The organism is Rhodococcus sp. P4_E4 (genome assembly GCF_056401575.1).
In genome coordinates, this window is sequence record NZ_JBFUJB010000016.1 from 54852 (window position 1) to 112030 (window position 57179).

Genomic DNA, 57179 nt, shown 5'->3' on the forward strand with positions numbered 1-57179 from the left:
ACACGGAGACAAGCCTCCCGTCGAGCTTCCGGTCAGCCGCAGACACACCCGTGAACTCAAGGATCGACTGGTTCGTGCGCCCAAGCAGAGCTGGTTGTCACGGTGACGTCGCAGTCCGATCCTCCGCAGCGTGAGCGCGTTGTGTTGGCGCAACGTAGTGGCGCACGGATCGTCCGTACGCGGGTGGAGGTGCAGGAACAGACCGAAGTCGGCGACGCCATGATCCGCGGTCTCGTTCGCGCGCAGTTGGGGCTGGCGATTCGCCTTGCCGTCGTCGCAGCCGGGCTCCTGTGTGCAGTACCGCTTCTGACGCATCTCTTCCCGACACTGTCGGAGGTCGCAGTCCTGGGCATCCGGTTGCCGTGGCTCGTGATGGGCGGCGCCGTGTATCCCTTGCTGTTGACCACAGGCTGGGTGTTCGTGCGTCGTGCGGAGCGAAACGAGCAGGACTTCAACGACATCGTGGACGACTGAGCGCGGCGCTGTGGGAGGACAACCTATCCCGGTGCTGACGGTGCTCGGCATCGTTGCGGCGGCCGTGGCAACCGTAGCTATCGGAATCTACGGCGTTCGGCTCGCTCGTACCACCTCGGACTTTCTCGTCGCGTCCAGAACCGTCAGCGCGCGGTGGAATGCGACGGCCATCTCCGGTGAGTACCTCTCTGCTGCTTCGTTTCTCGGCGTGGCCGGGCTGGTCGCGAAATACGGCGCCGACGCCCTCTGGTATCCCATCGGATTCACCACCGGATACCTCGCCCTGCTGCTGTTCGTCGCAGCACCGCTTCGGCGTTCCGGTGCATATACCGTCCCCGATTTCGCCGAATTCCGTCTCGGCTCACCGCGATTGCGCAAGCTCGCAATGCTCGTCGTCGCGATGGTGTGCATCCTGTATCTGATTCCACAGTTCCAAGGCGCGGGACTGACGCTCAACATTCTGCTCGGGGTTCCCAGCTGGATCGGCGGCGTTGCGGTCGGGGTCATCGTCATCGCCAACGTCGTCGGCGGCGGGATGCGCTCGATCACCTTCGTTCAGGCCTTCCAGTACTGGCTGAAACTGACTGCCGTCGCGATTCCCGCTGTGGCACTGACCTTCTACTTCTTCGGCGATCATCACGACGTCGGCGCGTCGATGCCGCCGACGGTCACCACTGCGACGACCGTCGACATCACCACCGACGTCGTCGTCCAGGTATCGGAGCCGGTGGCGGTCAGCGGCGGCACAGTCGACGGGCGAGTGGTCGAAGGAACCGTGACACTTGGCCCGGGGGAGCACACCCTCGGTGAAGGCATGTCCATGGTTCTCGACGCGGGAGCCGCGGTTCCCGTCGTCGCGGGAGCGCCTGCGCAGAACTCGGATTGGATCACCCCGGGTTGGGGTTTCGGTGGGCCGCACCCGATGTATCAGGTGTACTCGCTGATGCTCGCGACCTTCCTCGGAACGCTCGGTCTGCCTCACGTTCTCGTCCGGTTCTACACCAACCCCGACGGCCGGGCCGCTCGTCTGACCTCGCTTGCAGTTGTCGGTCTGGTCAGCGTGTTCTACCTGTTTCCGACACTCCTCGGCGTCTTCGCCCGCCTGTACGTTCCGCAACTTCTGATCACGGGCACCTCCGACGCCGCGGTGTTGCTGCTGCCGGGCTCGGTGTTCTCGGGGTGGGGCGGACAACTGCTGGCAGCCCTCGTGGCGTCCGGTGCCATTGCCGCCTTCTTGTCGACGTCGTCCGGATTGCTCGTCAGCATCGCGGGCGTCGTCAGTACCGATGTTCTCCGCGGACGAGTTCGAGACTTCCGTATTGCAGCGCTCCTGGCCGGGCTCGTTCCGCTCGTGCTGTCGCTGGCGGTGGTGTCGGTCGACCTCTCGAGAACCGTCGGGTTGGTGTTCGCGGTCGCCGCGTCGACGCTCTGCCCACTGCTCGTGTTGGGTATCTGGTGGCGCGGTCTGACTGCCGTCGGCGCGGGGGCGGGGATGGTTGTCGGTGGATGTGTTGCGGGCACTGCCGCCACTGTCGCCGTCCTGGGTGGTTTGTCGGAGGACGTCCTCGGTGGCTGGCCGGCAGCCATTTTCGCGTTCCCGGCTGCGGTGAGCGTGCCGCTGGCGTTCCTCACGATGATCGTCGTGAGCAAGGTGTCGTCGAAGCAGATACCGGCAGATATTGCGCGAATCTTCACGCGGATGCACGCCCCGGAACGGCTCGGAATGGGCTCCGATCGCGAAGACGATCTCCGCCAACCCTGACTTTCACCGCCCGAACCCTCTGCCGTTGGTCGCGCCTGCCTGACCGTTCGGCGCAGCGCGCGACTGCTCACCGTGTGACTGGCGCCACAGCGTCTTCATGTGACTCCGATCTCACTAACGTCTGTGCGTAGTTCACTTCACACGCGAGGCGAGGAGCCGGCAGTGTCCACAGCAGAAATCAGTGAGGGGTCGCCGCAAGAGCGACGTACCCCGGATGCCCAGGCATTCATAGACATGCAAGCGAGTCCCGAATTCCAGGAACTCCGAACGCGTCTGCGCAAGTTCGTTTTCCCCATCACTGCATTCTTCCTGCTCTGGTATGCGGTGTACGTCGTCCTGGCTACCTATGCCCACGACTTCATGGCCACCAAGGTCCTCGGCAACATCAATCTCGGCATCTTCCTCGGCCTCGGGCAGTTCGTCACGACCTTCGCCATCACCGCGTGGTACGTGAAGTTCGCCGGTCGTGAGCTCGATCCCCGCTCCGCCGCCATCCGTGAAGAACTGGAAGGTCCCGCACAGTGATCACCACACTCGCCGCGTCCGGAACGGACGTAGGAAACCCCGCCTTCAACATCGCGATCTTCCTCGCGTTTGTCGTCGTGACCATGACGCTGGTCATCCGCGCCAGCCGGACCACCAAGAAGGCATCCGACTTCTACACCGGCGGTGGGCAGTTCACCGGCCCGCAGAACGGGTTCGCCATCGCCGGCGACTATCTCTCGGCGGCATCGTTCCTCGGTATCGCAGGTGCGATCGCCGTGTACGGCTACGACGGATTCCTGTACTCCATCGGATTCCTTGTCGCCTGGTTGGTTGCATTGCTCCTGGTCGCCGAATTGCTCAGGAACACCGGCAGATTCACGATGGCCGACGTCCTGAGCTTCAGGCTCAAGCAGCGTCCGGTGCGCATGGCGGCAGCCCTGTCCACCCTGGCCGTTTCCCTCTTCTACCTTCTTGCCCAGATGGCCGGCGCCGGCGGACTTGTCGCCCTGCTGCTCAACATCGACGGCAAGGTGGGACAGTCGATCGTCGTCGCGATCGTGGGTGTGCTGATGATCGTGTACGTCTTGGTCGGCGGCATGAAGGGCACCACCTACGTACAGATGGTCAAGGCAGTTCTGCTGGTTGCCGGAGCCGGAATCATGTTCGTACTCGTTCTGTGGGCAGTGCGCGGCAACTTCTCTCAGTTGCTAGCCAATGCGCAGGACATGGTCAACAGTTCCACCACCAAGGGTGTGCAGGGACGAGACATCCTCGGACCCGGTGCCAAGTACGGTCTTTCCGGAATGACGAAGCTCGACTTCATCTCTCTCGGAATCGCTTTGGTGCTCGGCACTGCGGGCCTGCCGCACGTGCTGATGCGCTTCTACACGGTGCCCACTGCCAAGGAAGCTCGCCGCTCGGTGACCTGGGCGATCGCGCTGATCGGTGCCTTCTACCTCTTCACATTGGTTCTCGGCTACGGCGCGGCCAGCATGGTCGGACCGGACAAGATCTTGGCAGCGCCAGGTAAGGAGAACGCGGCCGCTCCGTTGCTCGCCTTCGAGCTCGGTGGCACCATCTTCCTCGGCATCATCTCCGCGGTGGCGTTCGCGACCATCCTCGCCGTCGTTGCCGGTCTCGCGATCACTGCTTCGGCGTCGTTCGCTCACGACATCTACGCCAGTGTCATCAAGCGCGGCAACGCAACCGAGGAGCAGCAGGTTCGAGTTTCTCGAATCACCGTCGTGGTCATCGGACTCGTCTCCATCGTTCTCGGCATCATGGCGATGGGGCAGAACATCGCCTTCCTGGTGGCCCTCGCCTTCGCAGTGGCGGCCTCGGCGAACCTGCCCACCCTGCTGTACTCGCTGTTCTGGAAGAAGTTCAACACCACCGGTGCGCTCTTCAGCATCTACGGCGGTTTGGTCAGCTGCTTGACGCTGATCGTGTTCTCCCCGGCAGTGTCGGGCAAGCCGTCGTCGATGTTCCCGAACTCCGACTTCGCCTGGTTCCCGCTCTCGAACCCCGGCATCGTCTCGATCCCGCTGGCATTCGTCCTCGGCATCGTCGGTACGTACATCGGACGCAACAAGATCGAAGATCCGGCAAAGCAGGCGGAGATGGAAGTTCGCTCCCTCACCGGCGTCGGCGTCGAAAAGGCCGTCAGCCACTAAGAGGGGCAAAGCCCCGTGCGTCTTTCTGGTACCTCTGGTTACGGAAAAGGCGCACGGGGCTTATTGTTCTGCCATGGCAAAGCTCACAGTGAAAATCGACGTTCCGCTTCCTCCTCAAGAAGTGTGGGACAAGGCCTCCGATCTCAGCGGCTACGAAAACTGGCTCGTGGTTCACGACGGATGGCGCAGTGAACTTCCCGAGCAATTGGGTGTCGGCACCGAGATCAGCTCGGTCGTGACCGTGAAAGGCCTGCGCAACCGCGTTCGGTGGACCATCAAGAAGTACGACGTCCCGAAGGCGATCTCGCTCAAGGGAGACGGCAAGGGCGGGGTCAAGCTCGGTCTCGAACTCGACGTGAAGGCAAAGGGTGACGGATCGGAACTCGCGCTGACAGTCGAGTTGGGCGGCGCGCCGTTATTCGGCCCGATCGGTTCGAGTGTGGCGCGGGCGCTCAAAGGCGATGTGGAGAAGTCACTGGCCCAGTTTGTCCAGATCTACACCTAGGTTGTAGAGATTTCCACATAGAGCTACTTCACCGCTAACATGAGTTAGGATTCTTTTCGGGGGGATAAACCGGGCATCAGTTGGTTATTGATGCGGGTCCCGCCGGAAAGGAATCGATCAATGTCGTCTCGTCATGGGTACGGCGCACCACCTGCGTCCATGCCTCGATCCGTGCAGGTTCTGATCGGACTCTTGGCGGTAGTTGCAGTCGGTGGAACGGCAGCATTCGCCGTGACGTTCAAAAGCGTCAGCGACAAGGGAGAACTCGGTGCGGGCGCCGCTGCAGCTGCGACGGCAACCAACTGTGACAACCCGGAAACCGTGACCGTGGCGGCCGATCCGTCGATCGCCTCGGGACTCGAAGCTGTCGCCGCTGCCATCCCCGCCGCGGATCTCGGATGCAGCTCGCTCAGCGTGACGCCGCAAGATCCCGTGCTCACCGTCGCGGCGATCGCCGACGGTACGGCGCCCGCACTGTGGATCCCTGATTCGAGCGAATGGCTGGACAAGGTTTCGGCGAGCGGGCAGGAGATTCGCCGGATCAGCAACTCGGTCGCCTCCACCCCGGTTGTCGCCGTCTCGGCGCCGGATGCCGAGGCACCCGGCGCATGGACGGATGTCCTCGGCGCTCCATCGCTGCACATCGGCGATCCCCTGACCAGTGCCGTCTCCAGCGCGCCGATCGTGGCGGCCTTTGCCGAGACCCAGTCGCGGGGCGGGGACCTCACATCCATCTCGGCATCCCTGGTCCCGGTGGCACAAGCGCAGTACGGAAATCTGAAGGAAACCGGTTCGACCGGGCGCATCCAAACCGTGGACGCGTCCGGCGGAACCGCGGTGACTACCGAGCAGACCTTCGAGGCTTATCTCGCCGCACATGCGGACAGTCGACTCACCGCGTCGGTACCGTCGTCCGGTTCGGTCTTCATGGACTACCCGTTGGCAAGTGTGGGTGCAGCCTCGTCGGCTGCGGACGACGCCGGCAAACTGCTGGCGGCAGCGCTGGCATCGGACACCGGGCGCTCCGTACTTGCCGGCCTCGGGTTCCGCGGCGCGGATCAGGCCCCACCGGTAGCCGGTGGAGTGGGAAAGGTTGGCTCGCTGGTGCCGTCCGATCCGTCTGTGGTCACCAAAGCGCTTGCGCGGTACGAGATTCTGTCCAGGCCTTCCCGCGCGCTGGCTGTTGTCGACGTCTCGGGGTCTATGGACTACATGCAGGACGGGGTCACTCGAATGGCCGCGACGGCGCAGGCCGGTGACATCGCGATCCGAATGTTCCCTGCCAACGCACAATTGGGTCTCTGGGCGTTCTCCGTAGACCTCGGTGACGGGACGGACTACCGCGAACTCGAACCTGTCGCCCGTATGGATGCAACTGAAGGTGACACGGATCATCGGAGCAAACTGCTGTCTCGGATCGACAACCTCCCTTCGATCGTCGGCGGCGGAACAGGTTTGTACGACAGCGTTCTCGCCGCGTATCGGTCCATGCAACAGTCCTACGATCCGGCCTCGATCAATTCGGTGATTCTGCTTACCGACGGTGCCAACGACGATCCGTCGGGTATCGCCCTGCAGGAACTTCTCGACACCCTGACTCGCGAGCAGGACCCGACGCGGCCGGTACCGATCATCACCATCGGTGTCACCGATGATGCCGATACCGATGTGCTCGAGCAGATTTCGACTCTCACCGGCGGTAACAGTCACTTCGCTCCGACACCGGCAGACATCCCGAAGGTCTTCGTCGGCGCGATCAGTGGGCGCGCCGGCTGAACTACTCGAGAACGGGTGCGTCGGCGCTGTCGGTAATCCATTCGGTTGCGAGCTTCTCGAGGGTTCCGTCGGCGTAGAGCGCATCGACTGCCGCGGAGACGCACTCGGTCAGCGGACTGTTCTTCTCGAGCACCAAACCGAAGAATTCGGTGACTGCGTTGGGCCGCGGAAACTGACCCACGATGACCGACCCGGGCAGTTCGTTCTCGGTGATGTGGAATCCGGTCGGGATGTCGACGACCAATGCGTCGATCTCGCCCTCGGCCAGCGCAGCTTTCGCGTCGTCCGTGGTCGCGAACTCGCGTGGCGCAGTGGTCGGAACAATCGTGTCGGTGATCGCCGCGAGGCTGGTGGAACCGGTCTGAGCGCCCAAACGGTAGCCGGCCAGATCCGCAAGATTCTTTGCACCGGCGGCCTTGCTTCCGCGTGAGGCGATCACCGACTGCGCCACTGCGTAATACGGCGAGCTGAAGTCGACGTTCGCGCGGCGATCCCCGGAAATCGTGAACTGATTGACGTCGAAGTCGAAATCCTTGGGGCCTGGTTTCAATGCGTCGTTGAAGGCGACAGTGGTGAAGCGAACCTGGTCGGTGTTGTACCCGAGCTTGTCGACGACCGCCCGGGCCACCGCACCCTCGAGGCCTTTGCCGTTCGACGGATCGTTGTCGACGAACCACGGCGCGTACGCCGGTGAGTCAGTGGCGATGGTCAGGACACCGTCTTCGAGGGTGGTCCCGCTCTGGGGTCCGCACTTGTCCACTGCGGTGGTCGAGGGAAGTTTGGTGAACGCCTCGGGAACCGTGGTGGTGGTATCTGCTGCCGCAGGTGCCTCCGGCTGCGACGAACACGAGCCCAACAAGATCGAGGAAGCGAAGATCGCGGTCACGGCAACTGCGCGTCGTGTCATAGGCACTAGGCCATCTTGCCTGTTTGTCCGGTCTGGACGTGACGGGGGTCTCGTGTGAGCGGAGTTCACGCAGCTGAGCGTCGCAGCGCAAGGCGCTCCGACGGTGTCGTCCCACCCCAGACTCCGTGCGGTTCAGCGGTCTCGAGTGCAAAGGTCAGGCAGTCCCGAATGACCGGGCAGCGGAAGCACACCTGCTTCGCGGAACTCTCCCGTGCAGCCCGATTGCGTCCGCGCTCTTCACCCGGCGAATAGAACACCGCCGGGTCCACTGTTTTACAGGTGGCGAACATCCGCCAGTTGTTGTCCACCAACGGCTCCACGGAACTGCGAACTGTCATCGTGGTCTCCTCTCCCATCGAGAATCCAGTCTTGCCCGTGGCCTGGCGCAGCGGCAGGTTTCCGATCCATCAGATTTCTACTGCCAGACGCAGCGCTATCCAGCACAATGAGGAGATGGCAACGACGGATCGGGGTCAAATCACTCTCGACGGCACAACCGTGTCCGTGACCAATCTGGGCAAGATCCTCTACCCCGAGAGCGGCACCACGAAGGCCGAAGTCATCGACTACTACACCCGTATCGCCGCAGTCATGCTTCCGCATGTCGTCGGTAGACCGGGCACTCGTAAGCGTTGGCCCAACGGTGTGGACGGTCAGTCCTTCTTCGAGAAGAACCTGGCGTCGTCTGCCCCGCAGTGGCTCACGCGTGCGTCGCTGCAACATTCTGATCGCGTCGTCACTTACCCGATCTTCGATTCCGTTGCATCCCTGGCGTGGCTGGGGCAACAGGCGGCACTCGAATTACACGTTCCCCAATGGAGATTCGACGGTTCCGAGCGTGGTCCGGCGACACGACTGGTATTCGATCTCGACCCGGGCGAAGGCGTCGGATTGTCCGAGTGCGCCGAGGTGGCGAGGTCGATTCGAGATCTGGTCGCAACTCTGGGGTGGACGGCCTATCCGGTAACCAGTGGTAGCAAGGGAATCCACCTCTACGTTCCACTGGATCGAGCCTTGGACGGCAGTGGTGCGTCGACTGTCGCCAAGCAGATCGCCACCGGGCTCGAGAAGCTTCACCCGGATCTCGTCACCGCGACGATGGCGCGAAATGTCCGGGCAGGCAAGATCTTCGTTGACTGGAGTCAGAACAACGCAGCCAAGACCACCATTGCGCCGTATTCGATGCGCGGTCGCGATCAACCCTATGTTGCCGCGCCGCGCAGTTGGGACGAACTCGACGATCCGAAACTGCGCCACCTGCTGTTCGACGAGGTTCTGGAGCGCGTCGAATCCGACGGTGATCTGCTGGGCGATCTGGATCCGCCGGTCTCGGCGGCTGTAGCCGATACGTTGGCGCACTATCGCAACAAGAGGTCGGCCGACCGGACTCCGGAGCCGATCCCTGATGCAGTGGACAAGGAGGCAGCGGGCAATACCTTTGTGATTCAAGAACATCACGCCAGACGATTGCATTACGACGTTCGTCTCGAGCGGGATGGTGTGCTTGTGTCCTGGGCAGTCCCGAAGGGTGTGCCGACCAGTGCCGGAGAAAATCGGTTGGCCGTGCACACCGAGGATCATCCGCTCGAATACGCCACATTCTCGGGCACGATTCCGAAAGGGGAGTACGGCGGGGGTTCGATGACGATCTGGGATTCCGGGACGTACGAGACCGAGAAGTGGCGCGAAGACGAGGTGATCGTGCGCTTGAGTGGGGAGCGGGTGCATGGACGCTTCGCGCTGATCCGGACAAAGGGTGATCAGTGGTTGATGCATCTGATGAAGGATCAGAACGCGAGTTTCGGAACGGATTTTCCCAAGAATCTCGAGCCGATGCTCGCCACCGCTGGAACGCTCGAAGGTCTCGACCCGCAGGAGTGGGCCTTCGAAGGAAAGTGGGACGGGATTCGAGTGATTCTCGAATATCATTCGGGCACAATGTCGCTTCGCAGTCGCGCGGGTAACGACAAGACCCGGGACTATCCAGCCCTTGCCGGGTTGGCCGAGGTGCTGGACGGTCATGACGTGGTTCTCGACGGTGAGGTGGTGGCGTACAACGACGCGGGAGTTACAGATTTCGGCCTCCTCCAGCGAGGTGGGGAACCGGTGTTCCTGGCCTTCGATCTTCTGTACCTCGACGGAGTGTCTTTGCTGCGGAAGTCCTATTCGGATCGCCGCACCGTGTTGAATGCGTTGGCGGGCAAGGTCGGTGAGCTCGAGGTACCACCGCAGATCGAGGGCACGGCGGAGAACGCCTTGGAGGTGAGTACCGATGCCGGGTGGGAAGGGATTGTCGCCAAACGTCGTGCATCGGTCTACCTTCCAGGGCGGCGGGGGTCGAGTTGGATCAAGGTGAAGAACTGGCGCACCCAAGAGGTGGTGATCGGTGGGTGGCGCACCGGGCAGGGCAATCGAGCGCAGGGGATCGGGGCGCTGCTCATGGGAATTCCGGGTGAGGATGGATTGACCTACGTGGGGCGCGTCGGTACCGGCTTCAGCGATCGTGATTTGGAGTCACTGCTTGCGGTGCTGGAACCGTTGCGTCAGAAGGAAAGTCCGTTCGAGGAGGAACTTCCAGCAGATGACCGCAAGGGTGCGGTGTGGGTGAGGCCTGAACTCGTCGGTGAGGCGCGGTTCATGGATTGGACGGCGACCGGACGCCTTCGCCATCCGAGTTGGCGGGGTCTGCGGGAGGACAAGAAGCCGGGCGACGTGGTGCGGGAAACAAGGCAATAACGGCCAACGCGCCGAGGAACGCTGCTGCGGCACAGATCTGGATTCCCATGCACATCGCCGAAGTGTAAGCCTGATTCGCTGCTTCGGCCACAATGCTCACCGGGGGAGCGTCGGCGTGGATCTGCGCCAGACCGACTGTGGAAGTGCCGACTCCGGGTTCGAAGCGGGACCGGAAAACCGTTGCTACGACTGTCCCGACGACGGCGACGCCCAGAACTCCACCCAATTCCCGTACGACACTGTTGATCGAACTTGCCATCGCAGCCTGCTGGGGCGCAACCGACGACATCGACGCAGTTGTTGCCGGAGCCATGACCAGCCCCATCCCGGCGCCAACCAGTGCCATGATCGCAGCCAGGACCCCGAACGGTGCGTACCTACCCGCGGCGATCGACAAGACCAACAGCCCCACGGACATGACCGCGAGGCCGCCCGCGATCGAACTGCGCACCCCGAGTCGGCCAACCACACGATCGCTGCTGGAGGCGACAGCCGCCATCACCAGTGCAAACGGAACTGCACCGACGCCGGCAACCAATGGACCGTAACCGCGAACGAATTGGAGGTATTGCGTGTACGTGAAGAGAACACCGAACAAGGCGAAGAACGTTGCGGCCAAGATGGCATTGGAGATGCTGAACACTCGGCTGGTGAAGATGCGCACGTCTGTCATCGGCGCCGGGGCCCGCAGCTCCCACCAGACGAACCCGGCGAGAAGTGCTGTTGCGCTGACGATCTCCAGCACCGTGATGGGCGACGACCATCCGCGAAGGCTTGCTTGGGTGAGGGCATCCACGATCAAAGCCAGTCCGCCGGCGGACAACAGGAGTCCGGGGATGTCGAAGGAACCCTTGACCATTCCTCCTGCTGAGGGCACAAGAGAAACCGTCGCGGCTATCACAACGGCGACCAGTGGGACGTTTATCCAGAAGACGCTTCCCCAACTGAAATGTTCGAGAAGTACGCCACCGGCCACGGGGCCGATCGCGATTCCCAGTCCGGCGGTTGCAGACCAGATTCCTATCGCCCGGCCTCTCTCGTGCGGGGCGAACATCGAGACGACAAGTGACAGCGTCGCCGGCATGACCAGTGCGGCGGCTGCCCCCATCACTGTTCTCCAGCCGATCAGCTGCAACGACGTGTGAGAGAGGGCAGCGAAGGCTGACCCGAGAGCGAACAAGGTGAGGCCGGTCAGAAGTATCCGACGGTGACCGAATCTCGCGCCGAGTCCACCTGCCGTGATGAGCAAGGCGGCGAACGCCAATGTGTATGCGTTGGTGATCCATTGCAGGTCGACGGTGGTCGCCCGCAGTTCGCGGGCAAGGGTCGGGATAGCGGTGTTGAGGATGGTGTTGTCGATCGTGACTACGACGAGGGATGTGCAGAGGGCGCCCAGTGCTGCCCATCGTCGCCGGTCCGTGGGTTCGAGGGAATTCATCATGTCCTTACGAATGTAACCTTACGAATGTTTAGTGATGAGAACGTACCCCCTCGCCTTACATGTGTAAAGTTTGTCGGGTGAGTGATGTTTCCGAAGATGCCGATGAAACTGGGACGAGTGGTTCTCGGAGTACTCGCGCCCGAAATCCGAGAGGAAGCGGCGCACGGCTCCGCGGAGAGATCGTCGCCGCAGCGGCGACGCTCATCGCCCGCACCGGATCGGATCAGGCGGTGACGCTCCGATCAGTCGCTCGCGAAGTCGGGATATCCGCACCATCTATCTACGGACACTTTTCCGATCGCGATGCCATTGTCGAAGCGGTGGTCTCCGAATCGCTGGAGCAGTTGCATCTCGCCGTGGCCGACGCCGTTTCCGCACACCCCGACCCGGTCGAGGGTCTGTATGCCGGGTGCTCGGCATACGTCGAGTTCGGCATTTCCGAGCCCGCTCGGTATCGGGTCTTGTTCGGGTGGTCCAGGCCGAAAGGTCAGTCACCACAATCGGATACGCGAGGACTGGCCGCCTTCAACACGCTGGTGACCAACCTTGACGCGTGCGTCGCCGCTGGGAGGTCGGCCAGCACAGACACCTTTGTCGATGCGGTATCGATCTGGACTTCGCTGCACGGACAGGTGATGTTGCGGGCCGATCTCCCGGAATTCCCGTGGCCGTCGACCGACACCGTCGGTGAGATGGTGAGGAGCCTTGCGCGGCTTGTGAACTGACGCCTCAACCGTTTGCTGATCGGCAACCAGGCGAGGTCTGATCCAGCATCGTGAGATAGGCATCGAGCTGAGCCGCGCCGGCGAGAAGGTTGCGACTGCGTGTGGCCAGCCGGTCTTGCCAGGATTCGAGGAACGCTGCCAATGAGTCCGCTCCGCCGGCCTCGCGCAGCGAATCGAGAAACTGGGCGACTTGCGACAGTCGGTAGCCGCCGCGCCGCAGCTGCCTCGCGATCTCGGCGTCGCGCACACACTCCGGACCGAATTCGCGATAACCCGTTGCTCGTTCGCGCTCGGGGTGCAGGATGCCGTGCTCTTCCCACGTGCGCAGTGTCGCCGGGTGAACGCCGAGACGGCGCGCGAGCTCACCCACCGTCAGCGCTGGACCGTGGACCAGTGCCGGTGCCATGGTGGACAGAGTCCCCAGCGTTGCGGCTACCTCGGTGCGAGTTCCTCGCTCGGCGAGCAGTGTCCCGTGTGCACTGTCGATCAGGCGGTAGGCGGACTCGGTGTCGCCCTGGTTGGTCGCACGCATGATTTCCGTGGCCCGCTGGTGGCCGTGACCGCCGCGCAATACGAGGAAAGTTCGCAGGGCCTGCGCGTGCACTGGGGTGTATCGCCGGTAGCCGGCGTTGCTGCGATCGGTCGGAGGAAGGACGCCGGCGTCGTCGTAATTGCGGATCGCCTGTGCGGACAACCCGTGTTCACGGGCAAGGTCGATGGGCCGCACTGATCACCTCCGATTGAGGCTTTTCACGGTATACCCCAGGTAATTGTTGTAAAAGTTTCACCCGAATCTTCAACGATACTGTCGAAGGCAGTCCACCTTCGAAAGGGATGATCATGTCCACTGCCCCAGCGCTGAGTGAGCTCGGCCGCCAACTCGAAGACGCGGCAAGTCTTGGTCGTGCCGTCGACGAAGTGCTCGCAGCACGAACCGAGGTGCCGGCTCTGCTCGCTCTCGGCGAGCCGACTCATGGGATCAAGGCTTTTCCGTTGCTGCGCAACGAACTTCTCGGCCAACTGGTCGAACGAGGATATCGGTCGATCGTGCTCGAAACAGATGTCTTTGCGGCATTGCTTGTCGACGAGTACGTGAACGGGGGAGAGGCGGACATCGAGAAGGTGCTCGCCACAGGCTTCAGCCACGGATTCGGTGCGGTACCGGGAAACCGCGAACTCGTCGAATGGCTACGCGAGTACAACGACGGCCGCGCTCCGGCTGACCGAGTTCGCTTCTACGGCTTCGACGCTCCGGTGGAGTACTCCGGTGCACCGAGCCCGCGCCGCGCACTGTCTGCGGCAGGTGACTTCCTGCCCGCCGCGTTGCGGCCACAATCTCTCGACGACGCCGACCTTTTACTGGGTCAGGACGCCGACTGGACCAACCCGGCGGCGATGTTCGATCCGGCTGCGTCCGTCGGCAACTCCGATCATGCTCGCGCTCTGCGCATCATTGCGGACGACCTCGGCAGCGTCCTGCGGCGCGCCGCACCAGTGCTGCGACCCGTCGACCCGGCCGGGTACGACCTGGCCCTTGCACATTCACGCACCGCTCTGGGGCTCTTGCGCTATCACTCCGCGATGGCGAGTTCCGCTCCTGATCGCATTGGAACACTGCTCAGTCTGCGTGCCGAGATGATGGCCGAGAACCTGCTGGCGGTCGTCGCCCAGGAGCAGCGACGCGGGCCTAGCCTGCTGTTCGCACACAATGCCCATCTCTTGCGAGTGCCGTCCGACATGCCGGTCAACGGCGACGTGGTCAGTTGGGGGAGCGCCGGCTCACTTGTCGGACTTGTCCTCGGGGAGCGTTACGTATTTTTGGCAACCGACGCCAACCCCGACAGTGATCCGGGCACTCTGCAGGGAGCGTTGGCCGATGCGACCGGTCGGCGTGCCCTGTTCTCGACTCCGGCCCTGCGAGCCGTGCTCGGCCCGTCGATCACCGCGGGAGAAGCGATCCTGCCAGGGCATCTGCCGCTGAAACCTTCGGAGTTGGACGGCGCCGACGCGGTCATCTTCGTCGCGGATACCGACGGGCAGCGTCATCAGTACTGGTAACAGCGTCAGGGGCAGAGCGCGTGCGAGAGTATCGCGACGGTGTCCGGCTGGTCCTTCGGCGTCGACGTCAGCGTCACGGTGAACGCACGATCCGGCGTCGCACCGGACAGCGTGTAGTACCCGTAGATCCCGCCACTGTGGCCGGTATAGGTGACGCCGCAGGGAAGTTCGGTGGCGCCGACGCCCATCCCGTACCCGAGCCCCTCGGCTTCGGTGGCGCCGACCTGAGGGGTGGTCATCTCGGCAAGCTGCTCGGCCGGCACCACCTGCCCGTCGAGTAGCGCACGCCAGAAGGCGTTCAGGTCTGTGCCCGTCGAGACCATCGCTCCGGCAGACCAGGGGATCGACGGTTCCGTGCGGGAAACATCGGTCAGGCCACCGTCGAGATCCTGATAGCCCGTCAGGTGATCGCCCCTGATGTCGCGCTCACCGGCCGCCGGGAGGTACGTGTCTTCCAGGTCCAGCGGGTCGAGTATCCGAGACTGAAGTTCGTCGGCGTAGCTGCGGCCGGTCACCGATTCGACGAGCATTCCGAGAACGATGTAGTTGGTGTTGGTGTAGACGAACGACGTTCCGGGGACGAATTGCGCCGGTTTGCCGAGGGCGATGGCGACCGCGGCGGACGGCGTCAGTGTTCGGTCCTCGTTTGCGGCAATCCATTCGTCGGCGCCGGGTTCTCCGGCGAACTCGGGTAGGCCGCTGCGATGTTGCAACAGTTGCCGCACGGTGATTGCGCTACCGTCTGTGCCACTGCCGTCCATGTCACTGCCGTGCAGTAGGCCCGGGAGGTGCTGCTCGATCGGTGCGTCGAGGTTGACCTTGCCTTCGGCCACCAACTGCAGGACGAGTGAAGCGGTGAATGTCTTTGTCACACTTCCGATCCGGACCCGATCATTCTTGCCGATCGAATCGCCGTTGGTCCGATTGGGTACGCCGCTGGTCATGACAGCCGTCGTGGTGCCGTCGTCGAGTGTTGCGATCGACCCGACGACACCCGACCTGGTGAGTCCGTCGAGATCCGATTGAATCTCCACTGCGCGCTGGAGCGTCGAGCAACCGATCAGCGCCGTGGTGGCTCCGATGATGACCGCGGCGACGAGGAGGTATGAGCGCATGATTTCGAATCTAGGGATCCGCAGGCTCCGACGGATCCAGGAAATCCCCGATCATTCCCTGATCTTTGCCAGGCCGGGACGTAAGGCCTGTTTGTCGAAAACCGACAAATGGGATCAATGATTCCTGTCCGAACACCACGTCTACGCCGTTAACATCCGAACGAAGTGTTTGTTTTCACGTGTCTTACCAGTTCACGGCTATCGAGGTGCGCTGCCGCGCGCCGAAACGACTCCCACGAAGGACGGATGCATGAAGAAGTCGACACTCCGCACGGGAACGGTCGCTGCTCTGCTGACCGGAAGCGTCCTGTTGCTCTCCGCTGCCCCCGCCTCGGCCGATCCGGGGAGCCTCGGTAGCGGCGGCAGTAGCGGGAGCTCCGGCAGCCTGGGAAGCGCAGGAAGCATCAGCAGCGGATCAGCCGCCCTCCCCATTCCGAGTCCGGCAGGCCTGATCGCGCTGGCAGCAGCGAGCACTCAGACCGGAAAGCCCTACCAGTGGGGCGGAGTCGGGCCGAACTCGTGGGACTGCTCCGGGCTGGTGCAATGGGCGTTTCGGCAGGCGGGAGTGAATCTGCCAAGGACCAGCCAACAGCAGGCCAACGTCGGACAGCCGGTTCCTCGGTGGGCCCTCGCGCCCGGCGATGTCATCACCTTCTACCCCGGTGCGACGCACGTCGGCATCTACGCCGGATTCGGAATGGTGTTCAACGCCTACGGAGTTGGTGTTCCGACCGGACTGACGCCGCTGGCGGATCTGCCGATCAACAACATCCGCAGGTTCTAGAACCTGCACAGAACCTTCACAAGTCCTCCCAGGTTCATCCACGAGGGCCGAATACAGTCAGTTCCATGAGTCAGCGAAGAGTGCTCGTGGTCGACGACGAGGTCAGTATCTGCGAGTCCATCGCAGCGAGGCTGCGTGCCGAGGGCTACGACGTCGAGTTGGCATTCGACGGTCCCAGTGCTGTGACCCGTTGCGAGCAGATGGACGCCGACCTAGTGGTGCTCGACGTGATGATGCCGGGATTCGACGGCCTCGAAGTCTGCCGCCGCATCCAGGCCGTGCGCCCGGTGCCCGTGCTGATGTTGACCGCTCGTGCCGATGAAACCGACATGCTGATCGGTCTCGGCGTCGGGGCCGACGATTATCTGAGCAAGCCGTTCAGCATGCGTGTCCTCGTCGCCCGTGTTCAGGCATTGCTTCGGCGCGCTGATCGTGCGGAGCACGCTGCTCGCCCGGTGGCCGACTTGCTCGAGTTCGGCGACGTCGTGATCGACCTGACCGAACGTCGAGTGCGTCGTGATACGCAGGAAGTCCACCTGACTCGCACCGAATTCGATCTCATCGCCTACCTGGCGGAGCGGCCGCGAGCGGCGATCCCGCGGGAGTCGCTGCTCGAGGAGATCTGGGGCTGGGGTGAGGGAGCGGGTAGTCGGACCGTCGACAGCCACGTCAAGGCTCTACGACGCAAGCTCGGACCTTCCGTGATCCGGACCGTTCACGGCGTCGGGTACGCCTGGGACGTGCCGCGATGAGCGGCGTCGACCGACTCTTTGCACGGTGGCCGCGGCCGCTGGACCCGATGCGATCGTTCAAAGTGAAGGTCGGCCTCCTGGTTGTCGCAGCGTTGTTGTTCGCCGCGGGCGGTTTCTGGCTGACGTCGCAACAACCATTTCGTTTTGCTCTCCTGACAGCGTTGGTTGTCGCTCTCGGAGTTACACAAGTGCTCGCACACGGAATGACGTCACCGCTTCGCGAGATGACAGCCGCGGCGAAGGCGATGGCGCGCGGCGATTATTCGCGGCGGGTACGAGCGACTTCCCGCGACGAAGTAGGCGAACTCGCCCATGCGTTCAATCGGATGGCCGAGGACCTCGGGGCCGACGACCGGTACCGCCGCGAGTTGATCGGCAACGTCTCCCACGAATTACGGACGCCCATCACCGCTTTGCAAGCCATGCTCGAAAACGTCGTCGACGGTGTCGAAGAACCGGATCCGGCGATGATGAAATCGGCGTTGCGGCAGACGGAACGACTGGGAGCGCTGGTGGCCGACCTTCTCGACCTCTCGAAACTCGAGGGTGGCGCCATGCCGTTGAAGCGCCGCCGTTTCGAGGTCGAGCCGTTCCTACGTGAGCTGTCGAGTGTGAGTGCGGGCGACATCGAGATAGACGTCAAGCCTCCGAAATTGTCCGTGGTAGCCGATCCGGATCGCCTCCATCAGGTGGTGACCAACCTGGTGGACAACGCGGTTCAGCACGGGAACGTCGACACGAAAGTTGTCATCCGAGTGCGTACCGGCAGTGCAGGGGAGTTGGTGCTCGATGTCCACGACGACGGCCCCGGCATCGAGCCACAAGCCCGTGAGCGAGTGTTCGACCGCTTCATCCGCGGCGGATCGACCGACGGGGGTACCGGGCTCGGCCTCGCGATCGCGAAGTGGGCGGTCGAATTACATGACGGCAGGATCGCCGTCGTCGATGCCCCGTCTGGCTGCTGCATTCGAGTAGTGCTGCCGCAGAGCTGAATCAAAGTTTCCAACGAGATCGAGAGATCTCGCGATGGCGCATGCCTTCATCAGACATTCGCCTGTAGTTCCGAACCCGAAATTTGAACCCGAAACATGGGAGATCACATGAGCGCTCCAATAATCATTCCGCCGAAAGCGCCGATACCTGTTGCAAAACCCAAGCGACCCAGCCGGTTCTGGCGTCCCGATCGCACGTCGATGGCCACCCGCTCGATGCTCGTCGGCGCGAGCGGCGTTGGGGCGCTGGCGGCCCTGATCCTCGATCCAGGGTTCGTGAGTATCGCGTACGTGATCGTCGGTGTCGGCGTGGTGATCGTGTTCGGGATTCTGACGCCGCCGCGGATGTCTACGACGCAGTGGGCCGCCGCGATGGGGATGCTCGCACTTCTGGGCGTTGCCGCCGTTCGCGGTGCGGAGTGGTTGGTGTTCCTCTGCGTCGTAGCTGCGTGGGTTCTGTTCACGTGGACTCTGATCGGCGGGCGGACGTGGACCGGAATACTTCTGGGAACGTTCGCTCCCTGGCGGGCACCCCACCGTACGGTCAACTTCGTTCGTCGTCGAAAACTCGCTACCCGCTCCGCTCCGCGGGTGCCGGCGGCGCGAGTTGTCGTCGTGAGCGCAGTGTCGATTCTTCTCCTGCTGATTTTCGGATCTTTGTTCGTGAGTGCGGATCCGGAGTTCGCGAAGATCTTCGGCGGCTTCGCTCCTGCCATCTCGGTGTCGAACCCGGGAGCACGGATCTTTGCCGGCGTCGTGATGGCGTTCGGCACGCTGGTTGCGGTGTACCTGCGTCGCAGAACGCCGACGGTGGACGCGTTTGCACCTGCGCCGGCGACGCCGTTGCCGATGTGGGAGTGGGCGGTCCCGCTCGGAGTGCTCAACGTGCTGTTCCTCGGTTTTGTTGCAGTACAGACGAAGACGCTGTTCGGGGGAGACGAGCACGTACAGGTGACCGACGGACTGACCTACGCGGACTACGCGCGTGAGGGTTTCTGGCAGCTCATGGCGGTTACCGTGCTGACGCTGCTCGTCATCGCCGTCGCCGTGCGGTACATCGACCGCCGCGACGCTGGATCGAGGCGTCTTGCCCGCGGACTGCTGGGTGCACTGTGTGTCTTCAGCCTGGTGATCGTGGCGTCCGCTGTGCACCGGATGTGGTTGTACGAGAATCAGTACGGTTTCACGGTGCTCCGGGTCAGCGTCTTCGCGACAGAGTTGCTTCTTGGCTTCGTGTTCGTGTTGTTGCTCGTCGCAGGTATTCGGATGTCCGGGAAGTGGCTGCCCACAGCTGTTCTCGCCACTTCGGCCGTCGCGCTGCTTGCCTTCGCGGTGTTCAACCCCGATGCGTACATCGCGCAAAAGAACGTGGAGCGGTTCGAGGGCGGCAAGAGCATTGACGTTTCCTACTTGCACGGGCTCTCTGTCGACGCGGTACCTGCCTTGGATCGTCTACCGGAACCGCAGCGTTCATGTGCCTTGAGCAGATATCGATTCGGAGTGCCGGGTACCACTGCGCCCTGGGAGTTCAACGCAGCGCGTGAGAAGGCGCGCGACATCCTGGAAGCTCGCCCGGTCGGGCCGTGCCTGCAGATGTACACGGTCGGATAGACGCAGGGCGATTGTGCAGGCGCACGGCAGGTATCGCGCGCGGCTGCACAATCGGCGAGCGTCGCCTGTTCGATCAGTGCACGGCGAGTGAGATTTTCTCCCGTTCCTCCGCGGACACCACGTCGCGGGTGGAGCGTAAGTCGACCGTCACGCTGTTGAGTTTGCCGCCGTAGCGGAACGTGCCCGTGTCCGCGAACTCTTCCGCGACCGGGCTTCCCCGGTTGATGCCGACGTCGAGCTGTTCGTTCATGCTGAAGATCGCCCGAGTGGTCTTCTCGATCCGGCCCTCGGAGACCACCTCGTCGTCGACGCTCAGGGTTGCGGTTCCACCCTTGCCGATTCCGCCGCCGTCGTACTCGAAGTGGACGGACACCTCGCGTGCATCGGGTGCCAGCGGGTTGCGCCCACGCACGAAGGTCCGACCGCCGCCGCTGAAGTTGTAGCAGTAGACGGGGACGGAATCGAGTATGTACAAAGCGAATCCGCCGAACCGGCCACCGAGGCTGACCAGCATGCCGTCGGCGACGCTACCCAGACTTGCGGTCAGCGTGTACGAGCGGTTGAAGAACGTCGGCGCGGCTTTCTCGACCAGACCGTTCATGTGTGGGTACAGCGTGAGGGTCGCGCGGCCCATCATCGGATGCGGGGGTCGTGATTCCGCGGTGGCGTGGCGACCGACCGTTCTGTCGTCCAGCGGCAACACCTGATATTTGGCCGCCTCGACGAGGAACTTTTCCTTGAGCCGGGCCAGGATCTCGGGATGCTCGTCCGCGAGATCGCGGGCCTGCGACCAGTCGACCGAGGTGTCGTAGAGCTCCCAGCGGTCTTCGCTCATCGGTGTGAGCTCGAGGCCGTGAGTGGCCATCAGCCAGGGTGCGCGGTGGGCCGTGACTGCGGTCCAACCGTGATCGTAGATTCCGCGGTTGCCGAAGATCTCGAAATACTGTGTGGTGTGGCGCTCTTCGGCGTCGGGCTCGGCGAAGGTGTAGTTCATCGCCACGCCTTCCATCGGTTTCTGGGTGACCCCGTCGACGCTGGTCGGTGCCGGAATGCCGGCAGCTTCCAGGATTGTCGGCGTGATGTCGACGCAGTGATGCCATTGCTCCCTGATGCCTGGCTTGTCGATCCCCTTGGGCCAGTGGGCGATCAGACCGTTTCGGGTACCGCCGTAGTGCGACGCAACCTGCTTGGCCCACTGGTACGGGGTGTCGAGAGCCAGAGCCCACGACGCCGGATAGTGCGGGTAGCTGGTTTCGGTCCCCAATTCGTCGTAGCGCGCCAGTACGTCGGATGTCGCACTCTTGTAACCGTTGAGGCCGGCGAGGTAGTTGAACGAGCCCTCCATGCCGCCCTCGGCGGAGGCGCCGTTGTCACCCATCATGTAGAGCACCAGAGTGTTGTCGAGTACACCCATTTCCTGCAACCGGTCGACGAGCCTGCCTACCTCGTCGTCGGTGTGCTCGAGAAATGCCGCGTACAACTCCATCAAACGGGCCGAGACCTTCTTCTGGTCGTCGTCGAGTTCGTCCCAGTGCGGGAGCCCCGGAGCCCAGGGGGCCAACTCGGTGTCAGGAGCGACGACGCCCAGTTCCTTCTGCTTTTGGAGGGTGATCTCACGTTGGCGATCCCACCCGTGATCGAATTCGCCGACGTACTTGTCCAGGTAGCGGTCCGGGACCTGGAGTGGAGCGTGGCACGCGCCGAAGGGGAGGTAGCAGAACCACGGCTTGTCCGGGTCCATCGTGTTGACGCCCTCGACCCATTCGATCGCGTGGTCGACGAGATCTTCGGACAGGTGGTAACCCTCCTGTGGCGTCTTGGGTAAGTCGACCATCGTGAAGTCCTCGTAGAGAACCGGGGTGAACTGATCGGACTCGGCACCGAGAAAACCGTAGAATTTGTCGAAACCCTCACGGACCGGCCACCGATCGAACGGCCCGGCAGCGGTGGTCTCCCACGTCGGGGTCTGGTGCATCTTGCCGAAAGCGCCCGTCGCATAGCCGTTTCCCTGCAGGACGCGTGCGACCGTGGCGGCAGAGGCGGGACGGGTCCCGTTGTATCCCGGTGCCGCGTTGGCCATTTCGGAGATGACACCCATACCGACACTGTGGTGGTTGCGCCCGGTCAGTGTGGCGGCACGCGTCGGCGAGCACAGAGCCGTGGTGTGGAATCGGCTGTATTTCACGCCGGTTTCGGCCAAACGCTCGGCGGTGGGGGTGCGGCACGGGCCACCGAACGCGGAGGGTGCGCCGAATCCGACGTCGTCGATCATGATCAGCAGCACGTTCGGGGCCCCGGCCGGCGGGCGAAGCGGTTCCGGGCGGGTGTACGGGGGATTCTGATCGGGGTAGTACACGGCGGCCGCGACGTTCGGCGTCTCGGGAATGATCGGGATGGAATGGCGATTCACCAGCAGGCTCCTTGGCGTGTGCAAAACCGGGTCGATTAAGCAGTCGTCTTAATTTGGAGAGTATCGATCGGAATTCAGTTGGCGGCGTAGGTCTCGCTGACTGGGACAATCACCCCTGTGAGTGGTTAAGGAGTCCCTGCAGTCCCTAACCGCGCACAGGGGGTGGGCCTTGCGGAATTAAGACAGTGACTTATATGGTCGGTATATGCCCGCCTCGTTGGATGCCAAGAACGCCATGATCGCCGTCGCCGAGCGGATGTTCGCCGAGCACGGTATTCACGAAGTGTCCATGCGGGACGTGGCGACTGCGGCCGGACAGCGCAACAACTCTGCAGTTCAGTATCACTTCGGTGGGCGAGACGGTCTGGTACTGGCCGTATTCCGGCATCGGATGGATCAGATCAATGCAGCGCGACTGACGTATCTCGACGACGTCGACGCCAGTGGGCGGACCGACTTGGTCCGTGCTTTGGTCGAAGCCTTCCTGTACCCGCTGGCCGATTTCATGGCGACGGTCGACGGGTCCAACTATGCGCGGTTCATCGCGAGAATTTCACCGTCAGTGGATACACAGAGTGCTGAGTTTCGCGAGGTCAGTGAAGGAATCAACGAGGTTGTCGGCAGGTTGACGCGGGCATTGCCGCATCTGCCCCGCCGCGTCGCGGTTGAACGGATCGATCTGACGTTCAACATGAGCGTCTCTGCTCTGGCCATCTTCGAGCAGCGCCGCGAAGACGAAAACCCCGTTGTGCAGGCAGATTTCGATACGACGGTGGATCATCTGGTCGATCTCGCGGTAGGAGCGCTGACCGCGCCCCAAAGCACACACAAACGCACACGAGCAAAGCGGCTGCACGCGTCGACTGACGTGTGACCCCGCGACACGACACGACAGGACGGAGTCATTCGATGGCTACCCTTACATCATCACGAACAGTCCAAATCGGCAATCACACAATCGAATTCGGACCACGCGGAATGAGGCGCAATCCGGAAGGCGTTGAATCGAGGCCGTACGAGCGGTTCACTCTGACACCCGTCACACCGTTCATCGGTGCCGAGATCAGCGATATCGACTTGCGTGATCCGTCGGAGGAGCAGATCGAGGACGTGCGCCGGGCCCTCCTCGAATGGAAGGTCGTGTTCTTTCGGGACCAGCCGATTTCGAGCTTGAATCATCGTGACTTCGCGGCCCATTGGGGTGAACTCGAGGTTCATCCACTTCTCCCGCAGGGAGAGGTCCCGGCAGTCGTCAGATTCGAACGCGGAGAGGACAGTCCAGGAACGGAGAACATCTGGCACGTCGACGTCACCTGGACGAAGACGCCGCCGCTCGGTTCAGTACTTCGGGCGATCGACGTACCGCCTGCCGGTGGTGACACGCTCTGGGCCGATATGGGTAACGCCTTCGACTGCCTCCCCGACGAGATCAAGGACTTGATCGACGGCAAGGACGCCATCCACGATTTTGTGCCGTCCTTCGGACGCGGCATGAGCCCGGAGAAGTTGGAGCAGATGAAGGAGCAGTACCCGCCGGTTCTGCATCCGATGGTGCGTAAGCATCCGGAGACCGGGCGTAAGACTCTGTTCGTCAACAGCCTCTTCACCACCCACATTCCGGATATGGATCCTGTCGAAGGCAACGATCTGCTCAACCTATTGTTCGCGCAGGTCAAGGTCCCGGACTTTCAGTGCCGCTTCAAGTGGGCGCCGAATTCCATTGCCTTCTGGGACAACCGGGCCACCCAGCACTACGCTGCGAGCGACTACTTCCCTCATCGCCGCGTCATGGAGCGGGTGGCCATCCTGGGGGACCGGCCCTTCTGATCTACTCCTGCGGAATGCGGATGATGCACCGGAAGCCGACGTGGCAGGTCGAGGACTCCTCGGATTCGCCCTGCCGCGCGGCAGGGCGATATCGCAAGCAGTAGTTCGGTGCACACAGATGTGAGCCGCCCTTGATCACCCGTCGTGCGTAGGGTTCGCCGGCCAAGGCCTCGGTGGCGAACTCCGCGCGGGGATTGCGAGGAATGCAGCACGACGAGGCCGGCGCGACGTTCTTGGAACTGTGGGCGTGGTCGGACGTGTAGTGATCGGCCGTCCATTCCCACACGTTCCCGGCCATGTCGAGCAGTCCGTAGCCGTTTGGCCGGAACTTTCCGACCGGAGCGGTGCGCTCGTACCCGTCCTCGAGGAGGTTCTCCCAGGGGAACTGGCCCTGCCACACGTTGCCACCGGGCCGCCCGCCCGGAGAGTCGTGATCGCCCCACACGTAGGCCTGGCGATCGAGTCCGCCGCGGGCGGCAAACTCCCACTCGGCCTCGGTCGGGAGTTCCTTGCCGGCCCACGCGGCGTAGGCCTGGGCGTCGAAGTACGACACGTGGGTGACGGGGTGCCGTTCACGTCCCCCGATGTTGCTGTCGGAGCCCTCGGGATGGCGCCAATCGGCGCCGGGAGTGAACGACCACCACCGGGTGTAGTCGTCGAGTGAAACCGGGCCGGGTGGCGAATTGAAGACCAACGATCCCGGGACGAGGAGGGCTGGATCGGCGTCGGGATAGTCGGCGGGATCCGGGGCGATTTCAGCAGTGGTGACGTGGCCGGTTGCCTTCACGAAGCGTCGGAACTCGGCGACTGTCACCGCCGTCGTGTCCATCCAGAATCCGTCGACGGTGACCTGGTGAACTGGGCGTTCTTCCGGATAGAAGTCTTCGGAGCCCATCCAGTACGTCCCACCCGGGATCAAAGACATGTTCTTCGGGGGAGTTGCCGTGGAGTGAGGCGTCGTCATGAATTCAAGAATGGCACGTTGGTCACGCCGATGTGGGGAGAGTCCCACCTGGTGCCCTCGGCAGGATTCGAACCTGCGACCCTTCCTTTAGGAGAGGAATGCTCTATCCCCTGAGCTACGAGGGCGGGGAGCGTACCGGCAAGCGCTGAAAACCCTGTGCTGCCGGGGTTTTCGCTTCCCGATACTACTGTTGCATCCGCTCGACCTGTCGGCACGAAGCCTCGGGCGTCACAGCTGCGCTAGTCAGTGTAGCGGCCCGCCGACGAGGTCGCGAAGTCGACGGTATCGCCGGGTGCAAGCAGGAGCCGAACCGATCGCACTGATCGCAATGGTGGTCACTGCGGTGCAGGCACGGCATGGTGCGGGAATGACCCGCAGAATCCGCTTCAACGCCTTTGCCATGAACTGCGTCGCCCACCAATCGCCAGGTCTGTGGCGTCACCCGGAGGACCAGTCGTCCAGGTACACGGATCTGAGGTACTGGACGGAATTGGCGAAGCTCCTCGAACGTGGACGATTCGACGGGCTGTTCCTGGCCGATGTGTTGGGAACATACGACGTGTACGGCGGCAATCACGACGCAGCGCTGCGGCAGGGCGCGCAGGTACCGGTCTCGGACCCGCTACTGCTGGCGTCGGCGATGGCTGCCGTGACCGAGCACTTGGGCTTCGGTATCACCGCAGGTACAGCTTTCGAGCATCCGTACCCGTTCGCTCGGCGCTTGAGCACCCTCGACCACCTGACGAACGGGCGAATCGGGTGGAACGTGGTCACCGGATACCTCCCGTCGGCCGCACGGAACATGGGCGAGGACGACCAACTCCAGCACGACGATCGCTACGACCACGCGGACGAGTACCTCGAAGTCCTCTACAAGTTGTGGGAAACGTCGTGGGAAGACGACGCGGTGGTGCGTGACAGAACCACCGGGGTCTACACGGACCCCTCCAAGGTTCATCCGATCGAGCACGAAGGCAAGCACTTCACGGTTCCGGGCATCCACATCTCCGAACCTTCTCCGCAGCGGACGCCGGTCATCTTCCAGGCCGGCGCGTCGCCACGCGGGGTTCGGTTCGCCGCCGAGAATGCCGAGGCGATCTTTGTGGGTGCACCGACAAAGGCGATTCTCAAAGACACCGTTGCCCGAATCCGAAACGAACTGACGAAGGTCGGGCGCGATCCGTACTCGGCCCGCATCTACACACTGTTGACGATCATCACCGACCGAACCCCCGAGTTGGCCCAGGCGAAGCTCGAGGACTACCGCAGCTACGCGAGTAGTGAAGGCGCACTCGTTTTCACCTCGGGGTGGATGGGAATTGATCTCTCCGGATACCGAGCGGACGAGCCGATCGGGAACGTCGAGAGCAACGCCATTCAATCCGCGGTCGCATCGTTTCGTCAGGCGGACGAGAAGGGCGGCGAGTGGACGGTGGGAGACATCGCGGAGTGGGCGGGTATCGGCGGGCTGGGCCCGATCGTCGTCGGTTCCGGCGAGGAGGTCGCCGACGAGTTGCAGGAGTGGGTCGCCGAGACCGACGTCGACGGCTTCAATCTCGCGTACGCGGTGACTCCTGGAACCTTCGAAGACATTGTGGAGCATGTGATTCCGGAGCTGACGAGGAGGGGCGCCTACCAGAGCGACTACGAAGCGGGGACGCTGCGCAACAAATTGTTCGGGCGAGGGGACAGACTGCCGCTCGAACACCGAGGCCGGAGCTTCGACCGGATCCGCACTGCCGGCTGAGTGGGGATCTCAGGACCAGCCGGGCCCCGGCACGTGCACCGAGGTGGTGAGGTCGATCGCCTCGATGTCCGAAGACCTCAGTTCCTCACCACACGCACTACAACCCAGCCTTGCTTCGAACCGCTTTCCACACGCCTTGTGATGGAGAACGATGTCCGGACCGTCCGCGGATCTGAACCAGCGCTGACCCCACGAGATCATGCACATCACGACGGGGAAGTACGCGGTTCCCTTGTCGGTGAGTCGATACTCCGACCACTGTGGGCGATCCGGAAGCGGCCGCGTTTCCATCACACCGATCTCGGTGAGGTGCTTCAACCGATCGGCGACGATTGCCGGCGGCGCACCGGTGATCTCGGCGAACTCTCCGTAACGACGGGCACCTCGGAAAGCTGCCCCGATGATCGCTGCCGACCAGCGATTGCCGACGAGTTCCATCGTGTGAGCCAGGATTTCCGGTCGGCGTTCGGACTTGGTGGAGCGGCGCCTCGACGTTGCTTCGGGCACACTGCGTGAGAAGTCCCCACTCGGCCCCATTTGGGAGTCCAGGGATCTCACGTCGACGTCCTCGCCGCACTCCTTGCAACGCAGGATCGGAGTGAAGTCGTTTCCGCAGGTGCTGTGCCGTAGTGGCGGTAGTGGCGCGGTTTCATTCGGTGCCCACTGCTTCTCCCACGACCACATGGTGATGAGGACCGGCCAGATCGACTGGCCTTTGCGAGTGACCGAGTATTCGTGCCTTGGCGGGTTCTGCTGGTACTCCCGGCGCTCGAGCATTCCGCCGGCCGTCAGGACTGCCAAACGTGAGGACAGCACCGAGTTGGAGATTCCCCCGAGAGCCAGCCAGTCGTTGTATCGACGCGACCCCAAAAGGGCGAACCGCAGAATCCAGAGGTTCCACTCGTCTCCCAGTAGCCCGAGCGTGACCGCCAGTGCGTTGGGTCCGCCCGCAGGCAACTCGGTGACGCCCACCGACGGCGTGGGTGTCGGAGATCCGGCCGACGCCGAAGATCCGGTTGCATTCACTCGTACCACCCCGAAATCATAGGCCGCGAACCCTGCGGCACCGCGAGACCGTACCGAGTGGTCTGCAGAAAGAGTCGGGAATCACTCGATACGGGCAATGAGTAACGCTTCCTGGGTGATTTGGCAGATCTGGAGTCCGGACTGATCGAAGACCGCGGCATTCACGACTGCTCTGCCGGCATGAGCAGTGGGCGTCGAATGCTCGAAGAGGAGCCACTCGTCCGCTCGCACGGGACGCTGAAACCACATCGTGTGATCGAGGGACACGCCCGTCCAATCCGTATCGAGCGAGTGCTCCTGCCCGATGTCGTAGCCGTGCGGCGTCAGCGCGGTTGCCATCAGCATCAGATCACTGGCATAGGCGAGAGCAGCGACGTGAATCAGCGGATCGTCGCTCAGTCGCTGAGCCGAACGCATCCAGATGTTGCGCGGAGGCGCCGCCGAATGCGTCGTGGGGGACTGCGAATCGATGGGGGACACACGAATCTCGATGGCGGAGAACTCCTCCCACACCTCACCCAGCCCACCGTCTGCCTCGGCCAACTCCTGCAACGTCACGCACTCAGCGGGCGGGAGCGCGGCGGGTACGGCGCGACTGTGAGTGATGCCCTCGTCGATCGAGGAGGCTGATACCGTCGAACGGCAGACGAGTCGTCCGTCCTGGTGGACGTCGACGCCTCTGGTGGACAGGCGCTTTCCGTCCCGAAGGCGATCTACCGAGAACTCGGTCGCGCGATTCGTCGACCCCGGGCGAAGGAAGTGCGTGTGGACGGAACTGATCGCTTTGCCGTCGGTAACCGTGTGCCCGGCTGCGAGAATCGACTGGGCGACCAGTTGGCCGCCGAACAACTGAGGTAGCCGAACACCGTCGTTCGACCCTTGCCACCGGTCCTGGCCGGTCGATTCCAGATCGAAGACGTCAGCGAGACCACTCGTGGGGGCGCTCACGACGCGTGGTTTCGTGCCGGACGGGGTGGACGGGGAAAGAAGCCACTGGTCCGGGCGACGTAGTCGTCGTAGGCCTGCCCCTTGCTCTTGCGCATGCTGCGTTCGAGAAGGGCCTTACCGCTGTAGCTCACCAGCAGTTTGATCATGACGATCGGCGAGACGATCGTGATCAGCGCCAATGGATCACCAAGTGCGAGGATGAACAGTCCGACCCAGACACATGCGTCACCGAAGTAGTTGGGATGCCGGGTCCAGGCCCAGAGTCCACGATCCATCACCATTCCTGAATTGGCCGGATCTGCCTTGAATCGGGAAAGTTGGTAGTCACCAACCGATTCGAAGACGAAGCCGACGGTCCAGACTGCGATGCCGATCGCGCCGAGGACTCCGAGGGCGCGAAACTCGTACATCGCGAACTGGACCGGCAGCGACACCACGAGAATGAGAACGCCCTGGAGGCCGTAGATTTTGCGAATCAGGAACGGAATCAGCGGTCCCTGTTGATGTTTGAGCAGGGCAGTGTAGCGCTTGTCCTGCCCGTGCCCACGGTTTCGGAAGCCGATGTAGAGGCCGAGTCGCATTCCCCACACCACGGTCAGTGCGAGCACCACGAGGCGACGCAGATCGTTGCCGTCCGATCCGATGGACGTCAGGTACGAGACGACGGCGACGACGGCGAAGCCAGGCCCCCAACAGATGTCGATGATCGAGTGATTGTTCATCCGGATGGCTACGGCCATCACGACTGCGATGAAGACGAGCACGGCGAGTGCGCTCACGCCGAAGTTCAGTGCAAGGTCGCCCAATGGGATGTTGGTCATGCGCGCGCTTTCTGATTGTGGTGGTCGAGCAGTTCGGAAGCGAAGTCCGCGAAGGCTTCCTGTGCGCTCGGATAGGTGTGAGGAGTGCCGAGCCGGCTGGTCACGAGCAGTGCGTCGAGCGCTTTGGCATCGAGTTCTGTGGTGGTGGGCAAGAATTCGGTCGAGCCCTCGACGGCGTCGGCCGAACGCACCCCGTTACCTGCCGTGACGATCACCTGCCCGTTGGTCGTGGACTCGGGATCGACGAGGGCAGTGACTACCGGGGCTACCAGGTCGGCCCCCATGATGTCGATGAATCGTGGGTCCATTCCGGACTCGGTCATCTGCGTAGTGGCATAGGGCAGTACGACATTGGTGAACACATTGCGACTCGCACCTTCGCCGGCCGCGGTGCGGCCCAGGGCGATGACGGCACCCTTACTGGCGGCGTAGGCGGACACGGTGGGTTCGCCGTGCAGTCCTGCGGTCGAGGCAATCATCACGATGCGCCCGAATCCGGCTTCGCGCATCACTCGGGAGGCTTCGGCGGCAACCAGTGCGGTCCCGACGACGTTTGTCGTGATGACGGTGCTGAGGTTCTCGGCGGTGGTGCGATGAAGCATCTGTGGACCGCTGACCGCGGCGCTGGTGATGCAGAAGTCGAGTCGTCCGAACCGAGTGAGAGCGTCGTCCACCAACTTTCGACCGACCTCGGGGTCGGTGACGTCGTCGTGGTTGGCGACGGCGTGGCCACCGGCTTCGAGGATTTCGTCGACAACCTGATCTGCAGGGCCCCGGCCGCTCGCGTCGACGGTGCGATTTCGATTGTTGACGATCACCGTGACCCCTCGGCTCGCGAGATGCAGTGCGACGGAACGGCCGAGGCCCTTACCCCCTCCCGTGACGACGGCAACGCGGCCCGAGAGTGAACTGGCGGTCACGAGGCGATCCGTTCGACGAGCACCGCGACTCCGACACCGGCGGCGCCGCTGACCGCGGCCACACCGTAGCGTCCGTCGCTCCGTACCAGTTCGTCGACACACGCGCCGACGAGAATTGCTCCGGTGGCGCCGAATGCATGGCCCATCGCCATCGTGCCTCCGTTGGGGTTCATGCGGTCCGGCCCGGCGTCAAGATCGCGGCGGAACCGTAGGCAGAGCGCGGAGAAGGCCTCTGCGAACTCGAACACGTCGATGTCCTGTGGACGAAGCCCGGCTCGAGCGATGACTGCCTCCACGGCGCTCTGGCCCGCCGTGAGCATGAGAACCGGATTCACCGAAGTCGAGGCGGATCCGATGATCCGTGCGCGAGGGGTCAGGCCGGCTCTGGCCGCGGCTTTCTCGGATCCGAGGAGTAGTAGTGCTGCGCCGTCGGCCATGGCGGGAGAGGATCCGACGGTGTGCAGGTGTTCGATCTTGCCGACCTCAGGGTAGGCGGCGAGCGCGAGTGCATCCTGACCGGCGGCGCCGAGCCCTTCGAAGGCCGGAGGCAGCGCGGAGAGTCCCTCTGCCGTCGTCTCTGCCCTGACCAGTTCGTCGTGCGCGATTCCGGCTTCACCATTTCTGCCGGGAACGGGCACAACGGACCGCTCGAATGCGCCGTTGCGCCAGGCCTCGGCAGCCTTGTGCTGGGTTTCGACGCCGTACGCATCCAACTCGTCGCGGGAGTACCCCTCGATCGTGGCATTCAAGTCGGCGGCAACACCCATATGGATGGAGCCGACCTGCGCGATGGTTGCCGGGTCGGTCCACAGCGGTCCGCGATCACTGAACATCGGAGTGCGGGAGACGCTTTCGACGCCACCGGCCACGACGAGGGAGACGTCGTCGCTGCGAATGCGGGCTGCGCTCTGGCCGACTGCGTCGACGCCGGATGCGCAGAAACGATTGAGGGTCGCGCCGGGAACGGAATCGCCCCAACCGGCAAGGAGTGCGGCGGTTCTCGCGATGTTCGCGCCCTGCTCGTCCACCTGCGATGCGCAACCGAGAACGACGTCGTCGATCCGTTCTGCGGCGAGGTTCGTTCGACCCTGCAAAGCCTTGGCCAGGTGGACGACAAGATCGACTGGGCTGTGTTCGTGGAGGGCACCTCGCGTCGATGCTCGGCCGCGCGGTGTGCGCACGTAGTCGAGGACAAAAGCATCAGTCATTTTCAACCCTTCAATTAGTAGAGTTACTCTGCTAGTTGTAGTACGGTTGCGATGAAATTACAACCGCCGATGCACGGGTATCTCGGTGACGTCACCGATGCCGGATCGGCAAGGGGAGAGGTCATGACTGTTTCGAACATTTGGATTCTCGGCGGGTATCAATCCGACTTCGCACGGAACTTCACCCGTGAGGGACTCGATTTCGCGAACCTTGCCGAAGAGGTGGTGAACCACACCCTGGCCGCGGCGAAGGTTCCTGCCGCCGACATCGAGGTGATCCACGTCGGTAATGCCTTCGGTCAATTGTTTGCCGGCCAAGGTCAGCTGGGTGCGATGCCCGCCACCGTGCATCCAGATCTATGGGGTGTGCCCTCGTCCCGGCACGAGGCGGCGTGCGCATCGGGCAGTATCGCTGTACTTGCGGCGATGGCAGACCTGCGCGCCGGCAACTACGACGCGGCTCTGGTGATGGGTATCGAACTGGAGAAGACGGTTCCGGGTGATGACGCGGCCGGACATCTGGGCGCTGCAGCCTGGGTCGGACACGAAGGTCAGGAAGCAAAATTCATGTGGCCGTACATGTTCGATCGTGTGTCGAAGGAGTACGGGCGGCGCTACGGGATCGACGAATCCCACCTTCGCGCGATCTCGCAGATCAATTTCGCGAACGCGAAGAACAACCCCAATGCACAGACGCGCGGTTGGGCGGTACCCGATCTGCTCGGGAATGCAGGCGGCGACGACGCCACCAATCCTGTTGTGGAAGGTGGTGTTCGACGATTCGATTGCAGCCAGGTGACCGACGGTGGCGCCGGGGTTGTGCTGGTGACGGACAAGTACCTCCGTGAGCACCCGGGTGCTGCGGCGACTCCGCTGGCCCAGATCGCGGGCTGGGGTCACCGGACTGTTGGTTTAGGTCTCGAGCAGAAGCTGGCCCGCGACGCCGATAATCCCTACGTGATGCCACACGTTCGGGATGCGGTGATGGGTGCCTTCTCCCGGGCCGGCGTCGACCTGGCCGGGATAGACGGGATCGAAACACATGATTGTTTCACGGCGAGTGAGTATCTCGCGATCGACCACATCGGTCTGACCGCGCCCGGCGAGTCGTGGAAAGCCATCGAGAGTGGTGACATCGCCATGGGCGGCAAGCTACCGATCAACCCCAGCGGCGGTCTGATCGGCGGTGGTCATCCGGTGGGTGCCAGTGGTGTTCGAATGCTTCTCGACGCGGCCCATCAGGTGACGGGAAAGGCCGGCGGTTTCCAAGTCGAGGGTGCGAGCCGCTTTGCGACGCTCAACTTCGGTGGAAGTACGGCCACCACCGTCAGTTTTGTCGTCGACGCAGTTTCCTGAAAGTGCAGCTCAGCCTTTCCCCATCAGTCGAAAAGAGAATTCCATGGACGTCGAAATCGTAGGCAAGTTGTTGTCCACCCTTCCCGCCGATGACGATCACCCGTATCGCACCGGCCCGTGGCAACCCCAGACCACCGAGTTCAAAGCGGACAACCTCGAAGTCGTATTCGGTGAGGTTCCGAAAGACCTCGACGGTGTCTACCTGCGCAACACCGAGAATCCGCTCCATCCCTCGATGAAGGCTTATCATCCCTTCGACGGCGACGGAATGATTCACATCGTGGGCTTTCGTGACGGAGAGTCGTTCTACCGCAATCGATTCGTACGGACTGACGGGTTGGCGGCCGAGCAGGATGCCGGCGGCGCCTTGTGGGCCGGACTCGCCGAGTCTCCCAAACTCAGTCGCCCCGAGGGCGGCAAGGGTGCGCGCACTCGGATGAAAGACGCGTCCAGCACCGACGTGGTCGTTCACCGGGGGACTGCTCTCACCAGCTTCTACCAGTGCGGAGATCTGTATCGTCTCGATCCGATGTCGGCGGAGACACTCGGAAAGGAAAGCTGGAACGGCAAGTTCCCCTTCGAATGGGGTGTGTCCGCGCATCCGAAGGTGGACGACAAGACCGGAGAAATGCTGTTCTTCAACTACAGCAAGGAAGCGCCGTACATGCACTACGGCGTCGTGGACTCGGCCAACGAGTTGGTCCACTACGTCGACGTCCCGCTTCCCGGTCCGCGGTTGCCACACGACATGGCCTTCACGGAGAACTACGCGATCCTCAACGACTGCCCCTTGTTCTGGGATCCGGTTCTACTGGAGAAGGGCGCGCACGTCGCGAATTTCCATCCCGATATCCCGCTCCGTCTCGGAGTCATCCCACGCCGCGGAAACACCGCTGACATCAAGTGGTTCGAGGCCGATCCGACCTACGTCCTGCACTTCGTGAACGCCTACGAAGAGGGGGACGAGATTGTTCTGGACGGTTTCTACCAGGGTGATCCGGAGCCGTCGGACAACGGTATGGGCAATCAGTGGGAGCGCGCCTTCCGTTTCCTCGCTCTCGATCGCATGCAGACCCGGCTTCACCGCTGGCGTTTGAACCTGGTCACCGGAGCCACGCGTGAAGAGCAACTCAGTGACTCGATCACCGAATTCGGCATGATGAACGGCAATTTCGCGGGTGAGAAGTACCGATACGCCTATGCGGCTTCTGGTAAGCCGTCGTGGTTCCTGTTCGACGGCTTGGTCAAACACGACCTGCTGACGGGGAACGAGGAACGATTCTCCTTCGGTGACGGCGTGTATGGAAGCGAGACCTCGATGGCACCACGCGTGGGTGGTACCGCCGAAGACGACGGCTATCTCATCACGTTGACCACCGACATGAACGAGGACGCGTCCTTCTGCCTGATCTTCGACGCTGCCCGCGTCGGAGACGGACCATTGTGCAAACTTCGCCTTCCCGAACGGATTTCGAGTGGCACCCACTCGACGTGGGCGCCGGGTGCCGAGCTCCGACGCTGGCAGAGTGCCGACACCGCCGCCGAAGCGGTCGGACTGTGACGGGCACGCACGACGCGGGCACCTGGGAGATCCTGCGGCAGGTGGTGATCGGTGCACGAGACCTGGACAAGACCGGTCAACAATTACGTGAAGCGTTTAGTCTGGCATCAGGATTCGCGGATCCACTGCTCGAAGACATCGGTTTGGCCGACGAGACCTTGGCCGTCGGGCCGCAGGCATTTCTCGAGATCGTCGCACCGGTCGACGAGACGGTCTCGCTGGCGAGATGGATCCGCAAGGGCGGAGGGGAGGGCGGCTATGCACTCTCGATCCAGGTTTCGAACATCGAGCCCTATCTGGAACGTGCAGCTGCGGCCGGTGTTCGGACGGTGGCAGATCTCGAGGCCTACGGTCACCGGATCGTCCAACTTCATCCCGGTGATCTCGGACTTCTCGTAGAACTCGACGAGATTCCCGACGCCGACGAGTGGTTCTGGGACCAGACGGAGAAGGAGGTTTCCCTCGATCCACGGGTCGACGACATTCTCGGCGTCGACGTGTCCTCTCCCGATCCGGCCAAGACGGCGGCGCTGTGGGCCGAAGTGTTCGGCAAGAAACTGGATTCGGCGCAATCACTCTCGATTGCGCTGGGGTCGCGCGCCGTGTCGTTCGTTCCGGGCGAGCGGTCGATGCTCAGTGCGGTCGATCTGGCGGCGTCGATCGGAGCGAACACCGTCGAGCCCGGCCTGATCGTCGGCGGCGTCGAATTCCGGATTCACCCAGGCTGAGCGAGCTTCACATCGAACGACAGAAATCGGGGCCGATCGCTCAAAGCGACCGGCCCCGAATTCTTGTCATGGACTCAAGCGAAGTCCTGTCGCAAACGAGTCTTGAGAAGCTTCCCACTCGCGTTGCGTGGCAGTTCCTCGATGAACTGAACTGCACTGGGGCACTTGAAGTGTGCCAGTCGCTCGCGTGACCACTCGATGATCTCCGCTTCGGTGACAGCCGAATCGCCGGAACGAACGACCACCGCAATGGGAGTCTCACCCCACCGATCGGAGTGAACGCCGACTACCGCGACCTCCCGAATGCCGGGGTGGCCGGAGAGAACGCTCTCCACCTCGGCGGGATAGACGTTCTCACCGCCGGAGACGATCATGTCCTTGAGGCGGTCGTGGAGGTAGAGATACCCGTCCTCGTCGAACGATCCGCCGTCTCCTGTTCGGAGCCAGTCGCCGTTCAACATGGTGGCCGCAGTGGCTGCCTCGTTGCGCCAGTAGCGCCTCATGACATGAGCGCCGCCGATGACCACCTCGCCGCGGGTACCGACCGGGACGTCTTCGAGCGTCACGGGATCGACGATGCGGATGGGCACGCCGAACATCGGTTGCCCGACGGACTTCAACCGATGCGCGGTCGACTCGTCGGTCGCCCGATGATCTTCGGGGGTCAGCATGGTGACGCCGCCAGTCGACTCGGTGAGTCCGTAGGCCTGCAGGAAGCTGCATCCGAAAACCTTGGTGGCGTCCTGTAACAGGGGTAGCGGCATGGGCGCCGCTCCGTAGACCAGGAACTGCAGGGCACTCCAATCCGCCTCGCGTACAGCAGGAAGGGAGGTGAGGACGCTGATCACCGCGGGAACAGCGACCGCATGAGTCACCCGGTACTCCTGCATCAGCGCCACCAGCTCCAGCGGACCGGCGATGGTCTTGAGAAGTAGAGCGCCACCGCCGAGCGTCGTGACGAGAGCGAGACCCAGCCCCGCCACATGGAAGAACGGGACCGGGCACATGGCCACGGAATCGGTGTCGAGATCGAGCAGGTGATACATGGTCGCGAGGGCGCGGCCGAGGTTCGCGCCGGTGAGTTCGATTCCCTTGGGGTGGCCGGTGGTTCCCGACGAGTAGAAGATCAGCGCGGTATCGTCGGGAAGGCGTGACACTCCTGGGTCGTCGTCCCCTGCACCGGAGAGCCAGTCGCTCCACGAGACCGAGTTTGCAGAACCGTCCACCGTGACGACGGTCCGGACGCTACCGACCGCCGCGGCGACGTCGGAGAGGCCCTCATCGCCTGCTCCGAGTACGACGACGGTCGGCTCGCTGTTGCTCAGGATGTAGTCGACCTCGCCCGGTGCCAGCCGATTGTTGACGGCCGTCAGAATCGAGCCCATCTTCGAAGATCCGTACAGGACGGAGAGGAAAGACGGTGCATTGGCGCCGATGTACGCCACCCGGTCACCTGTTCGAACACCATCGCGCAGAAGTGCATTCGCGACACGATTTGCTTCGATGTCCAGCTCGCGGAAACTGGTACGGCCGTCATCGGAGATGACGGCGGTGCTCTCCGGACTGGCAATCGCCCGGCTGCGCAGCAAGTCTTCGAGATTCTGCACGGGGCGACCATCGGGTAGGAGCGCGTTCACAGAAGGTTCGCGGGTGGCGGGTTCACGGGTGGCAGTCGAACCTACGGCCGTCGGCTGAGTGGTCATGCTGAATGCTCCAATCTGAAGGGGGCAAAGACAGGGGGTTCGAAAATGCCTGTGGGAGCAGCGAGTACATGCTCGACGGCGCGCAGTGCCGGGCCCGCAGTGATGAACTGACCGGCGGTTGTCCGGCTATTCGGATCTTGTGGTTCGACGAGATTGACGGTCATCACGATCTCGGGTTTGCCGTACAGGTGGACTTCCCACTGATCGCGCCCCGCGTATTCCTCACGATCGGGTTCCATGGTCCAGATGATGGCCAGAGTGAGGAACTGCATTCCGTCGACCATTGCGTGCCAGCGCCATTCGGTGGTTCCGACGGTTCCGGCGGCGATGCGTCCGGCGGCCACGTCGAGATCCGTTCGCGCCGCAACGACCCTGTGATCGGATACGACCTCGTCGTAGGTGATCCCCAGACGTTCGCACATGAACGCGATGGTCTCCAGATACAGCGACGCGTACAGCGAGGGCAACGGCCCGGTTCCGTCCAGTTCCTCCGGGGGCGAACCCATTCCCATGACGGTGAAAGCGAAGTCGGGGTCAGGCATGCCGCGAGCGTCGAGCACCTCGTCGATCGTGATGCGGTCCAGTTCGATCGATGTTCCCGTCAGAGCCAATGCCAATCGCTCACCGATGACGCCCGGGCTCACTCCGACACCGAAGAGCGTCGAATCGCCTTCCTTACATGCTTGGGCGAACATGTGCTCGCGCTCGGTGCCGTGTGCGCGGGGGAAGTGCTGCCCGGCCGTCGTGATCACGTTGATCCCGGCGCGAAGCAGACGGCACAAATCGTCGTCGTGGCGTTCGTACGGAATCTGCAAACGCGGACTGTGGATGAGAACCTGGGGGCGCGAGCGGATGATCTCGTCCACGTCGCGTGTGGCGATCACGCCCGTCGGTGCGCGTCTGGCTATGTCGCCGGCATCGCGCCCGGCCTTGGCGTCGCTGTAGACGTACAGGCCGACCAACTCGAGGTCGGGACGATCGATGATTCCGCGAAGCGCGGTCTTGCCGATGGCGCCGGTCGCCCACTGGGCAACACGAATCGGATCGCTCATGATCGAGTGGTCAGTTCGCCGGCGAAGAGGAGCTTGCCCAGTCCGCGTTCGTACCGAATCGGGTCTCGAGCCAGACGCGCACGGGCGTCGATTGCCATGAAATCGGTGTCGCACGTCCACTCGCCGCGTTGCATGGCGGCGAGTCCGGTCGCGGCGATGTCGAGGGGATTTTCCTTGTGGCCCTGCACGTGTGAAGCCATGCGGGTGTCGACACTGCCGACGATCAACGAGGTGACGGTGATGCCGTGCGGTTCGAGTTCGGCACGGGCGATGCCGCCGAGCGACAGAGCAGCCGCCTTGGCCGGTGAATAGCCGCCCATGAAGGCGGTTGGTGCGATTGCGGCGACTGACAAGACGTTGACTATCGATCCACCGCCGCGGGCGGCGAGGACCGGCGCGAAGGCTCGGATCATCGTCAGCGGTCCGAAGTAGTTGACCTCCATCTCGGCGCGAGCGGCCTCTCGGTCGTCGGCCTCGATCAGCCGATTCCCGGTGAACAGCCCGGCGTTGTTGACGACGACCGAGGTGTCACCGCACGCCCCGGCGGCAGTGTCGACGAGTCCTGGATCGGTGACGTCGAGTTCGACGATGTGCGCACCGGTGGCTCGGAGCTCGGCCGGCACCTCGTCGGGATTTCTCACCCCCGCATAGATTTTGGCTGCGCCCATCAACTTCGCCTGTTGGACGAAGGCCAACCCGAGGCCTCGATTGGCGCCGGTGACGAGGACGGTCGCACCCTCGACCGGAGTTCCGCGAAAGGTTGTCATGAGTTCTCCTGTGTCTGTCGGGTGTAGATGAGGTCGTCGGGGAATTTCTTGCTCTTCTTCAATGACGTTTCAGGCGCGAGCATCCCGAAGATCCAGCCTTCGGCTGTGGCCATGTCGTGGTTCCAGTCCCACCGCAGTGCGCGGTGGCGGATTCCCCACCTGCCGTCCTCGAAACCGAAGCGGTCGATCAGGCGCGCCGCGGTGAGTGTGTCGGCTATGCCGTCCGAGGTCTTGATTCGTGCGAAGGCAAGCACGTACGACTCGACGTGTGCTGTATCCCCGTCGAGTTCGACCAAGACGTTGGTCATTGCGTGGGTGGTCAGCGATCGTGGGTGGGTGATGGCCCCGGCGATGTGGTCGATGTAGTCGTCGGCGGTGCCGGTGAAGACACCCCCGTGGTCTTCGGTTGCGCCGGGCAGATAACACCGCCTGGCGTCCTCGACGTCGCCGCGGTCTGCGGCTCGGAGGAAACGAGCCAGAACCTCGTAGATTTCCTGCTTGGCGACGAGAGCGTCGACCGGGCTGTAGTCCCTGACGTCTGGGCCCCCGCCGCTGTCGACTGCGTGAATGTTGTTGGACCTCACGATGATGTCCCTTCTCGGCTCCGGATCGGGGGCCGCACGTTGACGGAGTGTCTCTGTTTACTGTAGTAATCTCTATCACACTGTTAATTGAAGTGTCACGAGGAGGTGAAACCAATGCTTGGAAACACACCACCCGCACAACCTGGGAATGCACCGGTCGTACTCACGCTTTCCGATGTCTCGATCGAATTCGGCGGAGTCACGGCTCTCGACGCCGTCGGCTTCGACGTCCGCGCGGGACAGATCTGCGGACTCATCGGGCCGAACGGCGCTGGTAAGACCACGCTGTTCAACTGCATCACAAGGATTTACGAACCGAGTCGCGGTGTCATCACCTGGCAAGGAACCGACCTGTTGGGATTGCGTCCCTATGCGTTGGCATCTGCAGGAATCGCTCGAACTTTTCAGAATCTCGCGCTGTTCGGCGGCATGAGTGTCTTCGACAACACCATGGTCGGTGGATCGTCGCGAGGTCGCTTCGGGCTCGCGAGTGGGCTTCTCGGCCTGCCTCCGGCGCGTGCCCGAGTCCGAGAACTTCGAGAGAAGGCCTGGTACCTGCTCGAACGTCTCGAACTCGTCGACGTCGCGAATGCACCCGCGTCCGGTCTACCGTTCGGAACTCTCAAGCGTGTCGAACTGGCACGGGCATTGATGTCCGAGCCCTCGCTGCTTCTGCTGGACGAACCTGCCGGCGGGCTCACGCACAGTGAAGTCAAAGAACTGGGAGAACTGATCGTCTCGCTCCGCGACGACTTCGGCTTCGGCGCGCTTCTGGTCGAACACCACATGGGATTGGTGCTCGGGATCTCCGATCACGTTGTCGCCCTGAACTTCGGCCACAAAATTGCCCAGGGAACCCCGGCGGAGATCCAGCAGGACGACGCCGTGATCAACGCATATCTGGGGCGTGCGGCATGACCCTGCTGAGCGTCGACGATCTGCACGCCGGTTACGGGCGAGGCAATGTACTGCACGGGATTTCGCTCGACGTGGAACCCGGCGGGGTCGCTGTCGTTCTCGGCGCGAACGGTGCAGGCAAGACCACCATGATGCGCGCGCTTGCCGGATTGATCCCGCATCAGGGAACGATCACCTTCAACGGTTCGCCGTTGGGATCCAAACCTGAACGCGCCGTGGCCGCCGGCGTCAGCCTTGTCCCACAGGGCCGCGGAACTCTCGGTCAACTGTCGGTGCGTGACAACCTGCTCGTCGGCGCTGCCCTTCGTAAGGACAAGGCGGAGATCGAAGCCGACATCGAGCGGTGGTGTGAGACATTCCCCGTGCTCGCGAGGAGGTCCACACAGTTGGCCGGTTCGCTGTCAGGCGGTGAACAGCAGATGCTCGCGGTCGCACGGGCATTGATGAGCCGTCCCACCCTTCTTTTGTGCGACGAACCGAGCCTGGGGCTGGCGCCCATCGTCATTGCCGAATTGTTCGACACGCTCGGTGCGATCAACCGCAGCGACGGAACTGCACTGCTGATCGTGGAACAGAACGCCGATCTCGCGATGAAACTCGCGTCGAAGGTCTTCCTGCTCGACGTAGGCACCATCGTCGCTGCCGGAACGCCCGAGGAATTTCGTTCCGACGACGTCGTGCGCAGCGCTTACCTCGGGTACCAGGAGTAAACGGTGACACTCTTTCTCGAACGACTCATTTCCGGATTGACCAACGGGTCGATCTACGCAATTCTCGCGCTGGCACTAGTGGTGGTGTTTCGCGCCACCGGCACGATCAACTTCGCTCAGGGCGAGTTGGCCCTGTTCACAACCTTTGTCGCCTGGTGGCTGACGACGATGTCCTGGCCGATCTGGTCGGCGATCGGAGCGGCCCTGGCTTTGGGGTTCCTGCTCGGAGCATTGATGGAGCGTCTGCTCATTCGGCCGGTTCAGCGTCGAAGCGACATGGCAGTGCTGATCGTGGCACTGGGATTGTTCACCGGGCTCAACTCGTTGGCCGGAATGCTGTGGGGGAGCGATACCAAGATAATGCCGAGCCCGTTCCCCAACGGTCCCACCGACTACATCTCGGTGGGGGGTGCGCGTGTTTACGGCGACGCACTGGGCGTACTGGTGGCGCTCGTTGTCCTACTTGTGTTGATGTCCTTGCTCTTTCGCAAGACGAGAGTCGGTCTGCACATGCGTGCCGTCGCGGACAATGCCGAATCTGCCACTCTCGCCGGAGTTCCGACCAGCCGGATACTCGCAATCGGTTGGGGAGTAGCAGCTGCCATCGGTGCTCTGGCCGGTGTCCTGGTCACTCCGCTCTCGCCGCAACAACTCGGTCTCACGACCATGTTCCCGATCTTCATCGCAGCATCCGCCGCAGCGCTGTTCGGCGGCCTGGACAGTCTCGTCGGCGCCGTGGTCGGCGGGTTGACGATCGGTGTCCTGGAATCGATGCTCAGCGGCTACATTTCGGTCATCGGCGGTTCGCTGCAGCAGACATCCGCCCTGTTGATCATCGTGGTGATCCTCTTCGTCAGACCCAATGGACTGTTCGGTACCAAGAAACTGGAGCGGGTATGACGACGCTTGCCGAGAGAAATGAACCCACCGTCGCCGAAAAGGCAGTCAGGCGACCGCGGGTAGTGGTCGCCGGATCGACGTCGTACCGGATACTCCAGTTGGGTCTGCTGGTGGCTGCCGTGTGTGCGTTGCTTCTCGCGTCACAGAGCGCGCCGTTTCGCGTGGGGCAGTTCACGAGCGTCTTCATCATCGCGATTGCCATTGCGGGACTCAATATCGTCAGCGGATACACCGGACTTCTGTCGATCGGCCATTCTGCCTTCTTCGGCCTGGGCGCGTACACGACCGGCGTTCTGATCGTCGATCGCGGATACTCGCCGTTGACCACGATCCCGATGGCGGTCGTATTGTGTTTTGTACTAGGGCTTCTCGTCGGTCTTCCTTCGTTGCGGATCAAGGGGCTGTATCTGGCTCTCGTGACACTCGCCGTCGCTGTTGCATTTCCCGAGGTGATCCGCAAGACCGGGGATCTGACCGGTGGTGCCGCCGGAATGGTGGTTCGCGCAAATCTGCTCGTTCCGCCGAAATGGACGGGGTTGACCCGAGCCGACACCTACCTCTGGATCTTTTGGGTGTCGGTGGTGACTCTGGCGATCGTCATGCTCCTGATTCGCAATCTCGTCAAGAGTCGATTCGGTCTGGCTATGGTCGCGGTGCGTGACAACGAGATCGCGGCGAGCGCAAACGGCATCAACGTCGCGCGGGTCAAGATTCTCGCTTTCGGGCTTTCCGGCGCGATCACGGGCCTGGCAGGTTCACTGTTCACGATGTACATCGGCGCGCTCTCACCCGAATCCTTCTCGCTGATGAAGTCGATCGAGTTCATCACCGGACTGGTGTTGGGCGGAATCGCAACCCAATTCGGCCCGATCGTTGGGGCAACGGCAGTGGTGTTCTTGCCGTACTACACCGGAAGCGTCACCGACGGCCCCGTGTCGGGAGTGGTGTTCGGCGCGGTGCTGATCGCGATCGTGTTCTTGATGCCGGACGGAATCGTCGGACGGATCAACAGCGTGCTCCGACGGTTCGTCCTCGTGGTTCCCGCAGATCATCCCAAGTATCGCGAGGGTGAACCTCGCACCTGAGCGCCGTCTCCCTCGCCCACTCTCGTTTCCCTCAACTCACAGCAAGGAACTGGACGATATGAAAAGGCAGACCACGATTCCCGCAGTCATCGCCGCTGCGGCACTACTCCTTTCGGCCTGCGGAGGTAGCTCCGACGCAGAGAGCAACACGTCGACATCGGCCGGCGCAGTATCGGTCGACGACTGCAGTGATCCCAGCGGTGCCGCAGCGCCGATCACCGACAAACTCACGGTGGGATGGAGTGGGCCGACGTCCGGCCCGCTCGCCGATGCCGTCGGCAACGTGATCGAAGGAATGCGAGCACGGTTCGAGGTGGAGAACGCGGCCGGCGGCGTCGGCGGCGTCAAGCTCGACGTCGTGGTCAAGGACGATGCATTCTCCCCGGAGCGCGCCAAAGCCAACGTCGGAGAGTTCATTCAGAAGGACAAGGTCGACGTTCTGGGTACCTTCGGGGCCGGACAGTTGAACGCCATCGCGGACGATCAGACCACTGCCTGCGTGCCGCTGCTCTTCGCGCAGGCAGGCATGCCCGAGTTCCGGGTCATCGAAGACTTCCCGTGGACCACGGAGTATCTACCGGATCCGGGCGTCGAGATGGAGGTAGTGGTCGAGAGCTTGAAGAAGAAGTATCCGAACGGCGCCAAGGTCGCACTGGCCACGAACCAGACCGAGTCCGGACAGGGAATCGCCAACGGCTTCAAGTCCGCGATCGAAGGAACCAACTTCGAGATCGCGGCGGAGGAGGCGCTGACCGACCCCAAGACGGCGGCTTCGACTCTCAAGGCCAGCGGCGCCGAGGTTTTGGTGGTCGCCGGTGTCACTACCGACTGCCTCGCGATCACTCAGGCGATCGGACGTGTCGGATGGAAGCCCGACACCGTGATTCAGCCGTCGAACTGCGTCGACGGTGCGACCCTGTATGCACCCGCCGGTGATGCTGCGGACGGGCAGCAGGTGATGGTGTGGCTCAAGGATCCCAACAACGCTCTCTACAAGGACGACGCGGCGGTGCGCGACTATCTCGCCGGTGCAGTGGCTCACGGTGCAGATTCCCCGACCAACAGCTACACCGTGAACGGCTGGGCCATCGGTGACCTGTTGGTGGACAACTTCACTCGGGCCTCTCAGTCACCCGACGGACTCTCACGTGCCACCATCATGAGTGCCGCGCGAACGCAGGACTACCACCCGCCGATGTTCATCGACGGAATCAAGTTCACGATGACCGCGGACCATGCGTTGGGAATCCTGGCCTTTCAGCCGTTCGAGTGGAATGCCGCTACTCAGGCGTTCGAGAAGCAGGGCGACGTGATCGACATTTCCGGCCGTTACGAGAACTGAATCGAGTGCGCGAATGAACAAGACACACAGGGGATTGCATCCTCGCGTCAAGGTGGACGAATACACCTCGAAAGGGTGGTGGTCCGACGAGACGATCGATCACGTGTTCCGGGCGCAGGTGCGGGCCCGAGGGGACGAGCTTGCCGTAGTTGATCCGGCGAACCGCAGCGAGTTGTCCGGCGGAGATCCACGACGCCTCAGTTGGAACGAACTGGAGAGCGAAGTCATCTCGCTCGCTGCGCGCTTCACCGAGGCAGGCTTGGGCCGGGGAGACGTTCTGGGCGTTCAGATGCCTAACACCGTCGAACTGGTCGAGGTCTACCTTGCAGCGTGGTCGCTGGGGATCGTGGTCTCACCCTTGCCCATGCAGTACCGCGAACGTGAAGTGGAAGGAATGGCCAATCAGGCGGCGTTTGCAGCATTTGTCACCGTGCCCAGCTTCGGGGACAGATTCCCGGCTACGGAGATCGCTGCAATCAGATCCCGAATTGCCTCTCTGAGATCGGTATTCGTCTACGCTCCCGAATCAGAGCTTCCGGCTGAGCTTCCTACCGGCGTCGTGGGGCTGAGTCCTCGGGCAGCCACCGAATCGCAGCGAAGTGCTCTGGACAGACGAAACACCGAAGATCCGAACGACCCCAACGACGCGATGACGATCTGTTGGACCTCCGGAACCGAAAGCGAACCGAAGGGGGTCCCACGTTCGCACTACGAGTGGCTGGCCATCTGCTGGGCCACGATCGATGCTCCCGACATCGTCGTCGACGACGTCCTGCTTAACCCGTTCCCGATGGTCAACATGGCCGGAATCAACGGAATGTTCCTGCCCTGGCTCCGCACGGGATGTGTACTGGTACAGCACCACCCGTTCGACCTTAGAGTGTTCCTCGGACAGATCGAGGCCGAGCGGGTGACATACACGGTAGCGCCGCCTGCTCTGTTGTGGATGCTGCTCGCCGACGAGTCGATGCTCGCGGCGGTCGATCTGTCGAGCTTGACGCGGATAGGTTCGGGTTCTGTGCCACTGCAACCTCCGATGGTGCGGGGATGGCAGGAGCGATATGGAATCGGAGTCATCAACTTCTTCGGGTCCAATGAAGGCATCAGTCTGCTCTCCTCGCCTGCAGACATGCCGGATCCGGACGACCGCGCACGGTACTTCCCTCGTTTCGGTGTCGAGAACTTTCGCTGGAGCACCAGGATCTCGGACTGGATGGACGTTCGCTTGGTCGACGTGGTCACCGGCGAGGACATCACCGAAGTCGGACACCCGGGTGAGTTGCGAATCAGCGGACCGACAGTCTTTGCCGGCTATCTCGGCGATCGGCCGTCACCGTTCGACGAGCGCGGATTCCTGTGCACCGGAGATATCTTCGAGATTGCCGGTGATCACGGACAATTCCTACGCTACCTGGATCGAGGCAAGGACCTGGTGATCCGCGGTGGAATGAACATCGCTCCAGCCGAATTGGAGGGTTTGATCGCCGAGCATCCGGCCGTCGCGGACGTGGCCGTCATCGGCGACCCCGACGAAGTGCTCGGTGAGCGCGTCGCAGCAGTGGTGACACTTCGACCCGAGACGGAACTCGAACTCGATGCTCTGGTTGCGTTCCTGAAGGACAAGCGCATCGCGTCGTACAAACTTCCCGAGCGGCTGGAGATTCGGAAAGAACTGCCGCGCAATTCGACCGGAAAGATCCTCAAGCGCGAGCTTCGACAGAAGAGTGTGGCATGAGTGTGATGAACGACAGTGACAAGCTTGCGTTGGCGCGTGAGATGTTCCAGGCGTGGGACGTCATGGACTGGGCACGCGTCGTCGACCTGTTCGCCGAAGACGGTGTGCTCCACAGCGTGATGCAGGAACCGCTTGTCGGCAAGGAGGCTGTAGCGGGCCGAATTGCATTGCTGGCAAGCAAGTGTGAACGGATCACCCTGAAGATCGAGTCGCTCGGCGTGATCGACGGCAGGGTTTTTGTACAGCGAGTGGACGATTTCCACTTCGACGGGACCCACGGCGTCGTTCCTGTTGTCGGAATCCTCAGCATGGCAGACGGGCTGGTCACAGAGTGGCTCGAATACTACGACCGTCCGACACTCTTGAAGGGAATGGGTCTTGTCTCCGATTTCGAATAGCGGGATTTCGAATAGCGGGATTTCGAATAGCCGACTGCCGACGATCGATATCTCCCTGGGCTTGTGGCAGGACCGTCCGCCGCGGGAGGTGACCACTACTGCACGCCTCGCCGACAAACTGGGGTTCGGCCGAGTGTGGGTGGGGGAGATGGCGACGTACGACGCCTTTGCTCTGGCGACGTCAGTCGGCGCCGGCTTCGAGCACTCCGAGTTGGTGGTCGGTCCGCTCGCGGTGACGGTTCGTGATCCGGCGATGATCGCGATCGGGGCGGCGTCGGTAGCCGACCTGACCGGGCGTCACGTGTCGATAGCGTTGGGCACGTCCAGCACTGTCGTGGTCGAAAAATGGCATGGGCGAAGCAGATCGGGGGCCGCACGTGCACTCGCGGAGTCAGCCTGCGCTGTGCGAGCGCTGATGGACGGCGAGCGGGGCGAAGTCGCCGGAACGGTGATGCGGACCAGCGGATATCGACTGCGACTTCAGCCGCCGGGTGGGCGGCTGATCGTTGCAGCTTTCGGAGACAAGGCCCTTCGCGCCGCGGTGGAGTTGGGCGACGAACTGGTGCTCAATCTGGTCAGCCCGGAGCAAGCGGGGCGCCTGATCGCACGGTGCAAGGAAATCGCGGCTGAAATGGGAACGCCGATGCCCCAGGTGTCGGTTTGGGCGCCGGCGGCCGTGGCAACCGAAGGCCCAACTCAGATGTCGATCGATCAGCTCAGACGTGGGCTTGTGCCGTATCTCGCTGCCCCCGGGTACTCGGACATGTTCGTGCGAGCAGGGTTTGCATCCGTGATCGAGGCAGCCAGGGCCGGGACCGCGCCTCGAGAGATCTTGAGTCAGGTCTCGGACGCGATGGTCGCGACGGTGGGAATCGTGGGAACCGCGGCCGATGCGCGCGAGCAACTCGAGGCGTATCGAGCGGTGGGCGTGGACACCGTCGTGGCCGTGCCTTCATCCACTGATTCGGATCCGGCCGGGCAAGTGACGATGGAACTTCTTGCCGAGATGGTATGACGAATCCCCGACGAACTTACTCTAAGGTAAGTTCGTCGGGGATATGTCGAATCGGAGGAGTTGGCATCCAGATAGCATCAATGCCGCGACCGGTGGCAGTGATCGTTGGGCAAAGCTCGAGTGGCCGTGCGGATCTACAGGCCTGGAAGCCTGTTTTGCCGCCGGGATCACAGTGTTCCTCGACATCCCCCGCCGGATCAGTCCCGCATAATGTCCATGGTCCCACGAGCGGCGAGCAGCATGTTGGTCAGTCGTTCGGGTGAACTCGGTAGGATCTAGCCATGCCTAGGATCGAGAACGATGAACCCGCCTCGAGTTTTCGACGCCAGCATCCTTCGAAGGGTGAGCTTCAGAAAAGAGCAATCTTAGATGCGTTTCGCGATCTCCTCGCGAAAAGAAACTTCCTCGAACTATCTGTGGCGGATATTGCAACTGCAGTCGGTATCAACCGTTCGAACTTCTACTTCTACTTCGAATCGAAGTACGAGGTGCTCGGTGATCTGGTCGCGGATGTTTGGAGCATATGGATCGAACGGACGGGTGGTGTTCCCCGACGCGCTCACGAATCGATCGAGATATACCACGATCGATTGATCAATGCCGCCTATTCTACGTGGGTTGACCACGATGTAATTTTGATTGCTGGAATGCAGGCCGTGGGCATCGACGCCGATATTCGTCGCCGATGGTTGGCGCTACTGGGCTCGTATACCCGCGAATACGCACATCAAATCGAAGTCGACGCGGCGGCAGGCGTGGCTACGCCCATTACCAACGATTACGTGGGATTGGCCACTGTTCTCAACGACATGTGGATAGTTGCCTATTATCAAGATCGCTTGGCGAAGCCTCAGGTAAGTGAAACCGAACGAATGATGGATAATCTACGTTTAGTGACGCTCAGTTCCGCATGGGGAATAGATCCGCGACGAGAAAAAATCGACAGTGGTGCAGAATGATGCCTCTCACTTTCTCGGATGGCACCATTCTGCATCAGAGTGAATACTCTGTGGTTGTCGTGGGACAGACAATTTCAGAACGAAATTTCGTTTCTACGCTTCGGTCCGCATAGAGAACCTGGCCGGTCGCGACTGAATCGTCACGCTCGTCGGAAAATCCAATGCGGCGACGGCTTCAGGGTTGCCGGTGGGTGCATTGAGCGGAATTCCTGAAAGATCTCACGTCCCGCCTGCGAACTGAACCCATATTCCGTCATTGGGGTGCGGATCACACCGGGCGCCAACGCATTCAATGCAATGCGGGCCCCGGCCCACTCCGGTGCCGAGGTGTTCCTTCGGATCCACAGCGACAACGCGCGTTTGGTTGTCGTCTACATCGGATTGTTTCCGATGGCGTCCACCGCATCACCGATACGCGGGTGATCATAGCGCCCTTGGGTTTTGTGTGGTGTAGAGAAGCTGGACTGGATCGGTCGGCGAGGAAGCCTGTATCAGATTTGGAACGGCGCCTTCGCCCGCGACCTCGAGTCTCGAACCCTCCGCCTCGCGTAACGGCAGGATGTGCTCGACAGTGACCGGGTCGCTCGACACGGTAGTGAGGGCGTCCTCGAGGGTCGGATCGACCAGGACAGCCCGTGCCCCGGATTGGCTGAGAGATACGTCAACTCCCCGACCTGCGTGCGTAGTTCGCCGGCACATATATCAGTCCGGCGCGTGCACACGCCAGGTATCTGATCAATTAGGCGTCGGGGTTGGCGCCGTACGCCGCGACGCGATCACCCGTATTCGGATCGAAACCTCCGAACGGAAGGCAGTGTTGCCGGGAAAGCTCGCGGCGGAGTGTCGCAGGACACCATCGACAGTACCGCCCGTCGCTGCAGCGGACACTACTTCAAGATCCAGTGAAATCTGCTTTTTTGCAAGGCATTTCCTCATATCGACGATTGACAACCTTCAGTCCAGACCTGGCTGCTGCGTGGACTGGGTGGGGTTTACAGATCCCATCCGGGTATGTAGCGTGTCATTAATTGACGGGCTGTCAAGAACTATCGACGACATGTCGAGTTTCGGTCCATCTCTCAGAAAGATTCCGATGAGCAGCAAAGATGTCATCGTCAAAACCCCCGTCCGGTTGCCCGAATCCGGAGTGCCGGTCGCTGTGGACTTCGATCACACAGCACTACTAGCGCGCTACGACGCAGAGCGAGGCGCGCGGATGGCTCGACCTGCAGGCGGATCGAGGGGCGCGGGCGCGCACGACGACGATGCACTTCGGTCGTTGGCCGTTACACCCTTCCGGGAGGTCCATCAAGCGCGTGACAGGGACTTCTGGGGGCATCGAAGAATGGTGAGAAAACGGTGAATTCACCGGACTTGAACTCAACAGGAACGGATAACAAATCATGATGAAGTTTCACTCCAGACCCCGCTGGCTGCAGATTCCCAAGCTGTCGCGGACATGTTGGCCGCAGTACTGCCCGTTGGAGGCCTCAGCGGATTGTCCATCACCGACGTGCGCTCAGCCCTCGAGCAGTTAGGTGCGCAACTGCCGGAATTGCCCCAGGTCGGCGATGTGTCGGACCACAGCGTGCACGCGAACGACGTGTCCTTCACAGTCCGGGTCTATCGTCCAGACGTCGACGCTCGGCCAAGTCCCGCACTGCTCTACTTTCACGGAGGTGGGTGGGCCACCGGTGGACTCGACGGGGGCGTCGACTACTTGTGTCGAGATATCTTATCGCGCAACAACATTGCTGTTGTATCTGTCGACTACCGGCTCGCTCCCGAGGACAAGTTCCCAGCCGCTGTCAACGATGCGGTTGCGGCGCTTTCATGGGTTCGAGAGCACGGCCCGGCGCTCGGCATCGATGTAAACCGGCTAGCAGTGGGCGGTGACAGTGCCGGCGCAAATCTTTCCGCCGTGCTTACCCATCTCGATCGCGGTGCGATGCCGGCATTGAAGTCTCAGGTGCTTTTTTATCCGGGGACGGAATATGCGATTGCGCGCCCCTCGTGGGTCGACAACGAGCACGCTCCATTGCTGGCCACGGCTACCGTCTTGTGGTTCTTCGACATATACACCACAAGCGATGAGCGTTCGGATCCGCGCGTATGCCCTTCGCTCAACCAGTCATTCGTCGACTTACCACAAGCGTTGGTAGTCACCGCAGGGCATGACCCCCTTCGTGATGATGCCATCAACTACGCGTCCTTGTTGGAGCGCGACGGCACTTTCGTGAATCACATCAACATCAGCGACACGATTCATGGGTTCATGACGATGCCGAATCTGAGCTCATACAGCACGGTAATCGACCTGGTTACAGCACATCTAGGCGCGACGATCTAGCCGATCTGGGTACGGAGTCTTTGCGGGATCTACAGCAGGGGCCGTATGAATCATGTTGCAGAACACGTTGGCATGACGAATCCCCGACGAACTTACTCTCGGGTAAGTTCGTCGGGGATATGTCGAATCGAAGGAGTTGCCGTGAGTGATCGTGTTCGTGTCGAGGTAGTGCAGTCGGTGGCGTACGTGACGCTGAACCGGCCGGAGAAACTCAACGGTCTCGATCTGGACATGCTCGACGCGCTGGTGGACGCGGCCCGAACGATCAGAACTGATCGTTCGATCCGGGGCGTGGTTCTGCAAGGCGCGGGCGACGCATTCTCGGCCGGATTGGACTTCGCTTCTGCCGGCAAGCAGCCGAGCCGGATGGCCAAGGCCTTTGCGAAATTTCCCGGTCAGAAGACCAACCTCTTTCAACGTGCGTGCTGGGTGTGGCGCGAATTGCCCGTGCCGGTCATCGCGGTCGTCCACGGCCACTGCTTCGGCGGGGGACTGCAATTGGCGCTCGCCGCAGACTTTCGATTCACCACCCCTGATTGCACGTTCTCGGTGATGGAGGCGAAGTGGGGATTGATCCCCGACATGACCGGAACGGTCACGATGCGCGAACTCGCGGCGATGGACGTCGTGAAACGCCTCGCCATGACTGCTGAACTGTTCGATGGAAATCAGGCTCTCGAGTGGGGGTTCGTGAGCGGAGTAAGTGACAATCCGATCAAACCGGCACAGGAACTGTTGTCGCAGATCATGACTCGCTCGCCGGACGCCGTCGCAGGGACGAAGACGTTGCTGCACAAGACCTGGAACCGATCGCCACGCGGTGCGTTCTGGATCGAATCGCGGATCCAACTGGCGCTGATGAGAGGCAAGAACCACAAGATCGTACGCTCCGCGAATACTGCGAAGACGTTGCCGGAGTTCGCCATTCGAAAGTTCGGCTGACAAACTCCGGCATCGCGTCGCCGTGGGGCGTTCTCATTCAGGCCGATTACACCATCAGATCTCGTCCAGATCGGTCCTTGATGAGCATCGTGGCGACGAACGACACTGCGGCCAACAGGGCGAGATAGATCGAGATGGCAAGAGTGCCACCGGTCTTGCCGAGGAGCCATTGGGCGACGGTGGGAGCAAAGGCGCCGCCGAAAATGGTGCCGACGGCGTAGGAGATCGACGCGCCGCTGTAGCGGATCGAAGCTGGGAACAGTTCGGCGAACAATGCCGGTTGAGGTCCGTACGACAGTCCGAGTCCGACCGAGAACAGGATCATTGCCACGTAGATCCAGCCGAGATTGCCGGTGTCGATGAGGAGGAAGAACGGCACCGCGAAGAGGATCATTGCGAGGTTGCCGACGTTCATCACCGTGGTGCGGCCGCGCCGATCCGACCAGTAAGCGCCGATCATGGTGAAAACGCCCCACGTGACTGCACTTGCGAGCGTGGCAATCAGTAGTTCGGTCTTACCCAGGCCGTAGGTCTTGGTTGCGTACGCGACGATGAATCCGCCGATCACCATGTAGCCGTTGCCGTTTGTGCCGATGAAGGAGAGGGCCGCGAGTACGACCTGCTTCGGGTGTTTCTTGAACAGAGTTCGGATAGGCGTGTTGCTCTCGGTGCGGCGTTCCTTGAGTTCGGCGAACACGGGTGACTCGCTGACCTTGCTTCGAATGTAGAAGCCGACGCCGATCAGCACGACGCTGAGCAGGAACGGCACTCGCCATCCCCAGGTGGTGAACTGTTCGTCCGTGAGGGTGAACGTGCACAGTGCCAAAACGCCGGTGGCGAGCAACATTCCGAGCGGTACGCCCATCTGGACGAACGCTCCGAAGAACCCTCGACGCTTGGTGGGTGCGTGTTCGACGGCAAGAAGAGCAGCCCCACCCCATTCGCCGCCCGTCGAGAATCCCTGCACGATTCGGAGAAGGATCAACAGGATCGGCGCCCAGATGCCGATCGAGGCATACGTCGGCAGCACGCCGATGAGAACGGTCGCGGCCCCCATCATCGCCAACGTCGCGACCAGGACACGTTTACGGCCGAGTCTGTCGCCGAGATAGCCAGCCACGATGGCGCCGAGAGGACGGAAGACAAAGCTGATGCCGACCGTGACGTAGGAGACGATCTGGCCTGCCGAGCCCATCGGCTTGAAGAACAGGTCGGCAAAGATCAGGGCTGCGGCTTGGGCGTAGATGAAGAAGTCGTACCACTCGACGGTGGTGCCGACCATCGACGCCATCGCGGCGCGGTCGTACTCCTTCGCGGCGGGCTTGGTGCCAGTTCTGGTTGTGGTCATCGAGCTACTTTCTGCCAGTCACGTGGTTCACCGGCGCGGTGAACTGCGAAGTCGGAACAGGGGAGAAACGCTGTTCGATCTGCGACGTTGCCGGTGTGCTCGGTGCATGCTTTTGGCTGACTCGGAGCGTTCCTGCGCGATCTCATTGTCGATATTGGCAACCGAATGATCGGTAGGTAATGAATTATGCAGAAGTGTGAGCGTCAACACAAGGGGTGCCGGAAAGGTCTGATTATCTGGTGCAGAGCATGCGAGAAATCAGTTGCTCAGGTGTGGAGCGACGCGGCGATCCGCAGATCGATTTCCCTGGCGCTGAGCAGATGGTCGAGGACGAGAACCGCACAACCGAGGATCCCGGATTGTGCGCCGTGGCTGACCGAAGCGATCTGAAGCTTTCGGGTGGCAAGCGCCGTTGCGTTGCCGTAGACGGACTCCCGAAGTCCGGCGAGGAAGAGCTCGTCTGCCTCGGCCATGTCGCCGCCGATGATCAGGACCTCGGGATTGAGGAGGTTGACCGCGCCGGAAATGACGTCGCCGATCAGTCGGCCGCTGCTTCTGATGAGCCGGCGGGCTTCGCTGTCGCCGTCCAGGGCGAGGCGGACGACGTCACGCACGTGCCCGACACTTCGGCCCTGATCTCGGAGGGCGTGCACGAGAGCCCAGCCGCTGGCGACGGTTTCGACGCAGCCGACGTCGCCGCAGCGACACTTCATGCCCCGCGCTGCAGCGGTTTTGGTATGCCCGATCTCGCCGGACGCTCCGAGTGAACCGCGTTGGAGGATTCCGCCCATGACGATTCCTGCGCCGAGGCCGGTTGACGCCTTGATCATCAGGAGGTTGGGCGCGCTCTCGCGTCGTTCGCTCAATTCGGCCAGGGCCATCACGTTGGCATCGTTGTCGGCAAACAGCGGCGCCGTGGTCACCGATGCCAGATAGGGGGCAAGAGCGACGCCGTCCCATCCCGCCATCATCGGAGAGTCGAGGCTCGCTCCCGCGGCGACGTCGACCGTTCCGGGAATGCTCAGTCCGATTCCGATGACCTCGGTAGACGCGCGTTGGACCTGGGCCAGTAGTGACGAAAGATGCTCGGCAATTTCGGGCATCAGTTCGTCGGGGCCGACCCCGACCGACTTGTCGATGTCTTCTGCGGCGAGGATCGTGCCCGCCAGGTCGGTGACGGCAAGTTGTGCCCGCGATCGACCGATTGCCACGACGAGAACCACGCCGGACGAGTTCGCGAAGGTGAGAGTGGACGGCGGCCGGCCGCCCGTCGACGGGCCCTCGTCGTCATCGGCGATCAAACCAAGCGATTGAAGTGCTGCAACCCTGGCCGATACCGCCGTCCTGGACAGGCCGGTGAGCTTCCCGATCTCGCTGCGCGTGGTCGCGGAACCGCTGCGTATCAGCGTGAATACCTCTCCCGCGGTAGCCGGAGTCGTGGACGGTCGGGTCATTGTCCTATTCAAGCATTCCTCGTCGGTAACTTCAGCGTGCGAAAGTTCGCATACTTTGTCCACAAAAAGACGTAAGTAGGTCTTGTGAAAAAGCAGAAGTAGGCATAGTCTGTGTCTTGACTCACTGCCACGGGCGTCCGAGGAGACGAGTCGCAGTTTCTGTGAAGCAGGGCGCACAAACAGGGGAGAACCTGATGAGCCGCACCGATACACAAGAGATCGTCGAGTTCGCACGTAAGTGGCAGCAGTTCGACGGTGGACCTGACGAAGAGATCTTTGTAACTTTCGGCCTCGCCCCGGATGAGTATTTCCGCAGGCTGCAGGCAATTCTCGACGACGGCGTCGTAGCGCTGACTCCGCCGGTCACCGGCGAACTCGCAACGGTCTGTGCACATCGACTCGGCCAATCGGCCAGGCGTCGATAAGTCCGACCCGGCGTCAGCCCCGAGTCACCCGAATCCGTTTCACCCGAGTAAGGAATTGAGGTCGCCATCATGCACAAGCACCTTCCGATGCCGTACCCGACCGCCGAAGTGTGGGACTGGCAGCTGCAGGGAGCGTGCCGTGGGCACGATTCCGCGGTCTACTTCCACCCGGACGGCGAGCGTGGACACGCTCGCGAGAACCGTGAACGCAACGCCAAGAAGGTCTGCGCGACGTGCCCTGTACTCCAGCAGTGCCGCGAACACGCACTCTCCGTCCACGAGCCTTACGGCATCTGGGGTGGAATGACGGAGACCGAGCGCGCAGAATATGTGCGATCGCTGCGTAAGCGCAGCAACCGGATGCCCGCGGTCGCCAACGCGAGCTGACGGTCCTTCGGAAAGGACGCCAGTGTGACCCTCGTAGCCGGTATCGATTCGTCTACCCAGTCGTGCAAAGTCATTGTCCGTGATGCCGATTCGGGAGAACTGGTACGAGAAGGACGGGCGGCCCATCCCGTCGGTACCGAGATAGATCCGACATGCTGGCTCGAGGCGATGGACAATGCAATCGCCGCGGCGGGTGGGCTCGGCGACGTCGCAGCGGTATCCGTCGGAGCTCAACAGCACGGCATGGTGTGTCTGGACAGCGGCGGCGAGGTCGTCAGGCCGGCGCTGCTGTGGAACGACACTCGTTCGGCGAAGGCTGCGAAGGATCTGGTCGAAGAACTCGGCGGATCGAAGGCGTGGGCCGACGCGGTTGGCGTAGTTCCGGTCGCCGCGGTCACGGCAAGCAAGCTTCGATGGCTCGCAGATCACGAGCCAGGCAACGCCGATCGCACTGCCGCGGTGTGTCTTCCGCATGACTGGCTGTCCTGGAAATTGGGCGGGTCCGGTTCAATCGAGGAGCTCGCCACAGACGCGGGCGACGCAAGTGGAACCGGCTATTACGCTGCCTCGACGCGCGAATACCGTACCGACTTGCTGGCGTTGGCATTTCGCGATCGCACCCCCCATGTTCCCCGAGTTGCATCGCCGAACGACAAGATCGGAAGCACTGACTCCGGGGGAATCATCGGACCGGGTACGGGTGACAATGCCGCAGCCGCACTGGGTTTGGGAGCAGTCCCCGGTGACGTGATCATCTCGATCGGAACATCCGGCGTCGTGTCGGCTGTATCGGCCACCCCCACGCACGATCCCAGTGGAAACGTGGCAGGATTCGCGGACGCAACCGGTCTGCACCTGCCGCTCGTGTGCACTCTCAACGGCGCGCGCATTCTTGATGCGACGGCGTCCATTCTCGGTGTCGATCACGCCGAACTGTCCCGGTTGGCGTTGACCGCGCCCCTCGGAAACGACGGACTGGTCATGATTCCGTACTTCGAGGGCGAGCGGACGCCCAACCGCCCTGACGCCACGGGAGCGATGCACGGTTTCCGGCTGCAGAATTCGACGCCGGCGCATTTCGCGCGCGCCGCAGTCGAAGGGCTCCTGTGCGGCTTGGCCGACGGCGTCGACGATCTGGTTCGTCAGGGCGTCGAGGTGAAGCGAGTTCTCCTCGTCGGAGGCGGAGCGAAGTCTCGCGCTCTCTGTGAGATTGCGCCGGCAATTCTCGGAGTGCCGGTCGTAATCCCTGCTCCGGGTGAGTACGTCGCCGAAGGGGCATGCAGGCAAGCAGCATGGGCACTGTCCGGGGACACGCAGCCTCCGGTGTGGCCGAAACCGGAAGAGCGACGATTCGACGCCGAACCAGCTCCCAACGTGCGCGAGCGCTACGCGTCGTTGCGCGAACTCACCGAAGGCGTCTGAGCGCTCCCTACAGAAGCCCGAACTTCCGCACTGCGTCGAGTAGCGCGTGCGGACGTTCGGTCGTCGGCAGGGGATCGACGAGTGCGAACTGGCAACCGATGTCTCGGGCCGCGCCGTCGGCGACGTCGCTGTCACCGATCATCAGGGTCTGCGCCGCATCCACATCCAGCTGTGCCAGGGCGTATTCGAAGATCGCGGGTTCCGGTTTGACTGCACCCACCTCGAACGACAGGACGAACTCGTCGACCCAGACGTCCCAGCCGCGGTCGACGAACGCCGGACGGATGTCGAAGGCGATGTTGCTCAAGACGGCAGTGCGTACGCCCTTCTCCGACAATGACTTCAGGACCTCACCGGTATCCGGGTACGG

At 62.4% G+C, this 57179-nt stretch carries 55 protein-coding genes and 1 tRNA gene (2 of these 56 cut by a window edge); 36 read left to right on the plus strand and 20 right to left on the minus strand.

Going from position 1 to position 57179, the window contains the following annotated elements:
• The 7 genes from AC1DVN_RS18900 to AC1DVN_RS18930 all read left to right on the plus strand — a co-directional run.
• On the plus strand, positions 1–106 hold the 3' end of the coding sequence (locus AC1DVN_RS18900; protein ID WP_042952657.1) for a LytR/AlgR family response regulator transcription factor. The gene continues 686 nt to the left of window position 1, outside the view; only the last 106 of its 792 coding nucleotides appear in the window; its start codon lies off the left edge, out of view; it ends in the stop codon at positions 104–106.
• Positions 103–474 carry a membrane protein gene (locus AC1DVN_RS18905; RefSeq protein ID WP_003939880.1) on the plus strand — a complete coding sequence of 124 codons (372 nt, stop codon included), beginning with the start codon at positions 103–105 and terminating at the stop codon, positions 472–474. Before AC1DVN_RS18900 ends, AC1DVN_RS18905 begins: the two co-directional genes overlap by 4 nt.
• Positions 475–484: 10 nt before the next feature.
• Positions 485–2236, plus strand: a complete 1752-nt coding sequence (locus AC1DVN_RS18910) for a sodium/solute symporter (protein WP_477994120.1) — start codon at positions 485–487, stop codon at positions 2234–2236.
• Between the two features lie 162 nt (positions 2237–2398).
• Positions 2399–2761 (plus strand): DUF485 domain-containing protein, encoded by a 363-nt coding sequence (locus AC1DVN_RS18915; protein ID WP_182261001.1) that lies wholly within the window; start codon positions 2399–2401, stop codon positions 2759–2761.
• Positions 2758–4395 carry a solute symporter family protein gene (locus AC1DVN_RS18920; RefSeq protein ID WP_003939876.1) on the plus strand — a complete coding sequence of 546 codons (1638 nt, stop codon included), beginning with the start codon at positions 2758–2760 and terminating at the stop codon, positions 4393–4395. The genes AC1DVN_RS18915 and AC1DVN_RS18920 overlap by 4 nt, the downstream gene beginning before the upstream one ends.
• A gap of 73 nt (positions 4396–4468) precedes the next feature.
• Positions 4469–4900: a type II toxin-antitoxin system Rv0910 family toxin gene (locus tag AC1DVN_RS18925; RefSeq protein ID WP_003939735.1), complete on the plus strand. Its 432-nt coding sequence runs from the start codon at positions 4469–4471 to the stop codon at positions 4898–4900.
• 120 nt (positions 4901–5020) lie between these two features.
• Entirely contained in the window at positions 5021–6676 is a 1656-nt protein-coding gene (locus AC1DVN_RS18930; protein WP_446695627.1) for a substrate-binding domain-containing protein, read from the plus strand.
• Between the two features lies 1 nt (position 6677).
• Here AC1DVN_RS18930 and AC1DVN_RS18935 read toward each other — a convergent pair whose 3' ends face one another.
• Together AC1DVN_RS18935 and AC1DVN_RS18940 are read right to left on the minus strand one after the other, a co-directional pair.
• On the minus strand, positions 6678–7583 hold the full coding sequence (locus AC1DVN_RS18935) for an ABC transporter substrate-binding protein (RefSeq protein WP_283308468.1): 906 nt from the start codon (positions 7581–7583) through the stop codon (positions 6678–6680).
• Between the two features lie 65 nt (positions 7584–7648).
• On the minus strand, positions 7649–7921 hold the full coding sequence (locus AC1DVN_RS18940; protein WP_019744832.1) for a WhiB family transcriptional regulator: 273 nt from the start codon (positions 7919–7921) through the stop codon (positions 7649–7651).
• Positions 7922–8036: 115 nt separating this feature from the next.
• Here AC1DVN_RS18940 and AC1DVN_RS18945 point away from each other — a divergent pair, with 115 nt between their 5' ends.
• Positions 8037–10319 (plus strand): ATP-dependent DNA ligase, encoded by a 2283-nt coding sequence (locus tag AC1DVN_RS18945; protein WP_477846258.1) that lies wholly within the window; start codon positions 8037–8039, stop codon positions 10317–10319.
• Here AC1DVN_RS18945 and AC1DVN_RS18950 read toward each other — a convergent pair.
• Entirely contained in the window at positions 10219–11760 is a 1542-nt protein-coding gene (locus tag AC1DVN_RS18950; protein WP_477994121.1) for an MFS transporter, read from the minus strand. The genes AC1DVN_RS18945 and AC1DVN_RS18950 overlap by 101 nt on opposite strands.
• 77 nt (positions 11761–11837) lie before the next feature.
• Between AC1DVN_RS18950 and AC1DVN_RS18955 the strand changes: the two genes are divergently transcribed.
• A complete protein-coding gene (locus AC1DVN_RS18955) occupies positions 11838–12485 on the plus strand; it encodes a TetR/AcrR family transcriptional regulator (protein WP_003940096.1) in 648 nt (215 codons plus the stop codon).
• Positions 12486–12489: 4 nt separating this feature from the next.
• On the opposite strand, the gene AC1DVN_RS18960 is transcribed toward AC1DVN_RS18955, so the two are convergent.
• Positions 12490–13212: a TioE family transcriptional regulator gene (locus tag AC1DVN_RS18960; protein WP_477846260.1), complete on the minus strand. Its 723-nt coding sequence runs from the start codon at positions 13210–13212 to the stop codon at positions 12490–12492.
• Positions 13213–13319: 107 nt separating this feature from the next.
• Between AC1DVN_RS18960 and AC1DVN_RS18965 the strand changes: the two genes are divergently transcribed.
• Positions 13320–14543: an erythromycin esterase family protein gene (locus AC1DVN_RS18965; RefSeq protein ID WP_477994122.1), complete on the plus strand. Its 1224-nt coding sequence runs from the start codon at positions 13320–13322 to the stop codon at positions 14541–14543.
• Between the two features lie 5 nt (positions 14544–14548).
• Here AC1DVN_RS18965 and AC1DVN_RS18970 read toward each other — a convergent pair whose 3' ends face one another.
• Positions 14549–15658 (minus strand): serine hydrolase domain-containing protein, encoded by a 1110-nt coding sequence (locus AC1DVN_RS18970; protein ID WP_084325244.1) that lies wholly within the window; start codon positions 15656–15658, stop codon positions 14549–14551.
• A gap of 250 nt (positions 15659–15908) precedes the next feature.
• On the opposite strand from AC1DVN_RS18970, the gene AC1DVN_RS18975 reads away from it, so the two are divergent.
• The 4 genes from AC1DVN_RS18975 (at position 15909) to AC1DVN_RS18990 (ending at position 19797) form a co-directional block, all read left to right on the plus strand.
• Positions 15909–16442 (plus strand): NlpC/P60 family protein, encoded by a 534-nt coding sequence (locus AC1DVN_RS18975; protein ID WP_029255974.1) that lies wholly within the window; start codon positions 15909–15911, stop codon positions 16440–16442.
• Positions 16443–16507: 65 nt separating this feature from the next.
• Positions 16508–17194, plus strand: coding sequence for a response regulator transcription factor (locus tag AC1DVN_RS18980; RefSeq protein ID WP_020908708.1), 687 nt, complete (start codon positions 16508–16510; stop codon positions 17192–17194).
• The gene (locus AC1DVN_RS18985; protein ID WP_020908707.1) at positions 17191–18186 is read left to right on the plus strand and encodes a HAMP domain-containing sensor histidine kinase; all 996 of its coding nucleotides are present in this window, start codon (positions 17191–17193) and stop codon (positions 18184–18186) included. Before AC1DVN_RS18980 ends, AC1DVN_RS18985 begins: the two co-directional genes overlap by 4 nt.
• Before the next feature lie 108 nt (positions 18187–18294).
• A complete protein-coding gene (locus AC1DVN_RS18990) occupies positions 18295–19797 on the plus strand; it encodes a DUF4153 domain-containing protein (protein WP_232253319.1) in 1503 nt (500 codons plus the stop codon).
• 73 nt (positions 19798–19870) lie between these two features.
• Here the strand turns inward: AC1DVN_RS18990 and AC1DVN_RS18995 are convergent, their stop codons facing one another.
• A complete protein-coding gene (locus AC1DVN_RS18995) occupies positions 19871–22207 on the minus strand; it encodes an arylsulfatase (RefSeq protein WP_477994123.1) in 2337 nt (778 codons plus the stop codon).
• 205 nt (positions 22208–22412) lie between these two features.
• Between AC1DVN_RS18995 and AC1DVN_RS19000 the strand changes: the two genes are divergently transcribed.
• Together AC1DVN_RS19000 and AC1DVN_RS19005 are read left to right on the plus strand one after the other, a co-directional pair.
• A complete protein-coding gene (locus AC1DVN_RS19000; RefSeq protein ID WP_046379021.1) occupies positions 22413–23081 on the plus strand; it encodes a TetR family transcriptional regulator in 669 nt (222 codons plus the stop codon).
• A 35-nt stretch (positions 23082–23116) separates the two neighbouring features.
• The gene (locus AC1DVN_RS19005) at positions 23117–24034 is read left to right on the plus strand and encodes a TauD/TfdA dioxygenase family protein (RefSeq protein ID WP_029255969.1); all 918 of its coding nucleotides are present in this window, start codon (positions 23117–23119) and stop codon (positions 24032–24034) included.
• A 1-nt stretch (position 24035) separates the two neighbouring features.
• Here the strand turns inward: AC1DVN_RS19005 and AC1DVN_RS19010 are convergent, their stop codons facing one another.
• Positions 24036–24998: a formylglycine-generating enzyme family protein gene (locus AC1DVN_RS19010; protein ID WP_046379020.1), complete on the minus strand. Its 963-nt coding sequence runs from the start codon at positions 24996–24998 to the stop codon at positions 24036–24038.
• 49 nt (positions 24999–25047) lie between these two features.
• Positions 25048–25123, minus strand: a tRNA-Arg gene (locus AC1DVN_RS19015).
• Between the two features lie 242 nt (positions 25124–25365).
• On the opposite strand from AC1DVN_RS19015, the gene AC1DVN_RS19020 reads away from it, so the two are divergent.
• Positions 25366–26745 carry an LLM class flavin-dependent oxidoreductase gene (locus AC1DVN_RS19020; RefSeq protein WP_167343333.1) on the plus strand — a complete coding sequence of 460 codons (1380 nt, stop codon included), beginning with the start codon at positions 25366–25368 and terminating at the stop codon, positions 26743–26745.
• A 9-nt stretch (positions 26746–26754) separates the two neighbouring features.
• Here the strand turns inward: AC1DVN_RS19020 and AC1DVN_RS19025 are convergent, their stop codons facing one another.
• From AC1DVN_RS19025 to AC1DVN_RS19045, 5 genes are all read right to left on the minus strand, one after another.
• A complete protein-coding gene (locus AC1DVN_RS19025; protein WP_080945706.1) occupies positions 26755–27771 on the minus strand; it encodes a winged helix-turn-helix transcriptional regulator in 1017 nt (338 codons plus the stop codon).
• 81 nt (positions 27772–27852) lie between these two features.
• Entirely contained in the window at positions 27853–28719 is an 867-nt protein-coding gene (locus tag AC1DVN_RS19030; RefSeq protein ID WP_046379018.1) for an acyl-CoA thioesterase, read from the minus strand.
• Positions 28716–29540 carry a DUF1295 domain-containing protein gene (locus tag AC1DVN_RS19035; RefSeq protein ID WP_046379017.1) on the minus strand — a complete coding sequence of 275 codons (825 nt, stop codon included), beginning with the start codon at positions 29538–29540 and terminating at the stop codon, positions 28716–28718. Before AC1DVN_RS19035 ends, AC1DVN_RS19030 begins: the two co-directional genes overlap by 4 nt.
• A complete protein-coding gene (locus AC1DVN_RS19040) occupies positions 29537–30460 on the minus strand; it encodes an SDR family NAD(P)-dependent oxidoreductase (RefSeq protein WP_084325249.1) in 924 nt (307 codons plus the stop codon). The genes AC1DVN_RS19035 and AC1DVN_RS19040 overlap by 4 nt, the downstream gene beginning before the upstream one ends.
• A complete protein-coding gene (locus tag AC1DVN_RS19045; RefSeq protein WP_046379015.1) occupies positions 30457–31668 on the minus strand; it encodes an acetyl-CoA C-acyltransferase in 1212 nt (403 codons plus the stop codon). The genes AC1DVN_RS19040 and AC1DVN_RS19045 overlap by 4 nt, the downstream gene beginning before the upstream one ends.
• A 123-nt stretch (positions 31669–31791) precedes the next feature.
• On the opposite strand from AC1DVN_RS19045, the gene AC1DVN_RS19050 reads away from it, so the two are divergent.
• Genes AC1DVN_RS19050 through AC1DVN_RS19060 form a run of 3 tightly spaced genes read left to right on the plus strand, consistent with a single transcriptional unit; the run spans position 31792 to position 35313 of the window.
• Positions 31792–33024: an acetyl-CoA acetyltransferase gene (locus AC1DVN_RS19050; RefSeq protein WP_046380003.1), complete on the plus strand. Its 1233-nt coding sequence runs from the start codon at positions 31792–31794 to the stop codon at positions 33022–33024.
• Positions 33025–33067: 43 nt separating this feature from the next.
• Positions 33068–34585 carry a carotenoid oxygenase family protein gene (locus AC1DVN_RS19055; protein ID WP_019744811.1) on the plus strand — a complete coding sequence of 506 codons (1518 nt, stop codon included), beginning with the start codon at positions 33068–33070 and terminating at the stop codon, positions 34583–34585.
• Positions 34582–35313 (plus strand): VOC family protein, encoded by a 732-nt coding sequence (locus AC1DVN_RS19060; RefSeq protein WP_046379014.1) that lies wholly within the window; start codon positions 34582–34584, stop codon positions 35311–35313. Before AC1DVN_RS19055 ends, AC1DVN_RS19060 begins: the two co-directional genes overlap by 4 nt.
• A 74-nt stretch (positions 35314–35387) precedes the next feature.
• Here the strand turns inward: AC1DVN_RS19060 and AC1DVN_RS19065 are convergent, their stop codons facing one another.
• Genes AC1DVN_RS19065 through AC1DVN_RS19080 form a run of 4 tightly spaced genes read right to left on the minus strand, consistent with a single transcriptional unit; the run spans position 35388 to position 39419 of the window.
• Positions 35388–37016: a long-chain-fatty-acid--CoA ligase gene (locus tag AC1DVN_RS19065; protein WP_477994124.1), complete on the minus strand. Its 1629-nt coding sequence runs from the start codon at positions 37014–37016 to the stop codon at positions 35388–35390.
• Positions 37013–38068, minus strand: coding sequence for an NAD(P)H-dependent amine dehydrogenase family protein (locus tag AC1DVN_RS19070; RefSeq protein WP_046379013.1), 1056 nt, complete (start codon positions 38066–38068; stop codon positions 37013–37015). Before AC1DVN_RS19070 ends, AC1DVN_RS19065 begins: the two co-directional genes overlap by 4 nt.
• Entirely contained in the window at positions 38065–38835 is a 771-nt protein-coding gene (locus AC1DVN_RS19075) for an SDR family oxidoreductase (RefSeq protein ID WP_021332267.1), read from the minus strand. Before AC1DVN_RS19075 ends, AC1DVN_RS19070 begins: the two co-directional genes overlap by 4 nt.
• Positions 38832–39419: a nuclear transport factor 2 family protein gene (locus AC1DVN_RS19080; protein WP_019744806.1), complete on the minus strand. Its 588-nt coding sequence runs from the start codon at positions 39417–39419 to the stop codon at positions 38832–38834. Before AC1DVN_RS19080 ends, AC1DVN_RS19075 begins: the two co-directional genes overlap by 4 nt.
• 114 nt (positions 39420–39533) lie before the next feature.
• On the opposite strand from AC1DVN_RS19080, the gene AC1DVN_RS19085 reads away from it, so the two are divergent.
• From AC1DVN_RS19085 to AC1DVN_RS19145, 13 genes are all read left to right on the plus strand, one after another.
• Positions 39534–40337, plus strand: coding sequence for an ABC transporter ATP-binding protein (locus tag AC1DVN_RS19085; RefSeq protein WP_020970389.1), 804 nt, complete (start codon positions 39534–39536; stop codon positions 40335–40337).
• Complete coding sequence (locus AC1DVN_RS19090) at positions 40334–41047, plus strand: ABC transporter ATP-binding protein (RefSeq protein ID WP_020970388.1); 714 nt, start codon at positions 40334–40336, stop codon at positions 41045–41047. Before AC1DVN_RS19085 ends, AC1DVN_RS19090 begins: the two co-directional genes overlap by 4 nt.
• 3 nt (positions 41048–41050) lie before the next feature.
• Positions 41051–41947, plus strand: coding sequence for a branched-chain amino acid ABC transporter permease (locus tag AC1DVN_RS19095; protein WP_019744803.1), 897 nt, complete (start codon positions 41051–41053; stop codon positions 41945–41947).
• Positions 41944–43032, plus strand: a complete 1089-nt coding sequence (locus tag AC1DVN_RS19100) for a branched-chain amino acid ABC transporter permease (protein WP_046379012.1) — start codon at positions 41944–41946, stop codon at positions 43030–43032. The genes AC1DVN_RS19095 and AC1DVN_RS19100 overlap by 4 nt, the downstream gene beginning before the upstream one ends.
• Before the next feature lie 58 nt (positions 43033–43090).
• Entirely contained in the window at positions 43091–44374 is a 1284-nt protein-coding gene (locus tag AC1DVN_RS19105; RefSeq protein WP_046379011.1) for an ABC transporter substrate-binding protein, read from the plus strand.
• 13 nt (positions 44375–44387) lie between these two features.
• Positions 44388–46109: a class I adenylate-forming enzyme family protein gene (locus AC1DVN_RS19110; protein ID WP_046379010.1), complete on the plus strand. Its 1722-nt coding sequence runs from the start codon at positions 44388–44390 to the stop codon at positions 46107–46109.
• Positions 46106–46507, plus strand: coding sequence for a nuclear transport factor 2 family protein (locus AC1DVN_RS19115; RefSeq protein WP_019744799.1), 402 nt, complete (start codon positions 46106–46108; stop codon positions 46505–46507). The genes AC1DVN_RS19110 and AC1DVN_RS19115 overlap by 4 nt, the downstream gene beginning before the upstream one ends.
• A 61-nt stretch (positions 46508–46568) precedes the next feature.
• On the plus strand, positions 46569–47522 hold the full coding sequence (locus tag AC1DVN_RS19120) for an LLM class F420-dependent oxidoreductase (RefSeq protein ID WP_261779188.1): 954 nt from the start codon (positions 46569–46571) through the stop codon (positions 47520–47522).
• 281 nt (positions 47523–47803) lie between these two features.
• Entirely contained in the window at positions 47804–48481 is a 678-nt protein-coding gene (locus AC1DVN_RS19125) for a TetR/AcrR family transcriptional regulator (protein ID WP_078377375.1), read from the plus strand.
• Positions 48482–48742: 261 nt separating this feature from the next.
• Positions 48743–48904 carry a hypothetical protein gene (locus tag AC1DVN_RS19130; protein WP_155250671.1) on the plus strand — a complete coding sequence of 54 codons (162 nt, stop codon included), beginning with the start codon at positions 48743–48745 and terminating at the stop codon, positions 48902–48904.
• A 670-nt stretch (positions 48905–49574) separates the two neighbouring features.
• Positions 49575–49844, plus strand: a complete 270-nt coding sequence (locus AC1DVN_RS19135) for a hypothetical protein (RefSeq protein WP_155404274.1) — start codon at positions 49575–49577, stop codon at positions 49842–49844.
• Between the two features lie 135 nt (positions 49845–49979).
• Entirely contained in the window at positions 49980–50831 is an 852-nt protein-coding gene (locus tag AC1DVN_RS19140) for an alpha/beta hydrolase (RefSeq protein WP_257209768.1), read from the plus strand.
• A gap of 141 nt (positions 50832–50972) precedes the next feature.
• On the plus strand, positions 50973–51773 hold the full coding sequence (locus AC1DVN_RS19145; RefSeq protein WP_046379007.1) for a crotonase/enoyl-CoA hydratase family protein: 801 nt from the start codon (positions 50973–50975) through the stop codon (positions 51771–51773).
• A gap of 46 nt (positions 51774–51819) precedes the next feature.
• Here the strand turns inward: AC1DVN_RS19145 and AC1DVN_RS19150 are convergent, their stop codons facing one another.
• Positions 51820–53121 (minus strand): MFS transporter, encoded by a 1302-nt coding sequence (locus AC1DVN_RS19150; protein WP_092763081.1) that lies wholly within the window; start codon positions 53119–53121, stop codon positions 51820–51822.
• A 266-nt stretch (positions 53122–53387) separates the two neighbouring features.
• Positions 53388–54575, minus strand: coding sequence for an ROK family transcriptional regulator (locus AC1DVN_RS19155; RefSeq protein ID WP_021332277.1), 1188 nt, complete (start codon positions 54573–54575; stop codon positions 53388–53390).
• A 194-nt stretch (positions 54576–54769) separates the two neighbouring features.
• Here AC1DVN_RS19155 and AC1DVN_RS19160 point away from each other — a divergent pair, with 194 nt between their 5' ends.
• The 3 genes from AC1DVN_RS19160 to xylB all read left to right on the plus strand — a co-directional run bounded on the left by AC1DVN_RS19160 (position 54770) and on the right by xylB (position 56809).
• Entirely contained in the window at positions 54770–55000 is a 231-nt protein-coding gene (locus AC1DVN_RS19160) for a DUF3263 domain-containing protein (RefSeq protein WP_020970382.1), read from the plus strand.
• Between the two features lie 69 nt (positions 55001–55069).
• Positions 55070–55387 (plus strand): WhiB family transcriptional regulator, encoded by a 318-nt coding sequence (locus AC1DVN_RS19165; RefSeq protein WP_003946343.1) that lies wholly within the window; start codon positions 55070–55072, stop codon positions 55385–55387.
• A gap of 24 nt (positions 55388–55411) precedes the next feature.
• Positions 55412–56809 (plus strand): xylulokinase, encoded by a 1398-nt coding sequence (xylB, locus tag AC1DVN_RS19170; RefSeq protein WP_477994125.1) that lies wholly within the window; start codon positions 55412–55414, stop codon positions 56807–56809.
• A gap of 7 nt (positions 56810–56816) precedes the next feature.
• On the opposite strand, the gene AC1DVN_RS19175 is transcribed toward xylB, so the two are convergent.
• Positions 56817–57179, minus strand: the 3' portion of a protein-coding gene (locus AC1DVN_RS19175) for an HAD family hydrolase (protein ID WP_135000461.1). 354 nt of this gene lie beyond the right edge of the window; 363 of the gene's 717 nt are visible here — the last part of the coding sequence; its start codon lies off the right edge, out of view; the stop codon is at positions 56817–56819.

What these genes read in the sequence shown, in the direction of transcription:
- AC1DVN_RS18925 (WP_003939735.1), top strand. Translation starts at nt 4,469, where the DNA reads ATGGCAAAGCTCACAGTGAAAATCGACGTTCCGCTTCCTCCTCAAGAA.
- AC1DVN_RS18930 (WP_446695627.1), top strand. Translation starts at nt 5,021, where the DNA reads ATGTCGTCTCGTCATGGGTACGGCGCACCACCTGCGTCCATGCCTCGA.
- AC1DVN_RS18935 (WP_283308468.1), bottom strand. Translation starts at nt 7,583, where the DNA reads ATGACACGACGCGCAGTTGCCGTGACCGCGATCTTCGCTTCCTCGATC.
- AC1DVN_RS18940 (WP_019744832.1), bottom strand. Translation starts at nt 7,921, where the DNA reads ATGACAGTTCGCAGTTCCGTGGAGCCGTTGGTGGACAACAACTGGCGG.
- AC1DVN_RS18945 (WP_477846258.1), top strand. Translation starts at nt 8,037, where the DNA reads ATGGCAACGACGGATCGGGGTCAAATCACTCTCGACGGCACAACCGTG.
- AC1DVN_RS18950 (WP_477994121.1), bottom strand. Translation starts at nt 11,760, where the DNA reads ATGATGAATTCCCTCGAACCCACGGACCGGCGACGATGGGCAGCACTG.
- AC1DVN_RS18965 (WP_477994122.1), top strand. Translation starts at nt 13,320, where the DNA reads ATGATCATGTCCACTGCCCCAGCGCTGAGTGAGCTCGGCCGCCAACTC.
- AC1DVN_RS18970 (WP_084325244.1), bottom strand. Translation starts at nt 15,658, where the DNA reads ATGCGCTCATACCTCCTCGTCGCCGCGGTCATCATCGGAGCCACCACG.
- AC1DVN_RS18975 (WP_029255974.1), top strand. Translation starts at nt 15,909, where the DNA reads ATGAAGAAGTCGACACTCCGCACGGGAACGGTCGCTGCTCTGCTGACC.
- AC1DVN_RS18980 (WP_020908708.1), top strand. Translation starts at nt 16,508, where the DNA reads ATGAGTCAGCGAAGAGTGCTCGTGGTCGACGACGAGGTCAGTATCTGC.
- AC1DVN_RS18985 (WP_020908707.1), top strand. Translation starts at nt 17,191, where the DNA reads ATGAGCGGCGTCGACCGACTCTTTGCACGGTGGCCGCGGCCGCTGGAC.
- AC1DVN_RS18990 (WP_232253319.1), top strand. Translation starts at nt 18,295, where the DNA reads ATGAGCGCTCCAATAATCATTCCGCCGAAAGCGCCGATACCTGTTGCA.
- AC1DVN_RS19000 (WP_046379021.1), top strand. Translation starts at nt 22,413, where the DNA reads ATGCCCGCCTCGTTGGATGCCAAGAACGCCATGATCGCCGTCGCCGAG.
- AC1DVN_RS19005 (WP_029255969.1), top strand. Translation starts at nt 23,117, where the DNA reads ATGGCTACCCTTACATCATCACGAACAGTCCAAATCGGCAATCACACA.
- AC1DVN_RS19010 (WP_046379020.1), bottom strand. Translation starts at nt 24,998, where the DNA reads ATGACGACGCCTCACTCCACGGCAACTCCCCCGAAGAACATGTCTTTG.
- AC1DVN_RS19020 (WP_167343333.1), top strand. Translation starts at nt 25,366, where the DNA reads ATGACCCGCAGAATCCGCTTCAACGCCTTTGCCATGAACTGCGTCGCC.
- AC1DVN_RS19035 (WP_046379017.1), bottom strand. Translation starts at nt 29,540, where the DNA reads ATGACCAACATCCCATTGGGCGACCTTGCACTGAACTTCGGCGTGAGC.
- AC1DVN_RS19045 (WP_046379015.1), bottom strand. Translation starts at nt 31,668, where the DNA reads ATGACTGATGCTTTTGTCCTCGACTACGTGCGCACACCGCGCGGCCGA.
- AC1DVN_RS19050 (WP_046380003.1), top strand. Translation starts at nt 31,792, where the DNA reads ATGACTGTTTCGAACATTTGGATTCTCGGCGGGTATCAATCCGACTTC.
- AC1DVN_RS19055 (WP_019744811.1), top strand. Translation starts at nt 33,068, where the DNA reads ATGGACGTCGAAATCGTAGGCAAGTTGTTGTCCACCCTTCCCGCCGAT.
- AC1DVN_RS19065 (WP_477994124.1), bottom strand. Translation starts at nt 37,016, where the DNA reads ATGACCACTCAGCCGACGGCCGTAGGTTCGACTGCCACCCGTGAACCC.
- AC1DVN_RS19070 (WP_046379013.1), bottom strand. Translation starts at nt 38,068, where the DNA reads ATGAGCGATCCGATTCGTGTTGCCCAGTGGGCGACCGGCGCCATCGGC.
- AC1DVN_RS19075 (WP_021332267.1), bottom strand. Translation starts at nt 38,835, where the DNA reads ATGACAACCTTTCGCGGAACTCCGGTCGAGGGTGCGACCGTCCTCGTC.
- AC1DVN_RS19085 (WP_020970389.1), top strand. Translation starts at nt 39,534, where the DNA reads ATGCTTGGAAACACACCACCCGCACAACCTGGGAATGCACCGGTCGTA.
- AC1DVN_RS19090 (WP_020970388.1), top strand. Translation starts at nt 40,334, where the DNA reads ATGACCCTGCTGAGCGTCGACGATCTGCACGCCGGTTACGGGCGAGGC.
- AC1DVN_RS19100 (WP_046379012.1), top strand. Translation starts at nt 41,944, where the DNA reads ATGACGACGCTTGCCGAGAGAAATGAACCCACCGTCGCCGAAAAGGCA.
- AC1DVN_RS19105 (WP_046379011.1), top strand. Translation starts at nt 43,091, where the DNA reads ATGAAAAGGCAGACCACGATTCCCGCAGTCATCGCCGCTGCGGCACTA.
- AC1DVN_RS19110 (WP_046379010.1), top strand. Translation starts at nt 44,388, where the DNA reads ATGAACAAGACACACAGGGGATTGCATCCTCGCGTCAAGGTGGACGAA.
- AC1DVN_RS19115 (WP_019744799.1), top strand. Translation starts at nt 46,106, where the DNA reads ATGAGTGTGATGAACGACAGTGACAAGCTTGCGTTGGCGCGTGAGATG.
- AC1DVN_RS19125 (WP_078377375.1), top strand. Translation starts at nt 47,804, where the DNA reads ATGCCTAGGATCGAGAACGATGAACCCGCCTCGAGTTTTCGACGCCAG.
- AC1DVN_RS19135 (WP_155404274.1), top strand. Translation starts at nt 49,575, where the DNA reads ATGAGCAGCAAAGATGTCATCGTCAAAACCCCCGTCCGGTTGCCCGAA.
- AC1DVN_RS19150 (WP_092763081.1), bottom strand. Translation starts at nt 53,121, where the DNA reads ATGACCACAACCAGAACTGGCACCAAGCCCGCCGCGAAGGAGTACGAC.
- AC1DVN_RS19155 (WP_021332277.1), bottom strand. Translation starts at nt 54,575, where the DNA reads ATGACCCGACCGTCCACGACTCCGGCTACCGCGGGAGAGGTATTCACG.
- AC1DVN_RS19160 (WP_020970382.1), top strand. Translation starts at nt 54,770, where the DNA reads ATGAGCCGCACCGATACACAAGAGATCGTCGAGTTCGCACGTAAGTGG.
- AC1DVN_RS19165 (WP_003946343.1), top strand. Translation starts at nt 55,070, where the DNA reads ATGCACAAGCACCTTCCGATGCCGTACCCGACCGCCGAAGTGTGGGAC.